58 protein-coding genes (1 of these 58 only partly in view) are annotated in these 54,222 nt (G+C 69.4%); 32 read left to right on the forward strand and 26 right to left on the reverse strand.

Annotated features, from left to right (window positions below; genetic code table 11):
- Positions 1 to 599: 599 nt before the first annotated feature.
- Genes HLB44_RS24565 through HLB44_RS24575 form a run of 3 tightly spaced genes read right to left on the reverse strand, consistent with a single transcriptional unit; the run spans position 600 to position 4,166 of the window.
- Complete coding sequence (locus HLB44_RS24565; protein WP_173128686.1) at positions 600 to 2,741, reverse strand: molybdopterin cofactor-binding domain-containing protein; 2,142 nt, start codon at positions 2,739 to 2,741, stop codon at positions 600 to 602.
- Positions 2,738 to 3,214: a (2Fe-2S)-binding protein gene (locus HLB44_RS24570; protein ID WP_173128689.1), complete on the reverse strand. Its 477-nt coding sequence runs from the start codon at positions 3,212 to 3,214 to the stop codon at positions 2,738 to 2,740. The genes HLB44_RS24565 and HLB44_RS24570 overlap by 4 nt, the downstream gene beginning before the upstream one ends.
- Before the next feature lie 13 nt (positions 3,215 to 3,227).
- A complete protein-coding gene (locus HLB44_RS24575; protein WP_173128692.1) occupies positions 3,228 to 4,166 on the reverse strand; it encodes a DUF6544 family protein in 939 nt (312 codons plus the stop codon).
- A gap of 113 nt (positions 4,167 to 4,279) precedes the next feature.
- On the opposite strand from HLB44_RS24575, the gene HLB44_RS24580 reads away from it, so the two are divergent.
- Entirely contained in the window at positions 4,280 to 4,927 is a 648-nt protein-coding gene (locus HLB44_RS24580; RefSeq protein ID WP_173128695.1) for a TetR/AcrR family transcriptional regulator, read from the forward strand.
- A 94-nt stretch (positions 4,928 to 5,021) separates the two neighbouring features.
- On the forward strand, positions 5,022 to 5,435 hold the full coding sequence (locus tag HLB44_RS24585; RefSeq protein WP_173128698.1) for a hypothetical protein: 414 nt from the start codon (positions 5,022 to 5,024) through the stop codon (positions 5,433 to 5,435).
- On the opposite strand, the gene HLB44_RS24590 is transcribed toward HLB44_RS24585, so the two are convergent.
- On the reverse strand, positions 5,430 to 5,741 hold the full coding sequence (locus HLB44_RS24590; RefSeq protein WP_173128701.1) for a hypothetical protein: 312 nt from the start codon (positions 5,739 to 5,741) through the stop codon (positions 5,430 to 5,432). The genes HLB44_RS24585 and HLB44_RS24590 overlap by 6 nt on opposite strands.
- A 110-nt stretch (positions 5,742 to 5,851) precedes the next feature.
- Here HLB44_RS24590 and HLB44_RS24595 point away from each other — a divergent pair, with 110 nt between their 5' ends.
- The 4 genes from HLB44_RS24595 (at position 5,852) to ydiK (ending at position 8,337) form a co-directional block, all read left to right on the forward strand.
- On the forward strand, positions 5,852 to 6,571 hold the full coding sequence (locus HLB44_RS24595) for a Crp/Fnr family transcriptional regulator (protein WP_173128704.1): 720 nt from the start codon (positions 5,852 to 5,854) through the stop codon (positions 6,569 to 6,571).
- A 163-nt stretch (positions 6,572 to 6,734) separates the two neighbouring features.
- On the forward strand, positions 6,735 to 7,085 hold the full coding sequence (locus tag HLB44_RS24600) for a hypothetical protein (protein ID WP_173128707.1): 351 nt from the start codon (positions 6,735 to 6,737) through the stop codon (positions 7,083 to 7,085).
- A gap of 46 nt (positions 7,086 to 7,131) precedes the next feature.
- Positions 7,132 to 7,263 (forward strand): hypothetical protein, encoded by a 132-nt coding sequence (locus tag HLB44_RS37970; RefSeq protein WP_281375227.1) that lies wholly within the window; start codon positions 7,132 to 7,134, stop codon positions 7,261 to 7,263.
- Between the two features lie 36 nt (positions 7,264 to 7,299).
- Positions 7,300 to 8,337 (forward strand): AI-2E family transporter YdiK, encoded by a 1,038-nt coding sequence (ydiK, locus tag HLB44_RS24605; protein ID WP_217283803.1) that lies wholly within the window; start codon positions 7,300 to 7,302, stop codon positions 8,335 to 8,337.
- On the opposite strand, the gene HLB44_RS24610 is transcribed toward ydiK, so the two are convergent.
- The 6 genes from HLB44_RS24610 to HLB44_RS24635 all read right to left on the reverse strand — a co-directional run bounded on the left by HLB44_RS24610 (position 8,300) and on the right by HLB44_RS24635 (position 14,358).
- Positions 8,300 to 9,934, reverse strand: a complete 1,635-nt coding sequence (locus tag HLB44_RS24610) for a diguanylate cyclase domain-containing protein (RefSeq protein WP_173128727.1) — start codon at positions 9,932 to 9,934, stop codon at positions 8,300 to 8,302. The two genes, ydiK and HLB44_RS24610, sit on opposite strands and share 38 nt — an antisense overlap.
- Positions 9,935 to 9,943: 9 nt before the next feature.
- Positions 9,944 to 11,434: an ATPase domain-containing protein gene (locus HLB44_RS24615; RefSeq protein WP_173128730.1), complete on the reverse strand. Its 1,491-nt coding sequence runs from the start codon at positions 11,432 to 11,434 to the stop codon at positions 9,944 to 9,946.
- Positions 11,431 to 11,784 carry a hypothetical protein gene (locus HLB44_RS24620; protein ID WP_217283804.1) on the reverse strand — a complete coding sequence of 118 codons (354 nt, stop codon included), beginning with the start codon at positions 11,782 to 11,784 and terminating at the stop codon, positions 11,431 to 11,433. The genes HLB44_RS24615 and HLB44_RS24620 overlap by 4 nt, the downstream gene beginning before the upstream one ends.
- A gap of 180 nt (positions 11,785 to 11,964) precedes the next feature.
- Positions 11,965 to 12,180: a hypothetical protein gene (locus HLB44_RS24625; protein ID WP_173128733.1), complete on the reverse strand. Its 216-nt coding sequence runs from the start codon at positions 12,178 to 12,180 to the stop codon at positions 11,965 to 11,967.
- Positions 12,181 to 12,269: 89 nt separating this feature from the next.
- A complete protein-coding gene (locus HLB44_RS24630) occupies positions 12,270 to 13,664 on the reverse strand; it encodes a phospholipase D-like domain-containing protein (RefSeq protein WP_173128736.1) in 1,395 nt (464 codons plus the stop codon).
- 1 nt (position 13,665) lies between these two features.
- Positions 13,666 to 14,358 carry a Crp/Fnr family transcriptional regulator gene (locus HLB44_RS24635; protein WP_173128739.1) on the reverse strand — a complete coding sequence of 231 codons (693 nt, stop codon included), beginning with the start codon at positions 14,356 to 14,358 and terminating at the stop codon, positions 13,666 to 13,668.
- Positions 14,359 to 14,494: 136 nt separating this feature from the next.
- On the opposite strand from HLB44_RS24635, the gene HLB44_RS24640 reads away from it, so the two are divergent.
- Positions 14,495 to 14,923: a hypothetical protein gene (locus HLB44_RS24640; RefSeq protein WP_173128742.1), complete on the forward strand. Its 429-nt coding sequence runs from the start codon at positions 14,495 to 14,497 to the stop codon at positions 14,921 to 14,923.
- A 17-nt stretch (positions 14,924 to 14,940) separates the two neighbouring features.
- On the opposite strand, the gene HLB44_RS24645 is transcribed toward HLB44_RS24640, so the two are convergent.
- The 3 genes from HLB44_RS24645 to fliF form a co-directional block, all read right to left on the reverse strand.
- Positions 14,941 to 15,690 (reverse strand): FliH/SctL family protein, encoded by a 750-nt coding sequence (locus tag HLB44_RS24645; RefSeq protein ID WP_173128745.1) that lies wholly within the window; start codon positions 15,688 to 15,690, stop codon positions 14,941 to 14,943.
- Complete coding sequence (gene fliG, locus HLB44_RS24650) at positions 15,677 to 16,672, reverse strand: flagellar motor switch protein FliG (protein ID WP_173128748.1); 996 nt, start codon at positions 16,670 to 16,672, stop codon at positions 15,677 to 15,679. The genes HLB44_RS24645 and fliG overlap by 14 nt, the downstream gene beginning before the upstream one ends.
- A 120-nt stretch (positions 16,673 to 16,792) precedes the next feature.
- A complete protein-coding gene (fliF, locus tag HLB44_RS24655) occupies positions 16,793 to 18,466 on the reverse strand; it encodes a flagellar basal-body MS-ring/collar protein FliF (protein WP_173128751.1) in 1,674 nt (557 codons plus the stop codon).
- Between the two features lie 151 nt (positions 18,467 to 18,617).
- On the opposite strand from fliF, the gene fliE reads away from it, so the two are divergent.
- Positions 18,618 to 18,980 carry a flagellar hook-basal body complex protein FliE gene (fliE, locus tag HLB44_RS24660; RefSeq protein WP_173128754.1) on the forward strand — a complete coding sequence of 121 codons (363 nt, stop codon included), beginning with the start codon at positions 18,618 to 18,620 and terminating at the stop codon, positions 18,978 to 18,980.
- Between the two features lie 368 nt (positions 18,981 to 19,348).
- Here the strand turns inward: fliE and HLB44_RS24665 are convergent, their stop codons facing one another.
- The 9 genes from HLB44_RS24665 to HLB44_RS24705 form a co-directional block, all read right to left on the reverse strand.
- A complete protein-coding gene (locus tag HLB44_RS24665) occupies positions 19,349 to 19,762 on the reverse strand; it encodes an eCIS core domain-containing protein (RefSeq protein ID WP_173128757.1) in 414 nt (137 codons plus the stop codon).
- A gap of 12 nt (positions 19,763 to 19,774) precedes the next feature.
- Positions 19,775 to 20,284, reverse strand: a complete 510-nt coding sequence (locus HLB44_RS24670) for a GspH/FimT family pseudopilin (RefSeq protein ID WP_173129928.1) — start codon at positions 20,282 to 20,284, stop codon at positions 19,775 to 19,777.
- Positions 20,281 to 20,697, reverse strand: a complete 417-nt coding sequence (locus HLB44_RS24675; RefSeq protein WP_173129931.1) for a type IV pilin protein — start codon at positions 20,695 to 20,697, stop codon at positions 20,281 to 20,283. Before HLB44_RS24675 ends, HLB44_RS24670 begins: the two co-directional genes overlap by 4 nt.
- Before the next feature lie 11 nt (positions 20,698 to 20,708).
- Positions 20,709 to 21,473: a flagellar brake protein gene (locus tag HLB44_RS24680; RefSeq protein WP_173128760.1), complete on the reverse strand. Its 765-nt coding sequence runs from the start codon at positions 21,471 to 21,473 to the stop codon at positions 20,709 to 20,711.
- 23 nt (positions 21,474 to 21,496) lie between these two features.
- Positions 21,497 to 21,796, reverse strand: a complete 300-nt coding sequence (locus tag HLB44_RS24685) for a flagellar protein FliT (RefSeq protein WP_173128763.1) — start codon at positions 21,794 to 21,796, stop codon at positions 21,497 to 21,499.
- Positions 21,797 to 21,821: 25 nt separating this feature from the next.
- Positions 21,822 to 22,259, reverse strand: a complete 438-nt coding sequence (gene fliS, locus HLB44_RS24690; RefSeq protein WP_173128766.1) for a flagellar export chaperone FliS — start codon at positions 22,257 to 22,259, stop codon at positions 21,822 to 21,824.
- 224 nt (positions 22,260 to 22,483) lie between these two features.
- A complete protein-coding gene (fliD, locus tag HLB44_RS24695; RefSeq protein ID WP_173128769.1) occupies positions 22,484 to 23,944 on the reverse strand; it encodes a flagellar filament capping protein FliD in 1,461 nt (486 codons plus the stop codon).
- Positions 23,945 to 24,063: 119 nt separating this feature from the next.
- Positions 24,064 to 24,930: a flagellin N-terminal helical domain-containing protein gene (locus tag HLB44_RS24700; RefSeq protein WP_173128773.1), complete on the reverse strand. Its 867-nt coding sequence runs from the start codon at positions 24,928 to 24,930 to the stop codon at positions 24,064 to 24,066.
- Between the two features lie 276 nt (positions 24,931 to 25,206).
- The gene (locus HLB44_RS24705) at positions 25,207 to 26,070 is read right to left on the reverse strand and encodes a flagellin N-terminal helical domain-containing protein (RefSeq protein ID WP_173128775.1); all 864 of its coding nucleotides are present in this window, start codon (positions 26,068 to 26,070) and stop codon (positions 25,207 to 25,209) included.
- Positions 26,071 to 26,650: 580 nt separating this feature from the next.
- Here HLB44_RS24705 and flhD point away from each other — a divergent pair.
- The 9 genes from flhD (at position 26,651) to HLB44_RS24750 (ending at position 33,437) form a co-directional block, all read left to right on the forward strand.
- A complete protein-coding gene (gene flhD, locus HLB44_RS24710; RefSeq protein WP_173128777.1) occupies positions 26,651 to 26,974 on the forward strand; it encodes a flagellar transcriptional regulator FlhD in 324 nt (107 codons plus the stop codon).
- A gap of 61 nt (positions 26,975 to 27,035) precedes the next feature.
- Positions 27,036 to 27,602, forward strand: a complete 567-nt coding sequence (gene flhC / locus HLB44_RS24715) for a flagellar transcriptional regulator FlhC (RefSeq protein ID WP_173128780.1) — start codon at positions 27,036 to 27,038, stop codon at positions 27,600 to 27,602.
- A 246-nt stretch (positions 27,603 to 27,848) separates the two neighbouring features.
- Positions 27,849 to 29,060, forward strand: a complete 1,212-nt coding sequence (locus tag HLB44_RS24720; protein WP_173128783.1) for an HD-GYP domain-containing protein — start codon at positions 27,849 to 27,851, stop codon at positions 29,058 to 29,060.
- Positions 29,061 to 29,146: 86 nt separating this feature from the next.
- A complete protein-coding gene (locus HLB44_RS24725) occupies positions 29,147 to 30,025 on the forward strand; it encodes a class I SAM-dependent methyltransferase (protein ID WP_246312462.1) in 879 nt (292 codons plus the stop codon).
- A 10-nt stretch (positions 30,026 to 30,035) separates the two neighbouring features.
- Positions 30,036 to 30,896, forward strand: coding sequence for a flagellar motor stator protein MotA (motA, locus tag HLB44_RS24730; protein WP_173128786.1), 861 nt, complete (start codon positions 30,036 to 30,038; stop codon positions 30,894 to 30,896).
- A gap of 17 nt (positions 30,897 to 30,913) precedes the next feature.
- A complete protein-coding gene (motB, locus tag HLB44_RS24735; RefSeq protein WP_173128789.1) occupies positions 30,914 to 31,882 on the forward strand; it encodes a flagellar motor protein MotB in 969 nt (322 codons plus the stop codon).
- Positions 31,883 to 31,939: 57 nt separating this feature from the next.
- Positions 31,940 to 32,338, forward strand: coding sequence for a chemotaxis response regulator CheY (cheY, locus tag HLB44_RS24740; protein ID WP_173128792.1), 399 nt, complete (start codon positions 31,940 to 31,942; stop codon positions 32,336 to 32,338).
- Positions 32,339 to 32,355: 17 nt separating this feature from the next.
- A complete protein-coding gene (locus HLB44_RS24745) occupies positions 32,356 to 32,988 on the forward strand; it encodes a protein phosphatase CheZ (RefSeq protein WP_173128795.1) in 633 nt (210 codons plus the stop codon).
- A 134-nt stretch (positions 32,989 to 33,122) separates the two neighbouring features.
- On the forward strand, positions 33,123 to 33,437 hold the full coding sequence (locus tag HLB44_RS24750; RefSeq protein WP_246312463.1) for a type II toxin-antitoxin system Phd/YefM family antitoxin: 315 nt from the start codon (positions 33,123 to 33,125) through the stop codon (positions 33,435 to 33,437).
- Positions 33,438 to 33,464: 27 nt separating this feature from the next.
- On the opposite strand, the gene HLB44_RS24755 is transcribed toward HLB44_RS24750, so the two are convergent.
- A complete protein-coding gene (locus HLB44_RS24755; protein WP_173128801.1) occupies positions 33,465 to 35,192 on the reverse strand; it encodes a hypothetical protein in 1,728 nt (575 codons plus the stop codon).
- 143 nt (positions 35,193 to 35,335) lie between these two features.
- A complete protein-coding gene (locus tag HLB44_RS24760) occupies positions 35,336 to 36,172 on the reverse strand; it encodes a helix-turn-helix domain-containing protein (protein WP_173128804.1) in 837 nt (278 codons plus the stop codon).
- A 78-nt stretch (positions 36,173 to 36,250) separates the two neighbouring features.
- Here HLB44_RS24760 and HLB44_RS24765 point away from each other — a divergent pair, with 78 nt between their 5' ends.
- The 11 genes from HLB44_RS24765 to HLB44_RS24815 all read left to right on the forward strand — a co-directional run bounded on the left by HLB44_RS24765 (position 36,251) and on the right by HLB44_RS24815 (position 47,670).
- Complete coding sequence (locus HLB44_RS24765) at positions 36,251 to 36,673, forward strand: hypothetical protein (protein ID WP_173128807.1); 423 nt, start codon at positions 36,251 to 36,253, stop codon at positions 36,671 to 36,673.
- Entirely contained in the window at positions 36,670 to 38,037 is a 1,368-nt protein-coding gene (locus tag HLB44_RS24770; protein ID WP_246312464.1) for a cytochrome P450, read from the forward strand. Before HLB44_RS24765 ends, HLB44_RS24770 begins: the two co-directional genes overlap by 4 nt.
- 106 nt (positions 38,038 to 38,143) lie before the next feature.
- A complete protein-coding gene (locus HLB44_RS24775) occupies positions 38,144 to 39,937 on the forward strand; it encodes an O-linked N-acetylglucosamine transferase, SPINDLY family protein (protein WP_173128810.1) in 1,794 nt (597 codons plus the stop codon).
- Complete coding sequence (locus HLB44_RS24780) at positions 39,937 to 42,126, forward strand: type I secretion system permease/ATPase (RefSeq protein WP_173128813.1); 2,190 nt, start codon at positions 39,937 to 39,939, stop codon at positions 42,124 to 42,126. Before HLB44_RS24775 ends, HLB44_RS24780 begins: the two co-directional genes overlap by 1 nt.
- Positions 42,126 to 43,364: an HlyD family type I secretion periplasmic adaptor subunit gene (locus tag HLB44_RS24785; protein ID WP_173128816.1), complete on the forward strand. Its 1,239-nt coding sequence runs from the start codon at positions 42,126 to 42,128 to the stop codon at positions 43,362 to 43,364. Before HLB44_RS24780 ends, HLB44_RS24785 begins: the two co-directional genes overlap by 1 nt.
- Before the next feature lie 62 nt (positions 43,365 to 43,426).
- Positions 43,427 to 44,206, forward strand: a complete 780-nt coding sequence (locus tag HLB44_RS24790) for an alpha/beta hydrolase family protein (protein ID WP_173128819.1) — start codon at positions 43,427 to 43,429, stop codon at positions 44,204 to 44,206.
- Between the two features lie 14 nt (positions 44,207 to 44,220).
- Entirely contained in the window at positions 44,221 to 44,649 is a 429-nt protein-coding gene (locus HLB44_RS24795; RefSeq protein ID WP_173128822.1) for a low affinity iron permease family protein, read from the forward strand.
- Positions 44,650 to 44,710: 61 nt separating this feature from the next.
- Positions 44,711 to 45,304 (forward strand): sigma-70 family RNA polymerase sigma factor, encoded by a 594-nt coding sequence (locus tag HLB44_RS24800; RefSeq protein WP_173128825.1) that lies wholly within the window; start codon positions 44,711 to 44,713, stop codon positions 45,302 to 45,304.
- 24 nt (positions 45,305 to 45,328) lie between these two features.
- A complete protein-coding gene (locus HLB44_RS24805) occupies positions 45,329 to 46,078 on the forward strand; it encodes an anti-sigma factor (protein WP_173128828.1) in 750 nt (249 codons plus the stop codon).
- A 106-nt stretch (positions 46,079 to 46,184) separates the two neighbouring features.
- On the forward strand, positions 46,185 to 46,670 hold the full coding sequence (locus tag HLB44_RS24810; protein WP_173128831.1) for a tetratricopeptide repeat protein: 486 nt from the start codon (positions 46,185 to 46,187) through the stop codon (positions 46,668 to 46,670).
- Between the two features lie 82 nt (positions 46,671 to 46,752).
- Positions 46,753 to 47,670: an amino acid ABC transporter substrate-binding protein gene (locus tag HLB44_RS24815; protein WP_425500860.1), complete on the forward strand. Its 918-nt coding sequence runs from the start codon at positions 46,753 to 46,755 to the stop codon at positions 47,668 to 47,670.
- Positions 47,671 to 47,754: 84 nt separating this feature from the next.
- Here HLB44_RS24815 and HLB44_RS24820 read toward each other — a convergent pair whose 3' ends face one another.
- Positions 47,755 to 48,741, reverse strand: coding sequence for a hypothetical protein (locus HLB44_RS24820; RefSeq protein ID WP_173128837.1), 987 nt, complete (start codon positions 48,739 to 48,741; stop codon positions 47,755 to 47,757).
- Positions 48,742 to 48,764: 23 nt separating this feature from the next.
- The gene (locus HLB44_RS24825) at positions 48,765 to 49,889 is read right to left on the reverse strand and encodes a LysM peptidoglycan-binding domain-containing protein (protein WP_173128840.1); all 1,125 of its coding nucleotides are present in this window, start codon (positions 49,887 to 49,889) and stop codon (positions 48,765 to 48,767) included.
- A gap of 450 nt (positions 49,890 to 50,339) precedes the next feature.
- On the opposite strand from HLB44_RS24825, the gene HLB44_RS24830 reads away from it, so the two are divergent.
- The 4 genes in view from HLB44_RS24830 to HLB44_RS24845 are tightly spaced (at most 29 nt apart) and all read left to right on the forward strand, a layout consistent with a single transcriptional unit that may run on beyond the window.
- Positions 50,340 to 51,647 (forward strand): ABC transporter substrate-binding protein, encoded by a 1,308-nt coding sequence (locus HLB44_RS24830; RefSeq protein ID WP_173128844.1) that lies wholly within the window; start codon positions 50,340 to 50,342, stop codon positions 51,645 to 51,647.
- A 21-nt stretch (positions 51,648 to 51,668) separates the two neighbouring features.
- Positions 51,669 to 52,547 carry a carbohydrate ABC transporter permease gene (locus HLB44_RS24835; protein ID WP_173128847.1) on the forward strand — a complete coding sequence of 293 codons (879 nt, stop codon included), beginning with the start codon at positions 51,669 to 51,671 and terminating at the stop codon, positions 52,545 to 52,547.
- A 29-nt stretch (positions 52,548 to 52,576) separates the two neighbouring features.
- Entirely contained in the window at positions 52,577 to 53,428 is an 852-nt protein-coding gene (locus tag HLB44_RS24840; protein ID WP_173128850.1) for a carbohydrate ABC transporter permease, read from the forward strand.
- Between the two features lie 22 nt (positions 53,429 to 53,450).
- A protein-coding gene (locus HLB44_RS24845; RefSeq protein ID WP_173128853.1) for an ABC transporter ATP-binding protein crosses the window boundary here: on the forward strand, positions 53,451 to 54,222 show its 5' portion. Its footprint extends 263 nt past the window's final position; 772 of the gene's 1,035 nt are visible here — the first part of the coding sequence; it begins with the start codon at positions 53,451 to 53,453; the stop codon falls past the right edge of the window.

Here is a 54,222-nt window from a genome sequence, read left to right on the forward strand (position 1 = left end):
CGCGCCGTCCATTTAGCTTCGTTCGCTGCGCTCACTGCGCACAGCGCCGGCGAGTCAGTCTACGAAGCTCGCTGCGCTCGCCGCCCCCGGGCTTCCGGTCCTCACCGCCTCCCACGGCCCGCCGTGCCCGCACCCCGAGCCGCTCTCCTGCAATTGCGGTGGCGTGCGGTCCTTCGAATTCCTAGACGCTTTCCGCGGCCCACCGTGCCTGCACTCCGACTTGCCCATCAGCGGTGGCGTGCGTCCTTCTGAAGTCCTCGGTGACTCGCAAAGGCGCGGGCGGGCAGGCCGCAGCGCGCGTGGGAGGCGCCGGGCTTGAGCGGTTCGGGGGCGGCGAGCGAAGCGAGCTTCGTAGACTGACTCGCCGGCGCTGTGCGAAGCGAGCGCAGCGAGCGAAGCTAAATGGACGGCGCGCCCCCGAACCGCTCAAGCCCGGGAAGTCGGCCCCCCAGGGGCCGACCGCCGGATTCGCGCGCTGCGGCCTGCCCGCCCGTGCCTTTGTCGCTCCATACGCCGCAAGCCAACGACGAACGCGCGCACCGAACGACCGCAACGGGCCGTGAAACGACATTCGGGTCTGTTTCATTGAAGAGATGGACTCACCCGCGCAGCAGCGGCAGCGCGCGCAGCCGCCGCCCCGTCAGCCGCGCCCAGGCGTTGGCCACCGCTGGGGCGACCAGCGGCAGCGCGATCTCGCCGACGCCGCGCGGCTCGCCTTGGGTCGCGTCGATGAAGCGGCAGTCGATGTGCGGCGGCAGCTCGGGTAGCCGCGTGATGGTGTAGTCGGCCAGCGCGCGCTGCACGGCGCGGCCGTCGACGAAGTCCAGCGCCTCCTGGCGGGCGATCGACCAGCCCATCAGTGCCGCGCCCTCGATCTGCGTGCGCGCCAGCTCGGGATTGACGATCAGCCCGGCGTCGACGACGAACTGCAGCCGTTCGATCCGTGGGTGGCCGGCCGCATCGCGCGTGACCAGCGCGCGCAGCGCGATGTGCGAGCTGCGCAGACCCATGTACGCATGGCCGGCGGCCGTTCCGGGCGCCGGCGTGTGATCGCCGAGCGCCTCGATCACCCGCCGCGCGCGCGGCTCGCGCAACATCGCCAGCCGGTAGGCCAGCGGATCGCGGCCGGCCAGCGCGGCCGCTTCGTCGACCAGCGTCTCGATGCCGAAGACATTGAAGCCGGCGCCGACGCCGCGCAGGAAGCCGCAGGCCACCGGCAGCGGGCGGTGGATCGACTCGATGCGCTGCTGCGGGATGTCGTAGGCGTGCTCGGAGCCGTCGACGAGGGTCTGGTCGAAGCCTTCCTTCTGAAAGCGCTCGGGGAACATGCGGGCGGTGGTGGCGCTGCCGACGGTGCGGTGCAGCCAGCGCGTGATGCGGCCCTGGTCGTCGAGATCGGCCTCCAGCTGCTGTGCGGCGATCGTGCGCACCTGGCCGTGGGCCACGTCGTCGCCGACGAACTGCAGCACCTGCACGGGGGCCTTCAGCTGCAGCGCGAGCCAGGCGGCCGCGCCGGCGGCGTCGTTGTCGACACGCCGGCCGAAGGCGCCGCCGACCAGCGTCGACTGCACCGCGAAGACCGGCGGCGGGCGCTTCGCGGTCTGCGCCGCACGGCGCATGTCGAGACTCGGCGCCTGGGTCGACGCGACGATGTCCGCGCCCTGGTTCAACCAGGCCGGCGTCGCCTGGGCGTTGATCGGCTCCAGCGCCGCGTGCGTGACATGGCGGCTCAGGATCAGCGACTGCAGGCGCCGCGCGGGGGCCGGCGGCGCGTGCCCGGCCGCGCCGGTCTGGCGCACGACGTGCGCGTCCGGCGCGCCCTGGCGGGCGATGTCGGCGAAGCGCTGCAGCGCCCGTTCGCTGTCGTAGAGCTCGGCCGGCGGGCTCCAGCGGGCTTGCAGCGCCGCGCGCCCCTGCAGTGCCGACCAGGTGTCGCGGGCAACCACCGCGATCGGTGCCGATTCACCCGGCAGCGGCAGCACGTTGACGACGCCGGGCAGCGCGCGGGCCGCGGCGTCACCGGGCTCGAGCAGCTTCGCGCCGAGCCGCTCGGGCGGCAGCAGCACGGCGACCAGCGCGCCCTCGCTGCGCGCATCGACGCCATAGACCGCGCGGCCGGCGAGCTTGTCGACGAGGTCGATCCGCGGCAGCGCCTGGCCCACCAGGCGTGAGGGCGCCGGCGCCGGCTTCGGCAGGTTGGCCAGCAGCCCCGGCAGCTCGGCTTGTGGGGCGAGGTCGGCATAGGCGATGCGGCGGCCGTCGCGGTGCAGCAGCTGGCCGGCCTCGGTGTGCACGGCGTCGGCGGCGCATTGCCAGCGTTGCATCGCATTCCAGATCAGCACCGCGCGCGCCTGCGCGCCGGCTTCGCGCAGCACGGGCCAGAAGGCGCGCGTCGACGCGCTGTCGGCGGTGACCAGGCGCATGCCGAAGTGCGGGCTGCCGTAGTCGTCGCCATACGGCGCCGGCTCGACGCGGATGCGGCGCCAGTCGGCATCCAGCGCATCGGCCAGCACCTGCGCCAGCGCGGTCGAGCTGCCCTGGCCCATCTCGATCGCCGGGTTGACCAGCGTGATGGCGCCGTCGGCCTCGAAGCGCACGAGGGCATTGATGCGGCGCGGCGGCGCGCCCGCCGCGCCGGCGCCGCCGAGCCCGCCGAGGCCGAACAGCACCGCGGCGCTGCCGGCGGCGCCGCTGACCAGCAGCGCGCGGCGGCTGAGCTTGATCGCCTCGTGCGAGGTCATGCAGCACTCCCGCGCGGCGCGGCGAGCGCCGACTGCACCGCCTTCACCACCCGCGGCCCGGTGCCGCAGCGGCACAGGTGACCGGCCAGCGCCGCTTCGATCGCCTCGGCCGACGGCGCTGCCGGCGCGCTCAGCAGCGCCGCGCAGGTCATCGCCTGGCCGGGTTGGCAATAGCCGCATTGCAGCGCCTGGTGCTTTGTCCAGCCGGCTTCGAGGCGCGCGCGCAGGGGTTCCGCCAGGCCTTCGATCGTGATCACCGCGCGGCCGGCGACTGCCGCCAGCGGCAGCTGGCAGGCGCGGGCTGGCGCGCCGTCCAGGTGCACGGTGCAGGCGCCGCAGACCCCCTGCAGGCAGCCGGGCTTGGTGCCCTTCAACTGCAGCCGATCGCGCAGCGCCCACAGCAGCGGCATCTGCGGGTCGGCCTGCAGCTGCACCGGGCGACGGTTGAGCTCGAAGCGGATCTCGGTGGTCATCGCCGCGCTCCGTTCACTTCGCCGCCAGCGCGGGTGCCGTGGCGGGGTAACGCTCGGCGACATCGAAATCCACCGCCAGCGTCTTCGCCCGCACCTGCTCGAAGTCACCCTCGGGCAGCTGCCAGATCACGTTCATCGTCGTCGGCACGCGCAAGGGGCCGAAGGCCTGGTAGTCGCCGCGGTTCATCACCCAGCGCGCGCCGACCCAGCGCTCGGGCACCTCGCCGGCGAAGCGCAGCTTGCGGTGATCGCTCTCGCAGCGGGTCAGCGCACCGTCGGCGGCGAAGCTGCAGACCATGCTGGCGGCCAGCGCGCCGTCCTTCACGTGGGCGCGGGCGCGCTGCTCGTCGACCGCTTCCCAGCGCAGGTGGCGCCCGGGCAGCAGCATCGTCGGCGACTGCGTGGCTTCGGCGAAGAAGCGGATCATGTAGGTGCGGTTGATGTCGTCGTGGCGCTCGTCGACCATCACGCGGCCGTCGTTGCGCACCGCCCAGATGTGCGTGTCGCCGCGGGCGTAGAGGTCGCGCACGTCGATCGAGATGTCCGGGCCCTGCTGCCACACGCTGTCCCACACGTAGCCCAGGCCCTCGGCCGACAGCGCCATGTACTGCTCGCCGCGCGTCGTCATCCACGGCGTGGCCCGGGTGACGCCCTTCGCGCTGCCCAGCAGCGGCAGCCGCACCTCGCCTTCGAAGCGAAAGCGCGCGAAGCGGGCGGCCGGGGCACGGTCGGCGCCGGTGTAGGCGAGGTAGCGCCGCACCGGCGCCGGCAGGTCCTGCAACGCACGCGTGTCCACCGCCGGGGCGGCGCGCGCGACCTGGACCAGGTCGTCGATCTCGCGGTCGATGCGCTCGCGCATCGCCGGCTGGCCGGCACCGGCCAGCGCCGCGGCGGCGGCTGTCGACGTCAACATCAGGCAGAAGGTGGAGCGCAGGGCAGGGTGCAGCGTCATGAGGGGTCTCGCGGTGGGTGAAGGGCATTCAGTACCGATCGGTACTTGGGGAATGAGTCTAGTACCATGCGGTACTGGCGCAGCGTGTCGCTGCGTCTCGTTTTGTTTCGCTGATGCCCCTCAAGACCCAAGCCGCGCCGCCCGACGCGGGGCCGACCGCCGACGACGCCACGTCAGCGCGGCGCGATCAAATCCTCGACGCCGCGCTGGCGCTGATGGAGGAGCACGGCTACCGCGACACGACCATGCTGCAGATCGCGACACGCGCGCGGGCGTCGAAGAACACGCTCTACCAGCACTTCCCGACCAAGCAGGCGCTGTTCGCTGCGCTGGTGGCGCGCGCGGCGGCGGCGATGAATGCCGACATCGTCGCGGCGCTCGATGGCAACGCGCCGCTGGAGCCCACGCTGTGCCGCTTCGGCACGCACCTGCTGACGCTGCTGACCGGCGCGCAGTCGCTGGCGATCAACCGCGCGGCGATCGCCGAAGCGCGTTTCGCGCCCGAGTTGGCCCAAGCGCTGGCGGCCAACGGCCGCGAGAACACGGCGCCGCTGGTGCAGCGCTACTTCGCCCGGCAGATCGCCGCGGGCCGGATGCGCGCGGTCGATGGCGCCGACGCGATCGAGAGCTTCATCGGCCTGCTGATCGGCGACCTGCAGGTGCGGCTGCTCTGGGGCATCGCGCAGCCGCCCGATCAAGCGGCCATCCGCCGCCGCGCGCAGCGGGCGGCGGAACGCTTCGTCGTGTTGTTTGGCGCCTAGGGCCACCCCGACCGCAGCCACGCCCGAGCGTGGCCTTGCGCACAGACGGGGGCGGCCAGCGGGTGCAGATTGTTCGGACAACCAGGAGGTCGCCATGACCAGGAAGCACCGCACCACGCCCAGCGAGCGCTCGTACGCCGCCGCCGAGGACAGGTTCACTTCCCTGGGTGGCCGCCCTTCGTCCGCGCGGCCCGAGCTCGCGATGGCGGAGTTCGGCATCGGCTACGACGGCCTGCAGTACGAGTACCACGGCTACCGCTACGACCGGCTCGAGGAGGCCGTCGCCTACGCCGGCCTGGTCCGGTCGCGGCCGACCCAGCTCGATGCCGGCGGCCCGTTCCGCCAGATCAGGACCCTGGCCGTGCCGACCGACGCCCAACGCGCGCTGATGGCAACGCTGGGCATCGAATTCGCCGACGGCGCATTCCGGTTCGCGGGCTTTCGCTATGAAAGCCTGGCCGATGCCGTGAACTACGCGAAATTGACGCGCTCCTTTCAGACGCTATGACGATGGCTGCCGCCATCCCGCCTGCGTGTCGACGAACGCGGGCGGCGCACCGGCGGCCGCGTCGGCATGGCGCCTGCGTCCCGCGGCGCGCGCGTCACGCAGCGGACGCCAGAAGAAGTCGTAGACCGCCAGGCCAAGGCCCAGCGCGGCGGGCACGGCCATGCCCGCCACCAGCGGATCGGCGGCGTCCAGGCTGTACAGCAGCGCGGTGAGGCCGGCCCCGGCCAGCGTCCAGGCCGCCGGACCGGGGCCCGGTGGGTCGTCGCCGCTGCTCGCGCGGGTGACGTCGAGGTCTGGCATGTGCATGGCTCGAGGGTGCTGCGCCCGCGGGTCGGCGTCTGTGCGCTTGCGCACAAGCAGGGTGCTGCGTGCGCTGCCGCACCAAAGGCGCGATGCCGCTGCCTATACTGGCCACCATGGACTCCGGCCCCGATCCGCGCGGAAACCAGCTGCTCGCCGCGCTGCCGGCGGCCGAGTGGGGCCGCTGGCTGCCGTCGCTGGAAGCGGTCGACATGCCGCTGGGCAAGGTGCTGTACGAATCCGGCATGGCGATGACCCACGTGTACTTCCCGACCACGTCCATCGTGTCGCTGCTGTACGTGATGGAGGATGGCGCGTCGGCCGAGATCGCCGTGGTCGGCAACGAGGGCCTCGTCGGCATCGCGTTGTTCATGGGCGGCGAAACCACGCCCAGCCGCTCGGTCGTGCAAAGTGCGGGCAAGGGCTTTCGCATGCCCGGCCACCTGCTCAAGGCGGAATTCAACCGCTCCGGTCCGGTGCTGCACCTGCTGCTGCGCTACACGCAGGCGCTGATCACGCAGATGGCGCAGACGGCGGTGTGCAACCGGCACCACTCGCTGGACCAGCAGCTGTGCCGCTGGCTGCTGCTGAGCCTGGATCGCCTGGACGCCACCGAGCTGGTGATGACGCAGGAGCTGATCGCCAACATGCTCGGCGTGCGCCGCGAAGGCGTGACCGAGGCCGCCTCGAACCTGCAGCGCGCCGGGCTGATCCACTACCGGCGCGGCCACATCACGGTGCTGGATCGGCCGGGCCTCGAGCAGCGCACCTGCGAGTGCTATGCGGTGGTCAAGAAGGAATACGACCGCCTGCTGCCGTTGCAGCCGGCCGCCTAGCGGTCAGCGGCGCCGCGAATGCCGTCGACCTATGTGCACCAGCGGACAGACGGCGCGCGCTCCCGCCCCTACCGTGCTGCACCGGAACCCGCCAGGGGTGCACTGTCTGCACGCCTGCACGGTCCGCAGTGAGCGCACTCTCGCGCTCCGTGAAAGGTTGGACATGAACATTCCCATCGAAACCAAGCCCGCCCTGTGGGGCGTGGTGGGTGGAGCGGTCGCACTGGCGATCATCGGATTCAGCTGGGGCGGCTGGACCACCGGCGGCAAGGCCGAGGCGGCGGCGCAGATGCGCGCCAACGATGCGGTCGTCGGCGCGCTCGCGCCGCTGTGCGTCGACAAGTTCCAGCGCGCGAATGACGCGTCGGCGAATCTCGCCACGCTGAAGAAGACCGACAGCTGGTCGCAGGGCGAATTCGTCGAGAAGGGCGGCTGGGCGGCGATGCCGGGCACCGGCACGCCCGAGCGCGTGACGGCCGTGGCCAAGGCCTGCGCCGTGCTGCTCGCCGGCTAACTTATGATCTGAGCGTCCAACCAACATTCCCGTCAAGGAGGGTGTCATGTCCAAGGGTCAACGAGGCAACAAGGAAGCGAAAAAACCGAAGAAGGCGCCGGTCGACAAGCCGCTGGCGCCTCCGGGCGAAATGGCACCGCTGGCGGTGGCGCCGCGGCCCCGGTTCCTGAAGAAGTAGCGCCGCGCCACGCTCGTGGTGTCGCCTGATCGCGAGTTGACGCGCCCGCTGCTGGGCGTGCTCTTTCTCGGGGCGCTGATCGTCGCCTCGTTCTGGATCCTGCGGCCGTTCCTGGCCCCCGCGATCTGGGCGGCGATGATCGTCGTCGCGACCTGGCCGGCGATGCTCTGGCTGCAGGCCAGTCTGTGGCGCCGCCGCAGCCTGGCGGTCGCGGCAATGACGGTGATCCTGATGCTGGTGTTCGTCGTGCCGCTGGTGCTGGCCGTCGGCACGATCGTGTCGAACGCCGACGAGATCGGGGAGCGGCTGAAGTCGTTTTCCGCCTTTCGCATGCCGCCGGCGCCCGAGTGGCTGGCCGACCTGCCGTTCATCGGCCCGATGCTCGTGCAGGCCTGGCAGCAGGCTGCCGCCGCCGGCGTCGAAGGCCTGGCGGCGAGGCTGCTGCCCTACGCCGGCAGCCTGACGAAGTGGTTCGTCGCCGAGGCCGGCCAGTTCGGCTTCCTGTTCGTGCAGTTCCTGCTCACGCTGATCCTCTCGGCGCTGATGTACGCGCGCGGCGAAGTGGCGGCGTCGGCGGTGCAGCGCTTCGCCCTGCGCCTGGCCGGCGAGCGCGGCGAGCATGCGGTGCAGCTGGCCGGCCAGGCGATTCGCAGCGTGGCGCTCGGCGTGGTGCTGACGGCGGTGGTGCAGTCCACCCTGGGTGCGATCGGGCTGGCCATCACCGGCGTGCCCTTCGCCGCCCTGCTGGCCGCGGTGATGCTGCTGCTGTGCATCGCGCAGATCGGGCCCTCGCCGGTGCTGGTGCCGGCGGTGATCTGGCTCTACTGGAGCGGCGAGACGGCCTGGGGCACGCTGCTGCTGGTGATATCGGTCGTAGTGGTGACGATGGACAACGTGCTGCGCCCGATCCTGATCCGGCGCGGCGCCGACCTGCCGCTGCTGCTGATCTTCGCCGGCGTGATCGGCGGGCTGCTCGGCTTCGGCCTGGTCGGCATCTTCGTCGGGCCGGTCGTGCTGGCCATCGCCTACACGCTGCTCAAGGCGTGGATCGAGGAGCGGGCACCGGAAGCGTGACGACGAAGCGGCTGCCGAAGCCGCTGCCGGCGCTGCTGGCGATGACGCCGCCGCCGTGCGCCTCGACCAGCTCGCGCACCACCGTGAGCCCGATGCCGAGCCCGGCGCCATTGAAGCCGACGGCGTGCCGGTCCTGCACGAAGGGCTCGAAGATCCGGGGCAGCGCCTCGGCGCTGATGCCGATGCCGTTGTCCGACACCGTGATGGCGATTTCTTCCAGCGCCGCCTGCACCGACAGGCCGATCTCGCCACCGACCGGCGTGTACTTCGACGCGTTGTCGAGCAGGTTGCACAGCACCTGCGTCAGGCGCACCGGGTCGCCATCGACCCGCAGCGCGCCGGCGGGCACGAAAACGTCGAAGTGCTGCAGCCGCGCATCCATCGCCGGCCGGCAGGCCTGCACGGCCGCGTCGATCAGCACGGCCAGGTCGACCGCCTGGCGCTCGAGGCGCAACTTGCCGGTGTGCGAGCGCGACACGTCCAGCAGATCGGCCACCAGCCGCGTCATGTGGACCACCTGCCGTTCGATGACACCCTGCACGAAGTGCAGCAGCGGCTCGTCGGCACGGCCCCGCCCCAGCAGCGCCGCCGCGGTGAGGATCGGCGCCAGCGGCGTGCGCAGCTCGTGCGCCACCACCGCCAGGATTTCCGCCTGCCGCGCGTGCGCCTGCTCGGCTGCGGCCTGCAGCTGCTGCGCGCTAAGCGCCGCCAGCACCAGGTTCTGATTGGCCTCCTGCAGCTGAACGCGCTGCTGCGCATGCTCGGCACGGGCCTGCTGATACGGCGCCAGCGGCTGGTGCAGCGAGCGCAGCGCCGCCGGCGCGAGGTCCGGCGCGCCGGCCACGTCCTCGTGCCCGAAGACGAAGCTGCGCAGCCCGAGCCGCTTGGCGCGGTACATCGCCGCGTCGGCCCGCTCGATCAGCGTGTCGGCATCATCGCCGTCGTCCGGGTAGAGGCTGATGCCGATGCTGGCGGTCAGCCGGATCACCTGGTCGCCGACGCGGCTCGGTGCGCCGAGCGCCGCGCACAGCTTGTCGGCGGTGGCGATCGCATCACAGGCCTGGGTCACTTCGGCAAGCAGGATCACGAACTCGTCGCCGCCGTGGCGACTGACGGTATCGACGGCGCGCACCGTCGATGCCAGGCGCGTGGCGGCCAGCCGCAGCACCTGATCGCCCACTGCATGGCCGAGCGTGTCGTTGATCTGCTTGAAGTTGTTCAGGTCCAGGAACAGCAGCGCCGACTGCGTGCCGCGCCGCTTCGCGCCGGCGATGGCCTGCGCCAGCCGATCGAGCAGCAGCAGGCGATTCGGCAGCCCCGTCAGCGCATCGAGCTCCGACGATCGCGAGGCCTCCTTCAAGGCCAGCGCGGCCGCCTCGGCGGCGGTGTCGGCATCCGTCTGCACGCGCAGCGCCGACACCACCAGCCGCTCGTTGGCCTCCAGCAGCTGGGCCGCGGCGCGGCTGCCGAGCAGGCTTTCCGCCGCGACCACGTCGGCCCGCAAGCGCGCCAGCTCGGCGTGCGCCTCTCCGATTGCCCGGCGCAGCTCGGCCAGCTCGCGCGTGGCGCTGTCGCCGGGATCGAAGGACGCATTCACGGCATCGCCTCAGCCGTCGTCGGCGCCGCCGGGCGTGCGCAGCGGCGCGCCGGCCGGCTTGCGGGTCGGCCGCCCGCCGAGCAGGCCCTCCTGGTCGGTCAGCCGCTCGCCGATCCGAATGCCGTCGGCGTCGATGCTGAACAGGCGCAGCTCGTCCGAATGCGCGCTGGCGCGCACCTTGACGACGGCCATCACGCGCAGCAGCCGGCTGTCGACCTCGATGTAGCGCTGCACGATGATCGCGTCGGTCAGGAAGGCCGTGCCGTAGGGGCTGAAGCGCAGGTCGGTGTAGCGGTCTTCCAGCTCGGAGGTCATCAGCACCGTGACGCCGGCGGCGGCCAGCGCGGTGACCAGGCGCGACAGCGATTCGCGGAAGTCCTCGCGAAACGTCGGCGCCAGCGCCAGCTCGAAGCCCGACAGCGAATCGATGACCACGCGGCTGGCCTGCAGGCGCCGGATCTCGGTGAGCAGCAGCTGCACGATCTCGTCGATCGACAGATCGGGCGCGCGGCTGTCGACCAGCCCGACGCGTCCGCTGTCGATCAGCTCGGCCAGGATCCTGTTGCGCGATCGGCGCGGGTGCGGCTCGAAGACGGCGACCACGCCGGTCTCGCCGCAACGCGCGCCCTCGGCGAGGAAGGACGCGGCCAGGATGCTCTTGCCCGACCCCGACGGTCCGGCCACCAGCACCGAATAACCTTGCGGCACGCCCCCGCCGAGCATCTGATCGAGCGGCGCCACGCCGGTCAGCAGCCGGGCATCGGCGGGTGCGGCAGCGACCGCGGCGACGTCGGCCTCCTGGCCGGCGGGCGCGAACACCTCGACCCCGGCGCTGCCGATGCGAAACGTGTGCAGCCCCGGCAGCGTCGGCTGGCCGCGCATCTTCATGATCTCCATCTTGCGGACCATCGAGTTGCGCTGCACGCTCTGGCGCAGCCAGATCAGGCCGTCGGCCACCGTGAACACCGGGTTGGCGTCGCTGTCGGTGAAGTACTCGCCGATCAGGAAGGTGGTGGCCTGCCAGCTGGTCATCAGCATGCCCAGCTGCTGCACGAACTGCTGCAGGTCGTTGTGCGGGTTGCCGCCAGCCGTGCTGGCGAGCACCACGGAGCGGAAGGAGTCGACGAAGACCAGGCCGGGCCCGTGCGCCTCGACCTCGGTGACGATGCGGCTCAACACCTTGTCGAGATCACCCTCCTGGGTCTCGTCGGCCAGGTTGATGAAGCGCACCGAGCGGTTGATGGCCTCGCTGTCGAAGAAGTGAAACTGCTGCTGGTAGCGCAGCATCTTCAGCGGCGGTTCGCCGAGCACGGTGAAGTACAGCGCCGGCCGCTCCGGCGTCGCCAGCGCAAACATCATCTGGTGGGCCAGCGTGGTCTTGCCGCTGCCCGGCGTTCCGGCGATCAGGTTGAACGAGAACTCGGGCAGACCGCCGCCCAGCACCGCGTCCAGTCCCGGCACGCCGGTGGCGAGGCGGTTGATGGTTACTTTGGATGTCATCGGATGCTGTCCTGTGCGGGCGGGCCGCTCGAAGAGTCTGCCCACAGCGGGCGCAGCAGGCGCTCGGTGAGCGACAGCCCGATCAGGCTGCCGAGCAACTTGTGAAACGTCAGCAACAAGGTGTTGCCGCCTTGCACGGCCTCGTCGCCGCTCTGCTGCGAGACGACCGACCGCAGCGCGATGAGATCGATCGCGGCCGTACTGCCCTCGTGCATGCCGGCCAGCCACGGGTGGGCGGGCGCGCTGAGGTACAGGCTGCGCTTGTAGAGCGCAGCGACGCCGCGGCCGCCGATGATGGGCGTCAGGGCCGCGTCGATCTGCTGCCATGTCGCCACCAGCGCGTCGGCCACCTGCGCAGCAGTCGCACCGCTGCCCACCCTGCCGGCCAGGGGCGCTGCGGTGTCACTGATCTGGGGGCGTTCCATGCGGAGGGGCCTCGCGTTGCGCGTTCGCTGGGGCCGCCCGATCGTACGCTTGCGTACGCACCGCGCGGGGTGCCGGATCGACGGAGGTGAAGGGATGGAAGTGCGTCAGCGCACCGGCAACACGAAGGGCGCCGACAGCTCCGTCCCGACGACTGCCTGGGCCATGACGTAGTTGGTGCGGCAGCGATCGGTGAGCTCGTCGATGTCGACGTGCCCTAGAGCGTCGCATGGAAAGGCGTATCCGCGTCCGCGGTCGAACAGGCCGGTGAAGCGCAACTCGTAGCGGGCTGCGTTGGCGGCGAGTGCCGGGGATTCGGTCATGGTCTGATGTCCAGTGGCTGCAGTATGCGGCCAGGCGGCGGGCACGTCTGTTCGGTGTCGAACCGAGGGTGGCGGCGCTGGCTGCGCGCTCACAGCCAGTGCTCCCACAGCCGCGCAAACAACTCCTTCACGCGCCATTCGAGCGGGCGGCGCTCCCACTGCGCCAGCGTGACGGCATCGGACGCAGCCAGGTCGCGCTCGAACATCGCCTGCAACTGGCTGCCGAATCCGGTGCCCACGACCACCGCGTCCAGCTCGTGGTTGTGAAGGAAGCTGCGCCAGTCGAGGTTGGTCGATCCGACCGTGGCCCATACGCCGTCGACCAGCGCGGTCTTGGAGTGCAGGATCACGCCGCGCCGCTCGTGGATCTTCACGCCCGCGCGCAGCAGGCGGGCGTAGTAGCCGCGCCCGGCATGGAAGACGAGCCAGGAGTCGGTCTGGCCGGGCAGGATCAGCACCACCTGGACGCCGCGCGCAGCGGCCGCCTCGAGCGCGGTGAGCAGCTGCGGGTCGGGCACGAAGTACGCGTTGGTCAGGTGCACGCTGGTCTGCGCGCTGCCGATGGCCGACAGCAGCGTGACGTAGATCAGGCTGTAGGCGTCGTCGGGCGAGCTGCCGATGGCGCGTACCACCTCGGTGCCGGTGGACTGCACGGGCGGAAAGTGGTTGGCCCCGGTCAGCGGCGCGTCGCTCTGCGAGGCCCAGGTCGCGAGGAACAGCTTCTGCAGCTCGGCCACCACCGGGCCGCGCAGCCGCAGGTCGGTGTCGCGCCACGCCAGGCGGGCGTCGGGCGCGGTGCGCGCGCTCGGGCGCCGCGAGCCGCCGGAATGCACGCTGCTGATGTTGATGCCGCCCAGGAAAGCAGTGTGGCCGTCGACGATCAGCAGCTTGCGGTGATCGCGCTGGTTCAGCTCCCAGGCGTTGTCCGTGGCCAACGGGTTGATCGGGTTGAACTCGAGCATGCGGATGCCGGCCGCCGCCATCTGCTCGAAGAAGGCCGTCGGCGTGCCGATCGTGCCGACGCTGTCGCGGATGATGCGGACCTGCACGCCCTGGCGCTGCTTGTCGGTCAGCACCTGCGCAAAGCGCTGGCCCACCTCGTCGTCGTCGAAGATGTAGGTCTCCATGTGGATGTGATCGCGGGCGGCTGCGATGGACGCGTACATTGCAAGGTATGTACTCGGCCCGTCCTGCAGCAGCAGCACCTGGTTGCCGGTGGTCAGCGGGCTGCCGACGATGGCCTGCTCGAGCGCCAGGTGGTGCTCGAAGATGCCGGTCGGCTGACCGTGGCTGCCCAGGCGCGCGAGCACCGCCTTGCTCTGGCTCGCCGACAGCGGACCGTGCGCTGCTGCGAGCTGCACCGGTGGGCCCGCGCGGCGGGCCAGGTCGGGCACGAAGGTCGGCAGGCTGCCGCAGCTGGCCAGCCAGAGCAGGGCGCCGGCCAGCAGGAGGCCGACCTTGCGCGACCGCGCACCAGCGGACATCTCAGCCCACCGTCGCGTCGTAGGTCCGGCGATCGGTGGCGTAGCAGCTGCAGGCCGCCGCTTCCAGGCCGACGCGATCGAGCACCGTGATGTTGCCGCGGTGGTAATGGATCAGGCCGTTGCGCTGCAGTGTGCCGGCGGCGCCGGTGATGCCGACGCGGCGCACGCCCAGCATGTGGGCCAGGAACTCGTGCGTCAGGTGAAAGCTGTCGGAGTGCGCTCGATCCTGCGTCATCAGCAGCCAGCGGGCGAGCCGCGGCTCGACCTGGTGAAAACGCGTGCAGGCGGCCGACGTCGCCAGCTGGCTCATCAGCACGTAGACGTAGCGCGTCAACACCTGCTGCATCGCCGGGCTCGCGGCCAGCGCGCTGCAGAACGGCGTGGCCGCGATGCGCAGCGCGCTGCCCGCGCCCTGCACCAGCGCATGCAGCGGCACCGCGCTGACCCCGAGCGTGAGCTGCGTGCCGAGCATGCCTTCGCGGCCGACCATGCCGACCTCGATGCTCGGCTCACCGGCACCGCCGGTCACCAGCGAGATGAAGCAGTCATCGGGAAAGTAGACATGGGTCGTCGTGTCGCCCGGCTCGCCCAGCACGGTCCCGAGCGCCAGCTGCACCGACTCGCCGGCGGCCATCAGGGCCTGGCGGTCCCGCGGGTGCAACTGGGCAATGAGGGCGTTCTTGGCAGCGGCCATGCCGGCGAGTGTGGGTGCGGCCTGTCCGCCCGACCGTCTGCCACCGCACAGAGTCGACGGTGGCACCACCGTGGGCCTGCGTACAGACGCGGCGGGCCTGCCGGTCCACGGTGCAGGCACATCCCGAGGAGCCACGATGACCCCATTGCCCCGCTCGACGACCGAAGCGCGTCAGGACGCCGCTGCCGAAGATGCGTTCACCTCCGAAGGCGGCAGCCCGCCGCCGGAGGAGCTGGAACGCGAGCGCCAGATGGCCGAGTTCCGCATCGACCACGACGGCATTCGCTACCGCTACCACGGCTACCAGTACGACCGGTTCGCCGACGCCGTCGCGTATGCGCGCCTGATGCGATCGCGGCCCGCGCAGCTCGACGGGGGCGGTCCGCACCTGACGGCGCGGACCTTCCTGCCGCCGACCGACGCGCAGCGATCGTTGCTGGCAGCGCTGGACATTCGCTACGACGCCGGCACCTACCGGTTCGAGGAATTCCGCTACGACCGGATGGCCGATGCCGTGAGTTATGCGAAGCTGGCGCCGCGACGCCAAGGCGGCGAGGGCAGCTGAGCGCCGCCGCGGCTCGGTCAGTCGTCGCCCGGCGTCCAGTCCACCTGCGTGCCCAGCGCCTGCACGGCCTGGTTCCAACGCGCACTGATGCGCGCGTCGACGGTGCCGGCGTCGCTTTCGATCAGCACGCCGCCGCGGTCGATGTTGGGCTGGCTGACGAGCCGCGCGCCGCGCGCGGCGAGCACCTCGCCGGCGCCGCCGGCGATCATCGCCTGGTCTTCCGGATGCACGTAGACGGTGATCTGGCGCGCGCTCATCAGCACCGCGTTGACCGCGTCGATCGCCACCTGCACGACGAGCTCGGGCCGCGCGGTCAGCTCGCTGCGCACGACCTGGCGCGCCAGCTGCGTCGCGATGCGCGAGACGCTGGTGGCGATGTGCTGCTCGAGCGCACCGAGCTCATGGTCGAAGTTCGTCAGCACCAGCCCGAACTGGCCGGCCAGCTGCTGCGCGAAGCTCTGCTTGAAGCTCTCCAGCGCGACCAGGCCGTCGCGGTAACCGTCGCGGTAGCCGTCCTGGCGTGCGGCGTGCATCTGCGCCTGGATGATCGCGGCGGCGCTTTCGGTGCTCACCGGCTCGGGCTCGGGCACCGCGGCGCGCACCGAGGACTGCGCCGTCGGGTTGTCGCCGAAGGTATTGGGCATCCAGCTCGCGAAGCCCTGCAGCTCCTCGCGCGGGATGAAGCGGGTGTAGGCGTTGTTGCCGGCGCGCGAGTTCGGCGGCGGCGGCACCTGGCGCGGGCCGTTGTTCGATTTAGAGGAACTCATCTGCGCCTCCGCTGGCGAGCACGATCTGACCTTCGTCGACCAGGCGGCGGACGGTCTTGAGCATTTCCTTCTGCTCCGCCTCGACTTCGCTGACCCGCACCGGGCCGCGCGATTCGAGGTCCTCGCGCAGCGTCTCGGCGGCGCGCGTGGACATGTTGCGGAACACCTTCTCGCGCATCTCCGGCGTCGCGCCCTTGAGCGCAATGACCAGCGATTCGCTCTGCACTTCCTTCAGCAGCGCCTGCACGCCCTTGTCGTCGAGCTTGCCCAGGTCGTCGAAGGTGAACATGTTGTCCATGATCCGCTGCGCCAGGTCGTTGTCGGCTTCGCGGATGAAATCGAGCACCGTGGTCTCGATCGAGGTGCCGAGCAGGTTGATGATCTCGGCCGCCGTCTTGACGCCGCCGAGCGAGGCCTTCTTCAGCTTCTCGCCGCCGGCCAGCACCTTGCTCATCACCTCGTTCAGGTCCTTCAGCGCCGAGGGCTGGATGCCGTCGAGCGTGGCGATGCGCACCAGCACCTCGTTGCGCTGGCGCTCGCCGAAGGCCTTGATCACCGACGAGCTCTGGTCGAAGTCCAGGTGCACCAGGATCGCGGCGACGATCTGCGGATGTTCGTTGCGCAGCAGCTCGGCCACCGAGCCGGCGTCCATCCACTTCAGGCTCTCGATGCCGGTGACGTCGCTGCCTTGCAGGATGCGGTCGATCAGCAGGTTGGCCTTGTCGTCGCCGAGCGCCTTCTTCAGTACCGCCTTGACGTACTCGTCGGTGTCGGCGACCAGCGTGTGCTGCTCGGCGGCGACGATGTTGAACTTGTCGAGCACGCCTTCGAGCCGGTCGCGCGGCACGATCTTCAGCTTGGCGATGGTCTCCCCCAGGCGCTGCACTTCCTTGGGTGCCAGGTGCTTGAAGACCTCGGCAGCTTCTTCCTCGCCGAGTGACATCAGCAGGATTGCCGCGCTTTCGAGTCCCTTGTCGTCCATCACGTCTGCCCCTCGTCCGCGGGGTACCGCGGCCGATCCCCCGAGGGGATGCGGGCCGGCTTGGGAGCGGCCCGGCGCTCGGCCCGCCCCTTCGATGTCGGTACCTGGCAGATCATCTAGTTAGCTCACTTCGCCGCTGACCCAGCCGCGCACGATGTTGGCGACGGCGGCCGGGTTCTCGCGTGCAAGGTTACGCGCGCTGGCGAGTTGCAGGGTGGCTTTCGCCGGCTCGAGCGAGACGACTTCTTCCGGCGCCGGCAGCTTGTGGGTGTCGTCGACCACGGCGTCCAGCACCTTCGGCGCCGGCGGCGGCTCGATCTGGCGCATCGCCGGGCGCACGACGCCGAACACCAGCAGCAGCGCGACCGCGGCCAGCCCCGCCGGCACCGCGCCGGCGCGCACCAGGTCGAGCAGCCAGGGCTGTTGCCACAGCGGCACGTCGTCGGCCTTCGGCACCGCGGGCGCGCGGAACGGGATGTTGACCACCTTGACCGAATCGCCGCGCTGCTTGTTGAAGCCGACGCTTTCCTGCACCAGCGCGGTCAGCTTCTCGAGCTCCTCCGGCGTCAGCGCGGTCGTCGTGGTCTTGCCCTTGGCATCGGTCGCCGAGCGGTGGTTGACCAGCACCGCGGCATTGATGCGCTTGATCGTGCCGACCGCCTTGCGCTGCATGCTGACGGTCTTGTCGACCTCGTAATTGGTGGTCGCTTCGCGGCGGCCGTTGGCGCCGGTGGAGCCCGTCTGCGCGGCCTGCAGCGGCGCAGCGGCGCCGACCACCGGCGCGGCGGCCGGCTGCGGCGGCTGGTTGCTCGCGGCACCGGGCACGCCCGAGGGCGTCGCTTGGGCCGCGCTGTTGGCTTCGTTGGTGCGCTGGCTGCGGATCGTCGCTTCGCCGGCCTGGTTCGGCTTGAACTCTTCGGAGGTCGATTCGACCTGGTTGAAGTCCAGCTCGGCGGTGACGGTGGCGCGCAGGTTGTCGCGGCCGAGCGCCGGCTCGAGGATCTCGATCACGCGCTTCAGGTACGTGGCCTCGACCTGCTGCAGGTACTGCAGCTGCTGCGTATCGAGGCCTTGCTGCGCGCTGGCGTCGGGCGGCGCCGACAGCAGCGAGGAATTCTGGTCGACGATCGAGACCGACTTGGGCGACAGCTCGGGCACCGACGAGGACACCAGGTGCACGATGCCGGCGACCTGCGAGCGGTCGAGCGCGCGGCCCGGGTGCAGCGTCAGCAGCACCGAGGCGCTGGGCTTTTGCTGCTCGCGAAAGAAGCCGTTCTGCGACGGCAGCGCCAGGTGCACGCGCGCCGACTGCACCGCGGTGATCGAGCTGATCGAGCGCGTCAGTTCACCTTCGAGCGCACGCTGCAGGTTCGTGCGCTCCTGCAGCTGCGACTGGCCGAAGCGGGCGTTGTCCATCAGCTCGAAGCCGGTCGTCGTGCCCTTGGGCAGGCCGGCTTGCGCCAGCTTCAGGCGCAGCTCGGGCACCATGTCGGCGGGCACCAGCAGCGTCGTGCCGTCGCCGGCGGCGCGGTAGGGCACCTTCAGCGCGGCCAGCTGGGTCATCACCGCGCCGGCGTCCTTGTCGGACAGGCTCGGGTACAGCGGCGCCAGGTTGCCCGAGTCCTTCCACATCAGCAGCGACACCAGCACCGCGATCACGCCGGCCAGGCCGAGGCCGAGCAGCATCTTGGCGCGTGCCGGCATCCGGTTGAAGCGGGCGAGGGCGCCGGTCGACTCCTCGGCGGCGACGGCGGCGGCGTTCTGCGGGGTGATCGGGGTGACGGTGGCGTCCATGGGGGGCGGTCTGCTTCGAGTTGACGGATTGTTCGACAGCCCGCCCGAAGACCAAGGGGCAAACAACCCGCATTTCGGGCTTCAGTTCCCGCCATCGTTGCCGAGGCCGTGTCCCTACAGTTCAGCTCGTGGAGAACCCACGAGGTGACCTATGGACCTGAAGCTCAAACCTTTCGATTTCGCCCAAGCCGTTGCACGCGCCGGCCTGCGCCCGGACGGCACGCCCCTCGCGGGTGGCGCGGGTGGCGTCGGCGGTTCAGCCGCGGCCCAGAAGGCGCAGGCGGCGAGCGGCGTCAGCTTCCAGAACGCGATGAGCCAGGCGCTCAAGCAGGTCAGCGAAGCGCAGAACGACGCCAGCACGTTGCAGAAGGAATTCCAGCTCGGCAACTCGTCGGTCAGCCTGGAAGAAACGATGGTCGCTGCCGAGAAGGCGCGCCTGGGGTTCACGGCTGCGGTGTCGGTGCGCAACCGGCTGGTGCAGGCTTATTCCGAGATCATGAACATGCAGGTTTGACCCTGCGCGGTAGGAGCGATAGCCGTCGGCTTGCGGCCCATTGCTGCCATTGCGATTGAAGACTCAGCGAGATCAGGCCGCCAGGGCGCCCTGTTGCGCTCGTGTCCCCCGGTCGCTCCGCTCCCTCCTCCTCTTACCTCGCTCCACAGGGCACCCTGCCGTCCTGATCCGGCACGGCCCTGGAATTGATTCTTCGCACGCCACCGCAGTGCCGTTGCCAAGGACATGGGGTGCCCGCTGCAGCGAGGTAAGAGGAGGAGGGAGCGGAGCGACCGGGGGACACGAGCGGCAGCGGGTACCCCGTGGCCTTGGCCCGCTCCGTCTGTGCATGCGGCGCCGAACGACCGCAACGGGGCCGCGAGCAGCACTCAGCGCCGGCGCGAGTCGTCGCTGCTGCGGCGCCGCGCATCCACCTCGAACCAGTTGTCCCAGTACGCCCGCCGGCCGCGCAGCCACTGCCACAGGCTCGACGCGGCATAGGCCGGGAAGAAGAACACGCCCCAGCGTTCGACCTGCCGCACGTGCACCAGCTCGTGAGCCAGTGATCGCTGCAGATCGCCGCGCGTCACGGCGACGATGACATGCCCCAGCGTGATCGCGCGGTACGGCAGGCGCCGCGCCAGCGCGCCGCACGCCGCTTCGTCGTCTCGCCAGGTCGCTTGCAATGTGCCGTCGGCGATGCGTGCGCGGGCCCGCAGGGGCAGCAGCAGCGCGACGACCAGCAGCCCGACCAGCGAACAGGGTGAGGCCCAGAGGACCTTTGCAACAGCGCCCGAATGCATCGGGCGGGGAGCTTAGCAGTGCGCGACGCCCTTGATCAGGCCGTCGGGCGAGCAGACGCTGGCGCGGCCGAGGCGGCCCATGCGCACCTGCAGCACATCGCCGCGAGACGACGTGAGCTGCACGCTCGCCGGCGCCTGCAGCGCGGCGCCGCTGCGGCCGTCGAGCTCGAAGGTCTCGGCCAGCGTGATGATCACGCCGGGGTGGTCCTTGGTGCTGACGCGCTTGAGCACCGCCGGGTGACCGGCGTTGTCGCAGCGGGCGGCGGAGTCGACGGTGATCGCATAGCACCACGCGCTGCCCTGGGTGAAGTTCACGCGCAGCACCTGGCCGCGGCGCGCCGCTTCGTGGCGCGCTTCGGCGACGTCGGCCACCAGGTGCGCGGCGGCGGCCTGCACGCGCTGGCGAGCGGCCCACGCGGCCATCGGCGCAGCCGCCAGTGTGCCGAGCACGGCCAGGATCGCGATCGCGATCATCAGCTCGATCAAGGTGAGACCACGGGTGTGGCCGATACGGTGTTTCATGAATGCCAGCAGCCCGGCTGCGGTCCTTGGAAGCTCATCGCCCACTCGACGCGCAGCGTCACGGTGGTGCACTCGGTGTCGGCGGCCTGCGCGCCCTGGGCCAGCGCGGTCGCGGTGTAGGCCAGGCCGTCGGGGCTGCCCTGCAGCTGGATGCGGTAGTGGCCGTGGCGGCTCTGGCCGGCGCTCCAGCCGGGCAGCTGGTCGAGGCGCTCGGCGTAGCCGCCGTGGCGCTCGCGGTGGGCGTCCTGGGCCTGTTGCAGCTGCTGCAGCGAGTAGGTCGCATCGGCGCGGTGGCTGCGCAGCTGCGCGCTGCGGTAGCTGGGCACGGCGATCGTGGCCAGCACGCCGGTGATCGCCACGGCGGCCATCGTCTCGATCAGCGTCAGGCCGCGCGTGCGGCGCGTCGTGCGCATGGCGGCTGCCTTCAACCGACCGTCAGCAGCCGGCGCCGCTTCTGGGTCTGGTCGATGTAGCGCTGCAGCGAACGCTCGGCGTTGCCGTCGAGCTTGACCAGCTCGCAGCCCAGGCGCGCGCCGCGCGCATTGGGCTGGATCGAGCTGATGTGGTGCACGTGCAGCGTCGCGTTGAAACGGGTGTCGGGGTCGAGCTCGAAGCGCACGTTGTGCAGCGTCAGGCCGGCCGCCAGCGGCGGCATGTCCTCGGGCAGCCACAGCGCACAGCCGCCGATGCTGACGTCGAGCACGCGCAGCGACAGCTGGATGTCGGGCAGCGCCGGATGGCGCAGCAGCGCGACCGGCGAGCTGCGCTCGAGGGTGCGCACGCGGTAGGACTGGCGGCGCTGGAAGCGGTACAGCCGGCGCGGCATCTGCGCCTGCAGCGCGCAGCTCTTGGCGCCGCGCACCAGCATCAAGTGATTCAGGTCGAACTGCAGCTTCACCGCGTCGAGGTAGCTGACGGCGGTGACCTCGTCGCTCTCGACCAGCGCCTGCAGGTGCGGGTTGGTCAGCTCGGCCTGGAAGGCCAGGCGCTGGCTGGCCGAATCGACGGTCCAGATCGCCGTGGCGAAGCTGACGCCGCCGGGCGCGTTCATGTGGATCGGCGTCGCCGTTTCCATCAGCTGGCGCATCAGCGCCAGCACTTCGCGTGGCGATTCGATGCGGAATGCGGCATACGGATCGATGCCCTCGAGCGCATCCATCGGTGCCGGTTGGGTGTCCATGAAGGCCATCGCCGCTCCTTGGCGCTTGAGGATCAGTGCAGCGTCTTGGGCTTGCCGGCCATCATGTGGTCAAGGTCCTCGAGCCACGGTTCGGCGAGGTGGCGGATCTCGGCGTCGTTGACCAGGATGCGCTTCATGATGCGGGACTTGAGCTGGCTTTCTTCGCTGCTCAGGTTGTTGCCCCGCGCGGCGTTCTTCAGCTGGCTGATCAACAGCACACAAGCTCCTTCGAGCTTGATGACGTGATCCCAGTTGCCGGCCCGGGCGGCGTCGAGCATGTCGGCGCTGGCCTTTTCGATGGCTTCGTAGTAGCTCAGGAGGCTGCTGTTCATGGTGAGTGGACGTAAGGGCCGTTGATCAGTTGCGGGCGCGGGCATCGGCCGATTCGCCGATCGCGTTCCAGGCGTCGCGCAGCGGGCTCATCAGGCCCAGGCACTCTTCGAGCGCCTTCTCGTCATTGCGCAGATTGGCCTGCGTCAGGCGCAGGCAGACATAGGCATACAGGTCCGACAGGTCGGCGGCGAGCTTGCCGCCGGATTCCAGGTTCAGGCTGGCCTTGAGGCCTTCGTCGACGATGCGCACCGCCTGCATCAGGGCTGAGCCCTTGACCTGCGGGTCGCCCGCGCGCATCGCGCCGCGGGCGCGGTTCACGGCGGCGAAGAAGCCGTCGAAGAGCAGGGTGACCAAGCCGTGCGGCGAGGCTTCGTTGACCATCGTCTGCACGCCCACCTGCTGGTAGGCGCCGGCGAACTGTCGGGCACGGTTCGAAGGGGGGGCGATCGTGGCGCTGAACATGGCGTGGGTCTTTTCGTCAGTGCGATTGCGTTGTCCTGACAGGGTTATCGGTGCCGGGGGCGGGTCACTTGAGCGGGGGAAAACGGGCGTTTCCCGCGGTTGCAGGAGGGATCAAGAAGACCCCTCAGCGCGCCGTCCAGAAGTGCGCGCGCCGCCCGAAGGCGGCGCGACGACTGGCCCTGAGCAAGCAGCCTTCAGGCTTGTTGTCTCGATAGACGCAGGCGTTACGCCTGCGTGTTGATACTGAGCGCCTTCAACTGCTGGCCGAGGTAGCTCGACAGCCCGTTGAGCTGGGCCATCGTCGCGTCCAGCGCGGTGTACTGCTTGCGCAGCCGTGCCTCGGTCTGCGACAGGCGCACTTCGTAGGCGTCCTGGTTCTTGCCATTGCGGCTGAGCATGTCCTTCAGGCTCGAATTGCGCGTCTCGAAGGTGCCCTCGGCGCCGAGCGCCGAATCGGCCAGTTCCTTGAAGCGCCGCATGAAGCCGGTGCTTTCGCTGTCGACACCGTCGAAGGCCAGCAGCTTCTTCAGCTCCGGCAGGTTCGCCAGGCCGTTGCCGAGCTTGGTCGAATCGATCGCCAGCGTGCCGTCGGTCTTCATCGAGATGCCGACCTCCGACAGCCGCGACCAGGTGCCCGACGCGGTGCTGCCGAGGTTGATGACGCCGCGCAGCTGGTTCAGCAGCGACACGGCGGCCCGGTCGCCCTGCAGCGCGCCGCCGGTCTTGCTGTCCGGGTTGTAGGCCATCTGCGTGCGCATGAAGTTGGCCAGGTCGTTGAAGGCGGTGACGAACTCGGTGACCTTGGTCTTCACCGTCTCGCTGTCGACGGCGACCGAAACGTCGACCGGCGCGGCCGTCGTCTTCAGCAGGTTCAGCGTCAGGCCGTCGACCACGTCGACCAGCGAATTGCTGGCCGATTCGATGGCGATGCCGTTGACGGTGAGCGTCGCGTTGGACCCCATCTGGGCGGCGGTCATCTGCGTCAGGCCGCCGGCCGGGTCGAAGTCGAGCGCCGACAGGCCGGCGGTGGCGTCGGCATCGCCGACCGTCTCGACGGTGGTGATGCGAAAGCCGTTCTCGAGACCGGTGTCCTTCGAGCGGATCGACAGCCGTGCGCCGTTGGCGTCGTTGACGATGCTGGCGATCACGCCGGCACCGGCGCCGTTGATCTTGTCGCGCACCGCCTCGATGCTGGTCTCGCCGGCGGCGATGTCGATCGTCACGGGCACCGAGCTGGCCTTGGCCGTGAAGGTGTCGATCGGCGCGCCGGTCCAGGCGCCGAGTTCGATCGTGATGCTGCCTTCGTTGAAGGTGCTCGAGGCCGCGGCCGAGGCGGTCAGCGTCTGGCTCTTGGCGAGCGTCGACACCTGCACCTGGTAGCTGCCGGCGGCGGTTCCAGCCCCGGAGAGCACCTTCAGCGCAGTCGGATCGGCCGAGGTCGCCGTCGTGCCGTTCCACAGGCTGGAGGAGGTCAGCGCGTTGCTCTTGTCCCTGAGCGCGGAGAAATGACTCTGCAGCTTGCCGAAGGTCGACAGCTGGCTGTCCAGGCCCTTGGCCTGGTCCTTCAGGATGTCCAGCGGCCGCGCCTCGATCGCCATCAACGAGGCGACGATCGAATTGACGTCCAGCCCGCTGCCCAACCCTGCCGAGCTGATGCTGCCGACGCCGCTGATGTTTGTGGCCATGAAAGAAGGCTCCTTCGCCTACGGGTTATCGGTCGCGGTTGCGGGCACTTGAGCGCTTCACGAAGAAAAAAGGCCAGCCCCGCGGGGCCGGCCTTGCACGTCCCGCTCGCGCGGACCCATCACCCTTGAAGCAACTTCAACACCTGCTGCGGCAGCTGGTTGGCCTGCGCGATCATCGCGTTGCCGGCCTGCTGCAGGATCTGCGCGCGCGACAGCGCGGCCGTCTCGGCAGCGAAGTCGGCGTCCATGATGCGGGCGCGCGCAGCGGACTGGTTCTCGACCGAGATCTGCAGGTTCGAGATCACCGCGTCGAAGCGCGATTGCGTGGCGCCGAAGATCGCGCGCTGGCTGTTGATCGTGTCGAGCGCGGTGTCGATGTTGTCGATCACCGTGTTGATCGCGGCGGCGTTGGCCGTGTTGTCGATCACCGCGCGGCCGGTGCCGGCGTTGTCGGTGCCGGCCACGGCGGTGATCGTGCCGTCGATCGTCATGTCGACGGTGGTCACGGTGATCGAGTCGTTGGTCGTCGTGTTGGCGCCGATCTGGAAGGCCTGCGCGCCGGCGTCGGCGGCGAGGATGTTCTTGCTGTTGAACGTGGTGCCGTTCAGCACGCGCTGCACTTCCTGCGCCAGCTGGCCGAATTCCTGGTCCAGCGAATCCTTGTCGTCGTTGCTGTTGGTGGCGTTGGACGCCTGCACCGCCAGCTCACGCATGCGCTGCAGCGCGTCGGCGGTCTTGCCCAGCGCGCCTTCGGCGGTCTGCGCCAGCGAAATGCCGTCGTTGGCATTGCGGATCGCGACGTTCATGCCGCGCACTTGCGCGTTCATGCGTTCGGCGATCGCCAGGCCGGCGGCGTCGTCCTTGGCGCTGTTGACGCGCAGGCCGGAGGACAGGCGCTGCATCGCATTGGCCAGCGACGACTGCGAGGCGTTCATGTTGCGCTGCGCGTTCAGCGAAGCGATGTTCGTATTGATGGTCTGGGGCATGGTAAGCACTCCTGAAGAATCAAAGACTCCCGGCGTACGTGCCGTGCCCAGGGTGAGGCAGGTGGCAGTGCTTCCGGACTACTCATCAGCCGCATCGAACTCGATCGGCCTGTAGGGAATGCTAAAGAGCCCGACCGTGAAGCAATCGGCCGAAATGCGGCCTGCAAACCGTCCAGTTCGCTTCAGAAAAGCACAACGCGCCGCTCCTTTGCAGGAAGCGGCGCGTTGCGGCGCTGCCAAGCCGCGGCGGTGAAGCCACGGCGCGAGGCGAGGGGATCAGCGCAGCAGGCTCAGCACGCCCTGGGGCAGCTGGTTGGCCTGCGCGATCATCGCGTTGCCGGCCTGCTGCAGGATCTGCGCGCGGCTCAGGTTGGCGGTTTCCGCGGCGAAGTCGGCGTCCATGATGCGGGCGCGGGCGGCCGACTGGTTCTCGACCGAGACCTGCAGGTTCGAGATCACCGCGTCGAAGCGCGATTGCGTCGCGCCGAAGGTGGCCCGCTCGCTGTTGACCGTGTCCAGCGCGGTGTCGATGTTGTCGATCACCGTGTTGATCGCGGCGGCGTTGGCGGTGTTGTCGATCACCGCGCGGCCGGCGCCGGTGTTGTCGGTGCCGGCGACGACGGTCAGCGTGGCGTCGGTCGTCATGTTCGTCGTCGTCACGGTGATCGCGTCGTTCGTCGTCGTGTTGGCGCCGATCTTGAACTCCTGCGCACCGGCGTCGGCACCCAGGATGGCCTTGCCGTTGAACGTGGTACCGCCGAGCACGCGCTGGATTTCCTGCGCCAGCTGGCCGAATTCCTGGTCCAGCGAGTCCTTGTCGTCGTTGCTGTTCGAGGCGTTCGAGGCCTGCACCGCCAGCTCACGCATGCGCTGCAGCGAGTCGGCCACCTTGCCGAGCGCGCCTTCAGAGGTCTGCGCCAGCGAGATGCCGTCGTTGGCGTTGCGGATCGCGACGTTCATGCCGCGGACTTGAGCGCCCATCCGTTCGGCGATCGCCATGCCGGCGGCGTCGTCCTTGGCGCTGTTGACACGCAGGCCCGAAGACAGGCGCTGCATGGAGGTCGACAGCGAAGCCTGAGACGCGGTCAGGTTGCGCTGCGCATTCATGGACTGAATGTTGGTGTTGATGGTCAAAGGCATGATGAACTCCTTAGGTTGCCAATATCCCGGCGGAAGCGCCGACGTTTACTCAGGTACTGCACCGGTACAGCTCGAGGTGCACTACCGTTGCCGACCGGATCGGGCTCAAGAGCCTCTTCCGGTACGCCCGCGCTAGTCGCCTTGGGACATCCTTTCGTCCCTCAGCCGGCTAACCGGACCGCGGGGCCCTTTCGAGCTCCCGTTGGGTTGGGTATCGGCCTGCCGTTCAAGCAACTTGAGGGTGTTCCACCTGCCTTTTTGCAGCGGTGTCAATGCGAGACAGGATTCATTTCGTGATGCAGCGCACGCTTTGAGCGTTCAACTTCGGGCCTGTGGTGCCGCCCGCGGGCCGTGGCGCCAGCACTCCCCACAGTCGCGCGATCGTGAGCCCCCACCGAAGCCGATCACGGCCTCCCCACGCGCCGCAGCCGGTGCAGCGGCCTTGTAGGAATTTGCCTTACACGCCGCACGGAAGAACCGGGACTCCAGATGACGAATTGGCCTGATGTTCCGGCCCAGTTCCGAGTCCTACAGTTCGTTTCACCCCAGACGCACTCGTAACCCCAGGAGCAGACAACACATGAACGCCGACCAGATCCTCGCCGAAATCCGTGAAGCCAACCTGTCGTACCTGATGCTGGCGCAAAGCCTGATCCGCACCGACCGCGAACAAGCCCTGTTCCGCCTTGGCGTCAGCGAAGACACGGCGGCGATGCTGGCCACGCTGACTCCGGCGCAGATGATGAAGATCGCTTCCAGCAACACGCTGCTGTGCCGCATGCGCTGCGAAGACGACCTGGTCTGGAGCCTGCTGACCAGCCACGGCAAGTCGGCCGCCAACGACGGTGTCTCCCGCCTGCACGCTTCGATCCTGATGGCTGGCCGCCATCAAGAAGCGGCCTGACCTCCGGTCGGCCGCCAAGAGAACAAGCTTCCAGCACTAAACAGATATCAGGAGAGAGACCATGGGCGCCAAGAGCATCCTCACCGAAGCCAAGCAGATCGAGACTGCCGTCGAGCTGATCCGCCTGGGCGCCCGTCTCCAGGTGCTGGAGAGCGAAACCGACCTGAGCTACGAGCGCCTGCTGCGCCTGTACAAGGAAGTCGCGGGGAAAAGCCCCAGCAAGGGCCAGCTGCCGTTCTCGACCGACTGGTTCATGACCTGGCAGCCCAACATCCACGCCAGCCTGTTCCTGAACATCCACGAGTACCTGAACAAGGTCGCCGAGCTCGACGAGATCGACACAGTGATCAAGGCCTACAAGCTGTACCTCGAGCAGGTGAACGCGCAGGAAATCGAGCCGCAGCTGTCGGTCACCCGCGCCTGGCGCCTGGTCAAGTTCATCGACAACGGCATGCTGTCGATGACCAAGTGCAGCAAGTGCGGCGGCCACTTCGTGACCCATCCGCACGAGATCGCCCGCCACTACGTCTGCGGCCTGTGCAACCCGCCGGCGCGTGCCGGCAAGGGCCGCGCGGCCGGTGGCCTGCGCCTGGCCGGCAACGAAGACGTCGCTGCGCACGCGCACTGAAGCAATGCCCGACGTATTGCGTCGAATCCTTCACGCCTGGCCACCCGAATCCGACTGAAGTCCTTCAGGTCCCGCCCGAATGCGCCGATAGGGACTTCAGTTTCCGAGTTTGATTTGCTGTCTCCTCCTAGCACCCCGTGTGCTTTGCGGGCGGGTTCCCCAGTGGAATCCGCCCTTTTCTTTTGGTGCTTCGCGGTGAAGCTCAATAAAGCTCAAGGCACACCGCCGCAGGTCGATAAAAACGTCGTGAACCTCGTCCCGTTCTCCAAGCAGTACCTGCGCCTGAACGAAGCGCTGCCCTTCGGCCTGCGCGACGCCGGCGGCCGCTTGCTGCTGGCCGCGGGTTCGCGCGTCGACAACGCCGAACGCCTGGATGAGCTGCGCAATGCCGAGCTGTACGCGGAAGAGGGCGAGTCCAGCGACTGGCGCCGCCGCCTCGGCGGCGCGATGGACGCGATGCTGCTGCGCAATGCGCCGCTCGGCCGGATTGCCGAGGCTCGGCCGGACCCGAACCGCGAGGAAGCGGCCGGCGTGCGCGGCTTCACGCTGCGCTTCGGCGAGCAGTGGGATGAGCTCTCGCTGGCCCTCGATGCGCTGCTGCGCGAACCGACCGCCGAGCGCGGCTGGTTGCCCCGACTGCTGGCGCTGGGCGAGCGCGTGCGCACGCTGGGCGCACGGCGCTTCGATGACTCGCTCTACCACCTGATCTACACCGCCGGCCACAGCACCGAGTCGTACAGCAGCCACCACGCGCTGCTGTGCATGCTGGTGGCGCACGAGGCGGCGCGCATGCTGCGCTGGGAGCCGGCGCTGATCGCCAGCCTGGAGCATGCGGCGCTGACGATGAACATCTCGGTGCGCCGGCTGCAGGACATGCTCGCAGCGCACGCGCCGACGATCACGCCGGCGATGCGCGCCGAGCTCGACGCGCATCCGCAGAAGTCGGCCGAGATGCTCGGCGCTGCCGGCGTCACCGACCTGGCGTGGCTCGAGATCGTGCAGCAGCACCATGACGACAGCCAGGGCCACGTGCCGCTGGAGCTGCTGACGCCGGCGCAACAGGCCGCGCGCCTGCTGCGCCGCGTCGATATCTTCACGGCAAAGTTGAGCCGGCGAGCGACGCGTGTGCCGTCGACGCCGGTGCAAGCCGCCCGCGAGGCCTGCCTCGGCACCGGTGGCGTGCCCGACGAGATCGGCGGCGCGCTGCTCAAGTCGGTCGGTCTGTACCCGCCGGGCAGCTTCGTCGAACTCGCCAGCGGCGAAACCGGCATCGTGATCGGCCGCGGCCGGCGCGCCAACCTGCCGCTGGTGGCGACGTTGGTGGCACCGTCCGGCGCCCCGATGGGCACGCCCGCGCTGCGCGACACGCTGGACCGGCGCTACGCCGTCAAGCGCGCGATCAGCGTCGATGCGGTGAAAGTCATTCCCCCCCACGACCGCCTGATGATGATGCGCTGAGGTCGGGAACTCCCGACCCCGGCCGTCCTGAAAGCCACCGCTTTTCCGCCGATCGTGCCGAGCCCCTGGCCTCGACACTGGTCCGCATGAAGGCCTTGCCCTTGTCGCGTCCGTTCGCCGTGCGTCTGCCGTGGCCGCTGCCGGCGCTGCTGGCGTGGCTGGCCGCGGGCAGTGCCTGGCGGCTGCTCGACGGGGGTGTCTTCGCGCTGGCCATCGGCATCGTGATCAGCGGCGCCGCCGCGCTGGCCTGGCCGGGCATCGGCCGCTGGCGGCGCTTGCTGATCGGCGCCGGATTCCCGCTTGCCGTACTGCTGCACGCCTTGGCGACCGGCGCCTTGCCGGCCTGGGCCTGGCTGCTGCCGTGCGCGCTGCTGCTGCTCGCCTATCCGCTGCGCGCCTGGCGCGACGCGCCGCTCTTTCCGACGCCGCCCGATGCCTTGACCGGCCTGCAGGCGCTGGTCGCGCTGCCCGCCGGTGCACGCGTGCTCGACGCCGGCTGCGGCCTCGGCCACGGCCTGCAGGCGCTGCACGATGCCTTGCCGGCGGCGCAGATCGAAGGCATCGAATTCAGCCGCCCGCTGGCGCTCGTCGCGCGCCGGCGCTGCGGCTTCGCGCGCATCACGCGAGGCGACATGTGGCGCCAGGACTGGTCCGGCTTCGACCTGGTCTACCTGTTCCAGCGCCCCGAGAGCATGGCCCGCGCCGCCGAGAAGGCCGGCCGCGAGCTGCGCCCCGATGCCTGGCTCGCGAGCCTCGAATTCGAAGTTCCCGGCGTCCAGCCCAGCGCCGTGCTGCGCAGCGTGGCGGGCAAGCCGGTCTGGCTGTATCGCGCCCGGCTGAGTCAACGAAGGGCCGTTCCCGAGTTGACTCAACCCCCTCGGGGGGCGGCGGCGGGCTTTTGCCGCCGCCTGGGGGTCCTGTTCGGGCTTTCCGATCGCTCAACCGCCGCACAACGCGGCCGATAACCGTCGCACTATGTTCGTTCTCATCGGTTGGCTCGTGGCCATCGGCTGCATCTTCGGGGTGTTCATCGCCCACGGGGGCAACATCGGCGTCGTGCTGAAGGCACTGCCGTTCGAGATGTTGACGATCATGGGCGGCGCGCTCGGCGCCTTCGTCGCCAACAACCAGCCCAAGGTGCTGAAGGCGACGATGAAGGGCGTGGGCGCCTGCTTCAAGAGCTCGAAATACAGCAAGGCGCGCGCGATGGAGTTGCTGGCGCTGCTGTTCGACATCCTGCAGAAGGCGCGCAAGGAAGGCCTGATGTCGATCGAGAAGGACGTCGAGGACCCGCACAACTCGCCGCTGTTCCAGAAATACGCCACCGTCGGCTCGGACCACCACGTGGCCGAGTTCATCACCGACTACCTGCGCATGATGGTCTCGGGCAACCTGAACGCGCACGAGATCGAGTCGCTGATGGACAGCGAGATCGACACCCACCACCACGAGGCGCATGCCGCCGCGGCCGCGATCCAGCGCCTGGCCGGCGCGCTGCCGGCCTTCGGCATCGTCGCGGCGGTGCTCGGTGTCGTCAACACCATGGGCTCGGTCGGCCAGCCGCCGGCGGTGCTCGGCGCAATGATCGGCTCGGCGCTGGTCGGCACCTTCCTCGGCATCCTGCTGGCCTACGGCTTTGCCGAGCCGCTGGCCGGCCTGCTCGAGCAGAAGATCGACGAGGACGGCAAGGAGCTGCAGTGCATCAAGACCACGCTGCTGGCGTCGATGCAGGGCTACGCGCCGCAGGTGGCGATCGAGTTCGGCCGCAAGGTGCTGTACTCGACCGAGCGCCCGACCTTCATCGAGCTCGAGTCGCACGTCAAGGGCAAGAAGTAGCCTGACAGGCAAAAGACATGGCCGGCGACGCGAAGAAGCTTCAACCGATCATCATCAAGAAGGTGAAGAAGGGTGGCCATGGCCACCACGGCGGCGCATGGAAGATCGCCTACGCCGACTTCGTCACCGCGATGATGGCGTTCTTCCTGCTGATGTGGCTGCTCGGCTCGACCACCGAGGGCGACAAGCGCGGCATCGCCGACTACTTCTCGTCGCCGCTGAAGGTCGCGCTGCTCGGCGGCGGCTCCGGCTCCGGCGACTCGTCGCACGTCGTCAAGGGCGGCGGCCAGGACCTGTCGCGCTCGAACGGCCAGGTGCGCCGCGGCGACGTCGAGGCGCAGCGCAGCACGATCAACCTGCACGTGCTCAAGGAGCAGCAGCGCAAGGCCGAGGTCTCGCGGCTGGAGCAGCTCAAGGAGCAGATCGAGAACGACCTGCGCAACAACGCGAAGCTGGCGCAGTTCTCCTCGCACATCAAGCTCGACATGACCAAGGACGGCCTGCGCATCCAGATCGTCGACGAGCAGCAGCGGCCGATGTTCGACGTCGGCAGCGCGAGCGTGAAACCGTACATGCGTGAGCTCCTGCGCGCGATCGGCGGCATCCTCGTCGAGGTGCCGAACCGGCTGACGCTCGAAGGCCACACCGATGCCACGCCGTTCGGCAGCAACGACCGCGGCTACAGCAACTGGGAGCTCTCGTCCGACCGCGCCAACGCCTCGCGCCGCGAGCTGATGGCCGGCGGCCTGGCCGAGGACCGCGTGCTGCGCGTGCAGGGCCTCGCCTCGAGCTCCCCCTTCATCGCCGACGACCCGCTCGACCCGCAGAACCGCCGCATCAGCATCATCGTGATGAACCGCGATGCCGAGGACCGCTTCTTCCGCCCCAAGCTCGAGGCCGACGTGGCAGCGCCTGCAGAGGTCCCGCCGTCGATCCGCCCCGAACGCCCGATGTTGGTGTCAAGTCAGCCGATGGTCGGCCGATAAGTTCCCCAGCACCCCTTCCAACGCCGCTCTCCACAAGCACCATCCCCGAGGACAGTCATGAGCAACCCCTCCGATCTGAAGTTCCTGATCGTCGACGATTTCTCCACCATGCGCCGCATCGTGCGCGGCCTGCTCAAGGAGATGGGCTGCAACAACGCCGAAGAGGCCGAAGACGGCGCTGTCGCGCTGGGCATGCTGAAGACCTCGCGCTACGACTTCGTCGTCAGCGACATCAACATGCCGAACATGAACGGCTTCGACCTGCTCAAGGCCATCAAGGCCGACGAGACGCTCAAGCACCTGCCGGTGCTGATGGTCACCGCCGAAGCCCGCAAGGAAGACATCGTGCTCGCCGCGCAGAGCGGTGCGGCCGGCTACATCGTCAAGCCCTTCACCAAGGCCACCTTGGAAGAGAAGGTCGCCAAGATCATGCAGAAACTGGCCGCGACGGCCTGAACCCGGGAGCACAGAACATGAAAATGGAAGACTTGACCTCCCTGGTCCCGACACAGCCGATCGTCGCCTCGCCCGAGGTGTTCCAGCAGATCGGCACCATCACCCGCCTGCTGCACGACACGATGCAGCAGCTCGGCGTGATGCCCAAGCTGCAAGTCGCCGCCGACGGCCTGCCCGATGCGCGCAGCCGCCTGAGCTACATCGCGACGAAGACCGCCGCCGCTGCCGAGAAGGTGCTGAACACGGTCGACCAGGCCAAGAGCGAGCACGCGCACATCGCCCGCGAGACGCGCAAGCTGGCCGAGGCGCTGGTGGCCGATCCGGTCAAGGCGGTGGCCTCCGGCGCGGTGCTGAACTTCGTCAGCGACGTCGAGGCGCGCACGCAGAAGATCGATGCGCACCTGACCGACATCATGATGGCGCAGGACTTCCACGACCTGACCGGCCAGGTGGTCGCCAAGGTCGTCAACCTGGCCAACGAGCTCGAGGACAGCCTCGTCAAGCTGCTGGTGCAGGTGGTGCCGCCGGAGCAGCGCGAGAAGGTCGACCCGAACATCCTGCAGGGCCCGGTCGTCAACCCGGAAGGCCGCACCGACGTGGTGACCGACCAGGGCGAGGTCGACGACCTGCTGGCGAGCCTCGGGTTCTGAGGCCACAGCGTCCCCGAACGAACGGCGGTCTGCGGGCCGCCGTTCTGCTTTTCGGCGCTTGCGCGGTTGCCATGCCCTAGCATGGCTAACGCTGACCCTGACCAAGCGAGGCCGCCATGCCGCCCCTGATCAACATGCTCGACGCCAAGACGTCGCTGTCGAAGCTGGTGCACGAGCTCGAGACCGGCGAGGCGACGGAGTTCATCATCACCCGCAACGGCCGCCCTGCGGCTCGGCTCGTGCCGCTGGCGCCGCCAGTGCGGGACCGCAGCCGCCGCATCGGCGTGGCGCGCGGGCGCTTCAAGGTGCCGCAGTCGATCGACGCCGGCAACGACGAAGTCCAGCAGTTGTTCGTTCGCGGGCTCTGCGCAAGCGCCGCGCTCGCGCCGAACATCAGCGCGAGGGCCGCGAGGAGGTGGCGCAGGGGCGGCATGGGCGCCCGATGCTAGCCATGCCGGCGGCCGCTGGCGAGCACGCTACTGGAACGACACGATGCTGATGATGTTGTTGTCGCCGCGGTCGGAGTAGAGGATCGAGAACTCGCCGTAGGTTTTGCTGGCCTGGTCGGCCGGCTTGGCCGTCACGCTCCATGCGGCATTGCTGGTCGCCATCGAGCCGGGGAAGTTGTAGAAGATGTTGCGGTAGGCCGGGTTCGTCGCGCCCGCCGCATTGCCGACCTTCGGCCCCTGGTGGAACTCCCAGCCCTGGAAGACACCGGAAGCGCGACCGCTCGACACCGCGGACGCCGCGTTCCAGCTCACGCTCATCGGCACCGGCGTCGCGCTGATCACATTGCTCGCCACCTGCGCCGTCGACAATGCGCCGAAGTTCAGCCGCGGGAACTTGTCTGCGCCCGTGCCGCTGCCGGCCATCTCGACGAAGCTGTAGGGCAGCGTGGTCAAGGTGTCGTAGTAGCTGGCGATCGGCGCGCGGCCGGCGTGGCCGTTGACGGTCTTCCAGCCGTCGTCGTTGTAGACATCGAAGCGGAACACGCTGCCCGTCGACCAGCCTTGGCCGTCGAAGGTGGCGTCGTTGGCCGCATTGGGCACGCTGGTGGTATGGCCGTAGTCGAACGCGGTCGCGCCCATGCCCGTGCAGTCGGCGATCGCCGCAACGGCCGGGTTCGTCGCGGCGCGGCAGTAGCGGAAGCCGTCCTCGTCGAGCCAGTTGACGAAGTTGCCGGGCTTGCCCAGCAGCTCCGGCGCACTGCGCAACACGCGCGGCGACAGGAACTTCAGCGAGAACTGCGTCGCCACGCCGTTCACGGTCGCCGCCGGCCCCGGGCCGGTGACGATCACGTAGGTCGCGTTGCCCATCGGATCCTCGATGCCCCATTGCACCGAGCGGCGGTAGTTCACCGCCGGCGACAGCGCCGCGCCGCTGGCGATCGCCTGGCGCTGCTCGCGCACGTTGCGCGAGCGCACCTCGGCGCGCAGCACCTGCTGGTTGCCGAAGCCGCGCAGCGTGGCAGACGACTGCGGCGTCGTGCAGCCCGGCGTACCGGCCGAGCTGCCGCTGATCAGCGTCGTCACGAGGCCGACCGCGCGCGTGCCGTCGGTGTAGCCGAGGTCGTACTGCACGTCGATTTCCTGGCGCTGGCTGCCGTCACTGTTGCTGCGGTTGCGCAGCGCCAGCACCTGCACGTTGCTGCGCGTGCGGCCGATGTGGTACGCGTCGCGTTGCGCGTACTTCGCGGCGTTGGCGTCCCAGTCGGCGATGAAGTTGGCCTTGGTGCGGCCGTCGTCGCGCCAGCAGCCGTCGTTCAGCGACATGCGCAGCGCGCCGGTGCCGGGCACCGCCGTGGCAAACATCGCATCGCTGGCGGCGAACAGGGCGTTCACCGCATCGAGCGTCGCCGCCGGCAGCGGTGTCGCCGCCTGCAGCGTGAACGTCAGGTTGCCGGCATCGAGCAGCGTGACGTCGAGGTAGGTCTGGCTGCCGACCTGCACCGCCGGCAGCGTCAGCAAGCCGCCCGCGTAGCTGGCAACGCCGGGCGTCGCCGGCACTTGCAGCGTTGCGCCGGTCACCGAGAAGACGAAGTTGGCATCGGCCTTCAGCGTGACGTTGCGGTAGGTGCTCGCGCCGACGCTGACGGAGGGGATCGTCACCACTCCCGTGGCGGCGTCGAAGCTGATCACCTGTGCCGAGCCAGCAGCGGACGCCAGCGCGAACAGTGCCGCGACGCAGATGTGATGACGGGTCATGGTTTTCCTCACGAGGACGGCACCGGGCCGTTGCGGCCGGACTGCTTGTACCCCGCATCGAGCAGCGGGTGTGAAGCATTCTGGCGAGCGGGCCTTTGGCTGTAATCGTCAGAACCGATGAGGCCGGCGCGAGCCCCGGCGCGTCACGACCAGAGCCGGTAGACCCAGAAGCTCTCGTCATCGCGCGCGCGGCGCGCCAGCTCGGTCGGGCTCAGGCCGGTGATGCTGCGCACTTCGCGGCACAGGTGGGCCTGGTCGGCATAGCCCCGCTGTGCGGCCAGGTCGGCCCACGACAGGCTGCCGTCGACCAGCCGGTTTCGGGCGTCGAGGAACGACTGCTCGGCACGCATCAGGCGGCGCAGCGTGCGCATCGGCTGGCCGGCCGCGGCCTTGATGCGGCGTTCGCGGCCACGTGCACTGCCGGCGGCAGCGGCCGCGCGGACGCCGAGCGCATGCACCCAGTCGGCGAGCAGGCCACCGGGCGCATCGCCGCGTTCGCGCGCGGCCTGCCATTGCGGCTGGAGAAAGTGCTCGATCAGATCGACGCGCGCCGCATCCTCGGGCGCGGCGAGCACCTGCTGCGACAGCGCGACCCAGCGTGCATCGAACACCGTGTCGACAGCGCTGAAGCGATCGACGTGCTGCGCGAGCTCGAGCCCGGTCAGCGCATGCAGCGCCTGCGGGAACAGCATCACCATGAAGGCCCGCACGGGTCCCGGGTTGACGCTGACGAAAGGGCGGCTGCGCGGCCCGCCGAAGGCGATCTGCGGCAAGGCTTCGCCATCGGGAAGCAGCGTGGCCCCGTCGATGAACCAGGTGATGCTGCACAGCGGGCTGGCCGGAAAACGGTTCAGGCGCTGTGCGGGCGGCAGCAGCGGCCGGCCCAGCGTGCTGCGCGTGACGAAAGCGCGCACGCAGGAAGCCAAGGACAGGCGCGGCGCGATCAGCTGCGCGGTGGCGGTGAAGGGGAGCTCGTTCATGCCGAGCGGGCATCGTAGCGGAGCGTCTGTCGCAATCGTTCAAGACCGCGGCGCGCGGGCGCGCCAAGATGCGCGGCGATGAAGACCTTGTTGATCCTGCATGTGACGGCCGCCGGGCTGTGGCTGGGCTGCGTATTGACCGAGGCCTTGTTCGAGCGCGCGCTGCTCGGCCAGGGCGAAGACGCCGAGCGGCTGTTGGCGCGGCTGCACGGGCGCGTCGACCTCGCGGTGGAGATCCCGGCGCTGTCGCTGGTGGCGATCAGCGGTGGCCTGCTGTTGCGCGACGTGCCGATGTCGCCGCTGCTGCTGGCGAAGATCGGCTTCGGCCTGCTCGCGCTGCTGGCCAACGCGGGGTGCATCGCGCTGGTGCGCAAGCGCCGCAGCGCCGCCGAGGCCGCCGACTGGACGGCCTTTCGCCGCCTCGACCAGCTGCAGCACCGGCTCGGCGCGCTGGTGCTGACCGGGCTGCTGGGCGCGCTCGGCCTGGGGCTGGGGCGATGAAGGCCGAACGTCCCCCGGCCGCCGCCTCCGGCATCGTCGAGCGTTGGCGGCTGCTGCGCGGGCTGAAGGCCGACTACACCGGCACGATGCAGCAACTGCATGCGCGGCATGGTGATGCCGTCTATATGCGCCTGGGGCCGGTGCGCAGCTACTGCTTCGCGCATCCGGAGCTGGTGCGCGAGGTGCTGGTCGAGAAGGGGGCCTCCTTCATCCGCTGGCGCCGCGCGATGGAGGTCTTCTCGCGCGCCCACGGCCAGAGCGTGCTGATCACCGAAGGCACCCCCTGGCAGCGCCAGCGGCGCATGCTGCAGCCGGTGTTCGCGCCGAAGCGTTTCGAAGCTTACGCGCAGCAGATGGCGGCCACCGGTGCGGCCGGGCTCGATGCGCTGGTGATCGCGCCCGACGGGCGGCTCGATTTCGAGCAGGCGATGACGCGGCTGACGATGGACGTCATCCTGCGCACGATGTTCGGCAGCCACGCGCCGGCCGACGCCGCGGCGGTCGGTGACGCGGTGCGCGTGCTCGGCCATGCGGCGATGCGCGAGATGTTCCTGCCGTTCGCGGTGCCGCAGTGGGTGCCCTTGCCGTGGCGCCGGGCCTCGCGCCGCGCGCTGGCACGGCTGGACGCGCTGATCGGCGGCGTGATCGCGCAGCGCCGCGCGCGGCCGCATGAGCCCGCCGGGCCGGACGATCTGCTCGCGATGCTGATGGCCGCCACTGACGAGGAGGGGGACGGCGCCGGGCTGGCCGACCACGAAGTGCGCGACCAGTGCATGACCATGTTCCTTGCCGGCCACGAGACCACCGCCAGCGCGCTGACCTGGTGGGGCTGGGCGATGGCCGCGCATCCGGACGTGGCGGCCCGCGCGGCGGCCGAGGTCGACGCGGTGCTCGCCGGCCGGCCACCGGGCCACGCCGACCTCGCCCGGCTGCCCTGGCTCGGCCAGACCCTCAAGGAAACGCTGCGCCTGTGGCCACCGGCGGCCGGCCTCTTCACCCGCGAGGCGATCGAGGACGTGCGCATCGGCGACTGGTTGCTGCCGGCCGGCGCGCTGGCCGTCACGACGCCCTACGTGATGCACCGAGATCCGCGCTGGTTCCCGGAGCCGGAGCGCTTCGACCCGGAGCGCTTCGCGCCGGAACGCGCCGCACAGCTGCCGCGCGGCGCCTACCTGCCGTTCGGCGTCGGTCCGCGGGTGTGCATCGGCAACAACTTCGCGCTGATGGAGATGGTGCTGCTGGCGGCACTGATGCTGCAGCGTTTCCAGTTCGCGCTGCCGGCCGGGGCGCCGCCGCCGCGACCGAGCCTGAACGTGAGCCTGCGGCCGGCGCAGCGCCTGGAGCTGGTGCTGCGCCGGCGATAACGGTGGCGGAAAGGCGCGGGATTCCCGCGCTTTTGGGCGCATCGGCCTGGGCAGGGGGCTCCTACGATCGCTGCAACCCCCCGTCCGCTTTGCGACAGCCCCTGCCATGCCCACGTCGACCGTCGACCATCCTCCTGCCGAACCCCTGGCCGGCCTCGGCGTGACCGCGCTGCTGGACCAGGCGTCTGCACTGCAGCACAGCGGCCAGAACGGCGCCGCCGCCGCGCTGTACCAGCGTTGGCTTGCCGCCAACGACGGCCCGCTGCGCCATGTCGTGCTGTTCAACCTCGGCACGCTGCTGTCGACCTTGCAGCGTGATGCCGAGGCCGAAACCACCTACCGCGAGGCGCTGCAGCTGCAGCCCGATTTCGCGCACGCGCTGCTGAACCTCGGCCATGTGCTGGAGCGCCGCGGCGCGCATGACGAAGCGCTGGCCACCTGGCAGCGCGTGATCGACACGCAGGCCACGCCCGAGCTGCGCATGCATGCGCACAACAACCGCGGCCGTCTGTTCGAGCTGCTGCGCCGCTTCCCCGAGGCCGAGGCCGATCTGGTCGCCAGCCTGACGCTGGAGCCGCGCCAGTTCGACGCCATCCAGCACTACGTGCACCTGCGCCAGAAGCAGTGCAAGTGGCCGGCCGCCTTGCCCTTCGGCGACGTGACGCCGCACATGCTGATGATCGGCACCTCGCTGCTGGCGATGATGAGCGAGAGCGACGACCCGGCGCTGCAGCTGCTGACCGCGCAGCGCTTCGTGCACGAGCGCTGCCCGAAGCCGCCGGCATTGCCGCTGCACAAGGCCGCGCCGAAGCGCAGCGGGCGCATCAGGATCGGCTACCTGTCCGGCGACCTGCACATGCATGCCGTGGGCCTCCTGATGCCCGAGCTGCTCGAATTGCACGACCGCTCGAAGTTCGAAGTCTGGGGCTTCTGCTGGACACCCGAATCGCAGCTGCCGCAGCGCCAGCGCCTGCTCGCCGCGCTCGACCAGCACGTGCGACTGGCTGGTGTCGACGACGCCACCGCCGCGAAGCTGATCGCCGAAGCCGGCATCGACGTGCTGGTCGACCTGCAGGGCCTGACCAGCGGCGCGCGGCCCGGCATCCTCGGCCACCGCGCGGCGCCGGTGCAGGTGAGTTATCTCGGCCTGCCCGGCACCTCGGCGCTGCCGGGTGTCGACTGGATCCTGGCCGACCGCTTCGTGATCCCCGAGCACGAGCAACGTTTCTACAGCGAGCGGCCGATCTACCTGCCGCACTGCTACCAGGTCAGCGACCGCCGCCGCGACGTGGCGCCCACGCCGGAGCGCGCGACCTATGGCCTGCCCGACGACGCCTTCGTCTTCTGCTCGTTCAACAACAACTTCAAGTTCACGCTGGACGTGTTCCAGGCCTGGATGCGCATCCTTCGGCAGGTGCCGGACAGCGTGCTGTGGCTGCTGGCCGACAATGACACCGCGCGCGCCAACATGCTGCGCGAGGCCGATGCCCACGGCATCGCGCGTGAGCGGCTGATCTTCGCGCCGCGCGTCGCGCCGCCCGAATACCTGGCGCGCTTCCAGCTGGCCGACCTGGTGCTCGACACCTTCCCGTACAACGCCGGCACCACCGCCAGCGACGCGCTGTGGATGGGCACGCCGATCCTCACGCTCGCCGGCCGCAGCTACATCTCGCGCATGGCCGGCAGCCTGCTGACGGCCGTCGGCCTGCCGGACCTGATCACCGAGACGCTCACCGACTACGAGCGCCTGGCGGTGGCGATCGGCCGCACGCCGGCGCGGGCCGCGTCGTACAAGCGTTATCTGGCCGAGCACGGCCGCCAGTCGCCACTGTTCGACCTGCCGCGGCTGGTGCGCGACATCGAAACCGAATTCGAGCGCCTGGCGCTCGCCCAGCGCTGATGCAAGCCGTCGAGCTTCAACCGCAAGCCGCCGGCACCGAAGCGCCGGCATGGCGCTTCGAGACCGATCCGCTCGCGCAGGCCCTGGCCTGGCTGACCAAGCACCACGGCCGCGAGCGCTCGGTCGAATCGCTGCTGGCGAACCAGCCAGTGGCCGGTGCACTGGCGCCCGCGCTGGCGCTGCGCGTGCTCGACGATGCCGGCTACAACGCCGGCGTCATCGCGCGCCGGATCGACGAGCTGCATGCGCTGCTGCTGCCCGCGGTGCTGCTGTGCCGCGACGGCGCGGCGCTGATCCTGACGCGGCGCGATGCGGCGAGCGGCGAGTGCGAGATCGTCGTGCCCGGCAAGCCCTGGCTGCAGCGCACGCTCAACGACGCCGATCTGGCACGCGACTACCTCGGTCATGCGCTGGTCGCGACGCCCCGCACGCAGCCGCGCGCCGCCACCGGTGATGCCGCCGCGGTGATCGAGCCCGGCCGCCACTGGCTGTGGGGCACGCTGCGCCGCTTCCTGCCGTACTACCGCTCGGCCCTGCTCGCCGCGCTGCTCTCCAATGCGCTGATGCTGGTCACCGGCATCGTCACCTCGGTCGTCTACGACAAGGTGATTCCGAACAAGGCGCTGGTCACGCTGTGGGCGCTGGCCGCGGCGGGCGGCATCGCGCTGATCTTCGACCTGGCGGCACGACAACTGCGCGCCTACCTGATCGACCTCGCCGGCCGCAAGGCCGACCTGCTGGTGGGCGCCGCGCTGTTCCGCCAGAGCCTGGCTGTGCGCATGGAGCACCGCCCCGACTCGTCGGGCGCCTACGCCCACATCCTCGGCCAGATCGAGACGGTGCGCGAGTTCTTCTCGTCGGCCACGCTGTCGGCGATCTCGGACCTGCCGTTCATCATCATCTTCGTCGCGATGACCTTCCTGATCGGCGGCCCGCTCGGCTGGGTGCTGCTGATCACGATCCCGATCATCCTGGGCATCGCGCTGCTGATCCAGGGCCAGCTGCGGCGCGCGATGTCGGCCAACATGCAGCAGCTCGCCGACCTGCACGGCGTGCTGGTCGAAGCCGTCGACGGCATGGAAGACCTGAAGGCCGCCGGCGCGCAAGGCCGCTTCCTGCAGCGCTATGAAGCCTCGAACGCCGCCGCCGCCGAGACGATGCTGCGCTCGCGCCGCATCACCGCGTGGACGATGAACCTCACCAGCGTTGCGCAGCAGGCGGTGACGCTGGTGATGCTGGTGTGGGGCGTGCACCTGATCCAGGACAAGGTGATCACCGGCGGCGCGCTGATCGGCGCCGTGATGTTCGCGATGCGCGGCATTGCCCCCTTGACCAGCGTCGTGATGCTGGCCACGCGCTTCCAGGGCGCGATGGCCGCGATGCGCGCGCTGAACCGCGTGATGCAGCAGCCGACCGAACAGGAGCCCGGCAAGCAATACCTGCCGCCGCGCGCCTTCAGCGGCAGGCTCGGCCTGCACGATGCCAGCTTCGCCTACCCGCCGCCCGCCGACGATCCCGGTGCACCGGCGCCGCGCGTGCTGAAGAACGTCACGCTGCAGTTCGCGCCGGGTGAGCGCGTCGCCATCCTCGGCCGCATCGGCAGCGGCAAGTCGACGATCCTGCGCCTGCTCGCCGGGCTGTACCAGCCGGCCGATGGCCAGGTCGAAGTCGACGGCATCGACCTGCGCCAGATCGACCCGGCGGATTACCGCGCGCAGGTCGGTTTCGTCGGCCAGGACCCGCGCCTGTTCAACGGCACGCTGCGCGACAACGTGCTGCTCGACCGCCCGGCGGCCGACCCCGCACGGCTGGCCGAAGTGGCGCAGCTGACCGGGCTGGCGCGCCTCGTGGCCGCTCATCCTCAGGGTTGGGAACTGCCGGTCGGGCAGGCCGGCTCGCTGCTGTCGGGGGGCCAGCGCCAGCTCGTCGCGCTGGCGCGCTGCCTGATCACGCAGCCGAAGATGCTGTTGATGGACGAGCCGACGAGCTCGATGGATGCCCAGTCCGAAGCCGCCTTCCTGCGCCAGTTGCACGAGGCGGCCCCCGGCTGCACGCTGCTCGTCGTCACGCATCGCCCGGCGGTGCTGGAGCTCGTCAACCGGATCATCGTCGTCGACAACGGCCGCGTCGTGATGGACGGCCCGAAGACGCAAGTGCTGGCCGCGCTCGCCGGCAAGGGGAACGGCTGATGGGCTGGCTGAGCGCACGATCGTCGAACGGCGCCGCGGTGCTGCGCGCCGACGACCTGGCCTATGTGTCGATGCAGGACGCTGCGCAGATCGCCGAGCCGGCGCGCGCGGCGGCCTGGGCGCTGTGGCTGATGCTCGCCGTGCTGGCCGCGGCGGTCGGCTGGTCGGCGTTGGCGCGTGTCGACATGATCACGCGCGGTGATGCACGGGTCATTCCCGAAGGCCGCGAGCAGGTCATCGCCAGCCTCGAAGGCGGCATCCTGCGTGAGCTGCTGGTGCGCGAAGGTGACGCGGTGAAAGCCGGCCAGCCGCTCGCGCTGCTCGACCCGACACGCTTCGAATCGGTGCAAGCCGAAGGCCAGATCAAGCGCCTCGCGCTGCGCGCGGCGATCGCCCGCGCGCAGGCCGAGACCACCGGCCAGCCGCTGCGCTTCGGCCCCGAGCTGAAGGACGCCAAGGGGCCGGTGGCGGCAGAGACCACCTCGTACCAGGCGCGCGCTCGCGCGCTGCACGAAGCGGTGGCGATGAGCCAGCGCAACCTGGCGCTGCTGGAGAAGGAGCTGGGCGTCGCCGAATCGATGTCCGCGAAGGGCCTGATGAGCGAGGTCGAGGTGATGCGCGTGCGGCGCCAGGTCAACGACCTGAACCTGCAGGTGCAGGAGCGCATCAACCGCTTCCGCCAGGATGCCAGCGCGGAATTGACGCGGCTGCAGACCGAGCTGACGCAGCTGGAAGAGAACCTCGTCGTGCGCGACGACGCGGTCAAGCGCACGACGCTGACGTCGCCGGTCAACGGCCTCGTCAAGCAGATCCGCAACCACACCGTCGGCGGCATCGTCGGCCCGGGCGCGGCGCTGATGGAGATCGTTCCGGTGGGCGACAAGGTGCTGGTCGAGATGCGCGTGAAGCCCGGCGAGATCGGCTTCCTGCAGGTCGGCCAGACCGCCGAGATCAAACTGACGGCCTACGACTTCACCGTCTACGGCAGCCTGACCGGCAGCGTCAAGTCGATCAGCCCGGACGCGCTCGGCGATGCGGAGCGCGCCGGCGCGCCCGACGCCACCTGGTACCGCGCGCTGGTCGAGGCCGACCGCTCGACGCTGCAGGCCGGCGGCAAGCCGCTGGCGGCGATTCCCGGGATGACCGGCACGGCCGAGGTCAATGTCGGCGAGCGCACGGTCCTGAGCTACCTGATGCGGCCGATGATGAAGGCGCGCGAGGCGTTCCAGGAGCGCTGACGCACCCCGGGGAAGGCACGCCGGTTGCCCAAAGCGGGCAATCGCGACTTCGGGGTTCTCCCATGAATCAGAACAGCGCCGCCGGTTTCACTGCCGCGGCACCGCCTTCCATCGGCTTGTTCGGCATCGAGCCCTGGCGTGCCTTGTACGAGTACGTCGGCATGCGGCTGATGGACCAGGACAAGATGCCGCCCGGCGACGGTCATCCGGTCGTGATGTTTCCCGGGCTCGCGTCCGATCGCCATGCGCTGATGCCGCTGCGCAAGTGCTGCGAGTCGCTCGGCTACACGGTCTACGACTGGGAGCAGGGCTTCAACACCGGTCCGCCGGCGGCGATCGAACCCTGGCTCGGTGCGCTGGCCGATCATGTGCGATCGATCGCGCGCCGGCATGGCGGCCGCCGCGCCAGCCTGCTCGGCTGGAGCCTGGGCGGCGTCTATGCGCGCGAGGTCGCCAAGCTCGCGCCGCGCTGCACGCGCCATGTCATCACGCTGGGCACGCCCTTCGCGGGCACCGGGCGCGAGAACAACGTTGCCTGGATCTATCGCCTGCTCAACGGCGAGCGCCCGATGATCGACGAGGCGCTTGCCGCGCGGCTGCGCACCAATCCGCCGGTGCCGACGACATCGATCTACAGCCGCACCGATGGCATCGTCGCCTGGCAGGCCTGCCTGCTCGAGGAGGCGGACCAGGCGGAAAACGTCGAGGTCGACGGCAGCCACGTCGGGCTGGGCTGGAATGCCGCCGTGCTGCGCATCGTCGCCGACCGGCTGGCGCAGCGCGAAGGCGCGTGGCAGCGCTGGTCCGGCGCTGGCGCGGCGGGCCACGGGTGCCCGAGCTGAGCGGGAGGCCCCGCATGCCGCTGCAGGCCGCCTACTCGAGCTTCTCGCGTGCCGCCTCGCGCCTGTGCGGGCGGCCGGCCGCCTTCGTGCTGGCCTGCGGCGTGGTCGTCGCCTGGGCGCTCACCGGTCCGCTGTTCGGGTTCAGCGACACCTGGCAGCTGGTGATCAACACCGGAACCACCATCGTCACCTTCCTGATGGTGTTCCTGATCCAGAACGCGCAAAGCCGCGACACCGAGGCGATCCAGGTCAAGCTCGATGAGCTGATCCGCGCGACGCAGGGCGCGCACAACGTGCTGCTCGACGTCGAAGACCTCGGCGAGGAGGCGCTCGACAAGCTGCGCACGCAGTACGTCAACCTGGCGCAGTCGGCACGCGACGACGCGGCGCCAGCGACCGACGACGAGCGCGACGCTGCGTCCACGCGACAGCCGGCTTCGTAGGTAGGGACAGCCGCGGCGGAACCATTCGTTTCGCCGCCCTGATCCTGTAACCTGCCGGCCGATGAATGCTGTCGCTCCCGCCCGAACGAACGAAGAACTGGCTCGCCTGCTCGGCCGCGTCGCCCTGCAGGACCGCCGGGCCTTCGAACAGGTCTACCGGCTCACCTCCGCCCACCTGCTCGGCCTGGCCGAGGGCGTGCTCGGCCGCCGCGACCGGGCCGAGGACGTGCTGCAGGAGGCCTTCATGAACGTCTGGTACGGCGCGGCCGGTTTCAACCCGGCGATCGCGACGCCGATGACCTGGCTGATCAACATCGTGCGCAACAAGGCGATCGACAAGCTGCGCAGCGGCAAGGCCGAGCGCGCGGCGACGGTGGAGCTCGACGACGAAGCGATGGCGCTGCCGGCCGATGCCGCGCAGCAGCCGCAGGCCCTCTTCGACGACAGCATCAAGCGGCTGCGCATCGACGGCTGCATGGGCGAGCTGTCGGCGCAGCAGCGCCAGGCCATTGCGCTGGCGTATTACCGCGGCCTCGTGCACACCGAGATCGCCGAAAGCCTGAATGCACCCCTGGGCACCGTGAAGGCCTGGGTGCGGCGCGGCATCGACCGCCTGAAGAGCTGCCTCGAGGCAGCCGGCGTGCAAGCCGCCTGAATTCGAAGACGTTGGGAATCACTCATGAACTACCTGCAGCCGCAACGCCTGGACGCGCTGGCGCGCGACTACGCGCTCGGCACGATGACCGGCGGCGCGCGACGCCGCTTCGAGCGCCTGCTGCGCGACCACGCGCCGGTGCGCGGCGCGGTCGTCACCTGGTCGGGCCGCCTCGCGCACCTGGCCAATTCCATTCCGCCGAAGCCGCCGAGCGACGCGGTGTGGAACAGCCTGCAGCAGCGGCTCTTCCCGGGTGAAGCGTCGAAGGCCGAGCGACAGCCCTGGTGGCGCGCCTGGTTCGGCGCCAACACCTGGCGCGGCGCGGCCGGCGGCGTGCTGGCCGGGCTGGCGCTGGCTCTGGTCGTCGTGCGCCAGCAGCCCGAGTGGCTGGGCGTCGAGGCGCACCAGGAAGCGTTGCCGCAAAGTTACGTCGGGCTGCTGAGCAATGCCCAGGGCGTGCCGGCGGTGCTGGCCAGCTCGCGCCGCCAGGGCCGGCAGCTCAGCGTCAAGCTGCTGCAGCCGCTGGCGATCCCCGAAGGCCGCGTCGCGCAGCTGTGGGCGCTGCCGAAGGACGGCGCGCCGTTCCCGGTCGGCGTCGTGCCGGCGGGCGTTGCGCAGGGCAAGTCGGTGCTGCTGCCGCTGACGGACTCGTCGGAAAAGCTGTTCTTCACGGTGCCGCGGCTGGCGGTCAGCCTCGAACCGGCGCCGGCGAAGGCCGGCGACAAGCCGAGCGCGGAATTCCTGTTGTCGGGGCCTTGCGTAAAGCTTTGGTAGGTAGGAAATTCTTCACGCGGCGGACCGCGTCCGTCGCAGGACGTGATGTCGTAAGTGCGCCCAGGACGCCACCCCCGGCGGCCACGAACCGAAGAGGAAGCCACCCATGAAGACCATCGCTCTGCTGAACACCCTGTCCCGTTTTGCCGCCGTGGCCGCGCTGGCCGCCAGCTCCACCGCCTTCGCCGCCGACTCCACGCCGGCTCCGTCGCCGGCGGCCGACAAGCTCTCTGCCGCGCGCGCCGAGATCAAGGCCGAGCGCTGGAAGGCGGCGATCGAGGAGCTGGTGAAGGTCAACGACACCAGCAGCGCCGACTGGAACAACCTGATGGGCTACAGCATGCGCAAGGCCAAGTCGCCCGACTATCCGGCCGCCGAGCGCTACTACAACGAGGCGCTGCGCATCGATCCGAAGCACCGCGGCGCGCTCGAGTACTCGGGCGAGCTGTACCTGGTGCTCGGTGACTTGCCCAAGGCCGAGGAGCGGCTGTCGGCGCTCGACAAGGCCTGCTTCCTGCCGTGCGACGAGCACAAGGAGCTGAAGAAGGCGGTCGCCAAGTTCAAGGCCAACGGCAACAAGTACACGCCGTAAGCGCACTGGCCGGGTCGGGCAGGGCGTTCCCGCACAATGCGGCATGCCCGCCGCCGCCCCGTTTCGTGCGACTGCTGCCGCCCTGCGGCGGCGTGTGCTCGCGCTGACCGCAGTGGCCGGGTGCGCACTCTGGGCCGGCCCGTTGGCCGCTGCCGACGCCCCGGCCGATTCCTTCACGCTGCGCAAGATCCGCGAGGTCGGCGTGATCTCGATCGGCTACCGCGAAGCGTCGGTGCCGTTTTCGTACCTCGACGAGCAGCAACGCCCGGTCGGCTACTCGATGGCCATCTGCGATCACGTCGTGCAGGCCGTCAAGGCGCGGCTGGGGCTGCGCGAGCTCGAGAGCCGCTACGTGCCGGTCAGCTCGGCCACTCGCATCCCGCTGGTCTCCAACGGCAGCGTCGACCTCGAGTGCGGCGTGACGACCAACAACATCGAGCGCCAGCGCAAGGTGGCCTTCAGCGTCACGACCTTCGTCGCCGCGAGCAAGCTGCTGTCGAAGAAGACGCAGCCGGTGGCGCGCATCGACGACCTGCGCGGCAAGGCGGTCACGTCGACGGTCGGCACCACCAGCCTGCGCTACCTGCAGGAACTGGCCGACGAGCGCGGCATCGCCATGCGCATCATCGCTGCGAAGGACGATGCCGAGGCCTTCCGCCTCGTCGAGACCGGCCGCGCCGCCGCCTACGCGATGGACGACGTGCTGCTGCGCGGCACCATCGCCGCCGCGCGCAAGCCCGACGACTACATGGTTTCCGACGAGGCGCTGTCGGTCGAGCCCTACGGGATCATGCTGAACCGCGACGATCCCGAGTTCAAGCGCCTGGTCGACGACACCATCGTCGGCCTCTTCAAGAGCGGCGAGATCCACCGGCTGTACCGGCGCTGGTTCCAGTCGCAGATCCCCGGCGGCATCAACCTCGCGCTGCCGATGCATCCGGCGATGCGGCGGGTGGTCGACAAGCCGACCGATTCGGGCGATCCGGCGCACTACCGCTAGCCCTCCCGCAGCTTTTCGGCCCTGGCGCTGGACGAGATGGCCGCGGCGGCTGCCGCGCGACTTCAGTGCCTACGGCTGCGCGCCCTATCGCCCCTTCCCACCAGGCCACAAACGCTGGATCCAGCCCGATGCCCGCTGAAACGCACCGGACGCCCCTCGGCCCGGTGGTACGGCGGGTGCGGCCAGCGGGGGCGACGTCTCGGGGCCGGGCCGGCTGCCAGGTGGCAAGCACCGGACAGCTTCGGTCGTCCAGACAGAGGCAGACCAGAAATCCCTGACCACAGGGGCAGGTCCGGCGACATCGACATACCAGTGGTAGTAAACGTCACCCGCTCCGCCGCGTTGCCCGAGCAGGATGCAGCGACCTGCCAGGTCGACTTCCCTGCCCGCGCGCCCGAAGCACGGCGCGCTGCTGCGCTCGGGGCTGGGCAAGGCGATTCCGGTGCTGTGCCGCAATGCGTCGACAAACCGCATCGCCACCGCGGCCACCGCCTCGGACACCGCCCATCGGTAGTCGGATTCGTCGTCCTGCTCTGCCCATTCCAGATCGGACGACAGCGCGAGGCTCTCGCGCGCCACCAGCAGGCAGAGCGCATCGCCGGTGGTGGCGGCAACCGCCACCAGATCGCGATCGTCCTCCCGCACCAATGACCGGGCCTTCAGGACGAGCTCGTCAATTTCCCAGCGCAAGCTCATGCGAAGCGCCTCGCCAAGGGCGTGCGAGTTGCGCGCGAGAAGGTGGCCATCGTCCATCACGCGGCCCAGTGCAGGCGAGTTCAGCGTGGCGCTCAGCCGTTCCAACGCCTGCGCTGCGGCCGGCGTCAACGACACGTTCGCCTGAGTGTCCTGCAGCGCGCGCACGCGGCGAAAGAAGTCGCGCAACTCCGGCGTCTCGTCGTAATAGCCTTCGATGGGAGCGTTCGATGGGTCGATCGCCAGCTCGCGGCAGGCCGATATCGCCAGGGGCAGCAGCTTCTCTGTCTCGTGGTGCTTCATCTCACCGCGAAACAGCTCGGTCAGGCCGAGCGTGAACAAGCGATCGTCGACGGTGACGAGTTTCTGGCTTGGCATGATCCGCGAATCAGCCGCCGCTATCACTTGATGCCGGACACCGCGGGCAGCTTCGGAATCAGGAGGCGCTGGCTTGGCTTGATGAGATTCGGGTTGGATCCGATCACGTCCCGATTGGCCTCATAGATCACCGGCCACTTGTGGATGCTCTGATAGTAGCGCTGGGCGAGTTTTGACAGCCAGTCACCCGCCGCCACGACATGGTAGGTGCCGCCCTGTTCGACGGCTTTCTTGCCCTGGCGCTGGATGGTCTTCGACACCTCGAAGGCCTGGGCCACGGTTTCGCGCTCGATCTTGTTGACGCCCGCAAGCGCGTAGACATCGATCGCGAATACCGGCGCGCTGACGGCGCCGACGTACTTCGCGAAGAGGTTCTCCATGACGGCCGCCTCCTTCAGGGCCCATTCTCCCTGCAGCCCGTACTTGCGCGCCAGATCACCCAGGGATTCGAAGACCTCGCCGTGCTTGCCGGCGCGGCCGCCACGATCGAGGATGCGCAGCCGGCCGAGCCAGTCCCGGTAGGCATAGACGGCATGCCCAACACTCTCCAGCCCCTTCTTGCCCATTCGCTTGCCGAAGATGTTGAACATGGTGACCGCGCCGTCGTTCCTGGTCATCCCGGCGATGTCCTGCAGCGTCTTGACCGGACGCAACGCCGAGATGCGTGCCCCCAGACCCCGAAAGAGCGTCACGCGCTCGGCGAGATGCGACCCGCCAAGCTCGGAGATCGGCTTGCCCAGGGCCCGCGCCAGGTCCTCGACCGCCGCGAAGGCACGCGTACCGGTCTGTCGCAAGGCCTGGGTACCGGAGATCCAGCCGCAATTGCGGCCACCAATGTCGACAATCAGCCGAGCCAGGCCTGCATTGCCCGCCGTCTGCACCAGCTTCGCTCCCCTGCCCAGCGGACCGGCGAGTGCGATCAGGCGAAGCGCGTCCTTGCCAAACCCGGCAACGCCACCCTCGGCCGCGCCCTCGCCGAAGCGAAGCGCATCCACGGTGCCTGCGCCCAGGTCCATCGCGGTCGCCACCGTGGCGGCGACCATCACGCCGAACAGATTCGGGTTGTCGTCGACGAACCGTTCGAGCTCCTTCTTGGATTGCCGATGTTGTTCGTCCCACCAATCCGCAATTTCGCTGGCGGCAAGCATACGACCCCCTTTCACCGGCACGCAGCCAAGATGGATGGCTGCTTCAGCACGCGCATCTCAGCATCGGGTCCATTCGGTGCCTATCCCGCAGACGACTCTCCCGTCCACAACAGTGAGGACGATCGGGCAGGCAGCCGGATCCTCGGGGGATGTCGGGTCGTGGATCGGGCCGCTTACTTTAGGAGCTTCGCGGGCCATGGCGATGGCCAGCCGACCGACGATCGCCTTGACGGCGCTGACGTCGATGCATGGCTCAAGGCTGGCCGTCCGCATGCCTTCGACGCCGATACGCTCTCGCGCTACCCTGATGAAAACCCCGAGCCGGGGACGCAATTCGATACCGACCGACGGCGTTCCGGTATCGGAGCGCGCATCGCTGTCCCCCTAGAGTTCAGTCCATCGGTGCTCGCCGCGAGTGCCGCGGACGAGACCCCGACAAGGAGACAGACGATGAGACTGCCCACCGCAATCGCCCTGGCCTGCAGCCTGCTGTGTGCCACCGCCGCCCAGGCCGCCACCGAGCTGGTGGTGGCCACCGTGAACAACGGCCACATGATCGAGATGCAGAAGCTCTCGAAGCATTTCGAGGCCGCGAATCCGGACATCAAGCTGAAGTGGGTGACGCTGGAAGAAGGCGTGCTGCGCCAGCGCGTGACGACCGACATCGCCACCAAGGGTGGCCAGTTCGACGTGATGACGATCGGCATGTACGAGACGCCGATCTGGGGCAAGAAGGGTTGGCTCGCCGAGCTCAAGCCCGATGCCGCCTACGACATCGACGACCTGCTGCCGGCGATGCGCCAGGGCCTGTCGGCCAACGGCAAGCTCTACGCCGCGCCGTTCTATGGCGAGAGCTCGATGCTGATGTACCGCAAGGACCTGGCCGACAAGGCCGGCTTCACGATGCCCGAGCGCCCGACCTGGACGCAGGTGAAGGAACTGGCCGCGAAGATCCACAACCCGTCGGCCGGTCTCTACGGCATCTGCCTGCGCGGCAAGCCCGGCTGGGGCGACAACATGGCCTTCATCACGACGATGGTCAACAGCTTCGGCGGCCAGTGGTTCGACATGCAGTGGAAGCCGCAGCTCGAGACCAAGCCGTGGAAGGAAGCCGTCACCTTCTACGTCGACCTGCTGAAGAACTACGGCCCGCCGGGGTCGTCGTCGAACAGCTTCAACGAGATCCTCGCGCTGTACAACGAAGGCAAGTGCGGCATGTGGGTCGACGCGACGATCGCCGCGTCGTTCATCACCGATGCGAAGCAGTCGAAGGTGGCCGACAAGGTGGCCTTCGCGCAGGCGCCGACGATGGTCACGCCCAAGGGCGCGAACTGGCTCTGGGCCTGGGCGCTGGCGATTCCCGCGGGCTCGCAGAAGACCGACGCGGCGCAGAAGTTCATCAGCTGGGCGACCTCGAAGGACTATGTGCAGCTGGTGGCGAAGACCAACGGCTGGGCCGCGGTGCCGACCGGCACGCGCAAGACGACCTACCTCTCGCGTGAGTTCCGCCAGGCGGCCAAATTCGCCGAGGCCGAGCAGCGCGCGATCTTCTCGGCGAATCCCACCGATTCGACCTTGCCGAAGAGCCCGTACGTCGGCGTGCAGTTCGCGGCGATTCCGGAGTTCCAGGCCATCGGCATCGCGGTGGGCCAGCAGATGAGCGCGGCGCTGGCCGGCAAGGCGACGGTCGACGAGGCGCTGAAGGCCTCGCAGAGCGCGGCCGAGCGCGAGATGAAGAAGGCCGGCTACTTCAACTGATAGCCCGTCCGCTGCCGGTCCATGAAACGACTTCTTCAGACCACTCGATGGCTGCCGCGTGCGCTGATGGCGCCGGCCGTGCTGACGCTCTTCCTGTGGATGATCGTGCCGCTGGCGATGACGCTGTACTTCAGCGTCATCCGCTACAACCTGATGCAGCCGGAGCAGACCGGCTTCATCGGGCTGGCGAACTTCGAGTACTTCGTCACCGACCCGTCGTTCGGCGTCGCGGTGGTCAATACGCTGCTGCTGGTCGGCAGCGTGGTCGCGATCACCATCGTCTTCGGCACGGGAATAGCGCTGCTCGTCGATGCGCCGTTCCCCGGCCGCGGCATCGTGCGGCTGCTGCTGATCGCGCCCTTCTTCGTGATGCCCACGGTCAATGCGCTGCTGTGGAAGCACATGATGATGAACCCGATCTACGGCGTGCTGGCGCAGGTCTGGGGCTTCTTCGGCCTGCAGCCGGTCGACTGGCTGACCGACTACCCGCTGGCCTCGGTGATCGTGATGGTCGCCTGGCAGTGGCTGCCGTTCGCGACGCTCATCCTGATCACCGCGCTGCAGTCGATGAACCGCGAGCAGATCGAGGCCGCGCGCATGGATGGCGCGAACTTCGGCCAGCAACTGCGCTACCTGTACCTGCCGCACCTGGCGCGGCCGGTGGCGGTGGTCGTGATGATCGAGGTCATCTTCCTGCTCGGCGTGTTCGCCGAGATCTTCACCACCACCGGCGGCGGGCCGGGCGACGCGAGCACCAATGTCGCGTTCCTGATCTTCAAGCAGGCGCTGCTGAATTTCGACGCCGGCGTGGCGTCGGCCGGTGCGCTGTTCGCGGTGGTGCTGGCCAACATCGCGGCGATCTTCCTGATCCGCATCGTCGGAAAGAGCCTGGATTCATGAGACATCCCGCTGCTGTGGCCGTCGCGCCGATGGCCCGGACCGAAGCTGCAGCACGCCGCCGGCGCCGCTGGCCCTGGGGCCTGATCGTGCGCACGCTGGCTGCCTGGAGCGTCGCGCTGCTGCTGTTCTTCCCGCTCGGCTGGCTGCTGTTGACGGCTTTCAAGACCGAGCTGCAGGCGATCGCCGTGCCGCCGCTGGTGGTCTTCACGCCGACGCTGGAGAACTTCCACGAGGTGCAGGAGCGCAGCGACTACCTCTTGTATGCGGGCAACTCGCTGATCACCAGCCTCGGCTCGACGCTGCTCGGCTTGCTGATCGCCGTGCCGGCGGCCTATTCGATGGCCTTCTTCCGCAGCCGGCACACCAAGGACATCCTGATGTGGATGCTGTCGACCAAGATGATGCCGGCCGTCGGCGCGCTGGTGCCGATCTACGTGCTGGCGCAAAAGAGCGGGCTGCTCGATACCCGGCTGGCGCTGGTGATCGTCTTCACGCTGTCCAACCTGCCGATCATGGTCTGGATGCTGTATTCGAGCTTCAAGGACATCCCGCACGAGATCCTCGAAGCCGCGCGCATGGACGGCGCCACGCTGTGGCAGGAGTTCTCGCGCGTGCTGCTGCCGCTGTCGGTCGGCGCGCTGGCATCCACGGGTCTGCTGTGCCTGGTGCTGAGCTGGAACGAGGCCTTCTGGGCATTGAACCTGAGCTCGGCCAAGGCCGGCACGCTGGCCACGTTGATCGCGAGTTATTCGAGCCCCGAGGGTCTCTTCTGGGCCAAGCTGTCCGCGGCCTCGCTGCTGGCGATCGCGCCGATCGTTGTCTTCGGCTGGTTCAGCCAGAAGCAGTTGGTGCAGGGCCTGACCTTCGGCGCCGTCAAGTGAATTGCATCCGGAGCAAACAAGCATGGCATTCCTGCAACTCGACGACGTGGCCAAGGCCTTCGGCCCGGTGTCGGTCATCAAGGGCATTCACCTCGCGATCCAGAAAGGCGAGTTCGTCGTCTTCGTCGGCCCTTCGGGCTGCGGCAAGTCGACGCTGCTGCGGCTGATCGCCGGGCTGGAGATCATCAGCAGCGGCACGCTCAGGCTCGACGGCCGCGACATCACCGACCTGCCGTCGTCCAAACGCGACCTGGCAATGGTGTTCCAGAGTTACGCGCTATACCCTCACATGAGCGTGTACGAGAACATGAGCTTCGCGCTGAAGCTGGCCAAGGTGAACGAAGCCGAGATCAAGCGCAAGGTCGAGCGCGCCGCCGAGATCCTGAACCTCGGCGCCTATCTGCAGCGCACGCCGCGCGAGCTGTCCGGCGGCCAGCGCCAGCGCGTCGCGATCGGCCGCGCGATCGTGCGCCAGCCGAAGGTCTTCCTGTTCGACGAGCCGCTGTCGAACCTCGACGCCGCGCTGCGCGGGCAGACGCGGGTCGAGATCGCCAAGCTGCACCGCGACCTCGGCGCGACGACGATCTACGTGACGCACGACCAGGTCGAGGCGATGACCTTGGCCGACCGCGTCGTCGTGCTGCGCGACGGCCGCATCGAGCAGGTCGGCTCGCCGCTGGAGCTGTACGACCGGCCCGCGAACCGCTTCGTCGCGCAGTTCATCGGCACGCCGCAGATGAATGTCGTCGCCGCCGACCGGCTGCCCGGCCTGACCGGCGTGGGAGCGCCGCCCG

The organism is Pseudaquabacterium terrae (assembly GCF_013266755.1).
Classification (GTDB): domain Bacteria; phylum Pseudomonadota; class Gammaproteobacteria; order Burkholderiales; family Burkholderiaceae_C; genus Pseudaquabacterium; species Pseudaquabacterium terrae.

Excerpts from the sequence above, each read along its gene's own strand:
- HLB44_RS24565 (WP_173128686.1), bottom strand. The coding sequence starts at position 2,741 with ATGACCTCGCACGAGGCGATCAAGCTCAGCCGCCGCGCGCTGCTGGTC.
- HLB44_RS24570 (WP_173128689.1), bottom strand. The coding sequence starts at position 3,214 with ATGACCACCGAGATCCGCTTCGAGCTCAACCGTCGCCCGGTGCAGCTG.
- HLB44_RS24575 (WP_173128692.1), bottom strand. The coding sequence starts at position 4,166 with ATGACGCTGCACCCTGCCCTGCGCTCCACCTTCTGCCTGATGTTGACG.
- HLB44_RS24580 (WP_173128695.1), top strand. The coding sequence starts at position 4,280 with ATGCCCCTCAAGACCCAAGCCGCGCCGCCCGACGCGGGGCCGACCGCC.
- HLB44_RS24585 (WP_173128698.1), top strand. The coding sequence starts at position 5,022 with ATGACCAGGAAGCACCGCACCACGCCCAGCGAGCGCTCGTACGCCGCC.
- HLB44_RS24590 (WP_173128701.1), bottom strand. The coding sequence starts at position 5,741 with ATGCACATGCCAGACCTCGACGTCACCCGCGCGAGCAGCGGCGACGAC.
- HLB44_RS24595 (WP_173128704.1), top strand. The coding sequence starts at position 5,852 with ATGGACTCCGGCCCCGATCCGCGCGGAAACCAGCTGCTCGCCGCGCTG.
- HLB44_RS24600 (WP_173128707.1), top strand. The coding sequence starts at position 6,735 with ATGAACATTCCCATCGAAACCAAGCCCGCCCTGTGGGGCGTGGTGGGT.
- HLB44_RS37970 (WP_281375227.1), top strand. The coding sequence starts at position 7,132 with ATGTCCAAGGGTCAACGAGGCAACAAGGAAGCGAAAAAACCGAAGAAG.
- HLB44_RS24615 (WP_173128730.1), bottom strand. The coding sequence starts at position 11,434 with ATGACATCCAAAGTAACCATCAACCGCCTCGCCACCGGCGTGCCGGGA.
- HLB44_RS24625 (WP_173128733.1), bottom strand. The coding sequence starts at position 12,180 with ATGACCGAATCCCCGGCACTCGCCGCCAACGCAGCCCGCTACGAGTTG.
- HLB44_RS24630 (WP_173128736.1), bottom strand. The coding sequence starts at position 13,664 with ATGTCCGCTGGTGCGCGGTCGCGCAAGGTCGGCCTCCTGCTGGCCGGC.
- HLB44_RS24635 (WP_173128739.1), bottom strand. The coding sequence starts at position 14,358 with ATGGCCGCTGCCAAGAACGCCCTCATTGCCCAGTTGCACCCGCGGGAC.
- HLB44_RS24640 (WP_173128742.1), top strand. The coding sequence starts at position 14,495 with ATGACCCCATTGCCCCGCTCGACGACCGAAGCGCGTCAGGACGCCGCT.
- HLB44_RS24645 (WP_173128745.1), bottom strand. The coding sequence starts at position 15,690 with ATGAGTTCCTCTAAATCGAACAACGGCCCGCGCCAGGTGCCGCCGCCG.
- fliG (WP_173128748.1), bottom strand. The coding sequence starts at position 16,672 with ATGGACGACAAGGGACTCGAAAGCGCGGCAATCCTGCTGATGTCACTC.
- fliF (WP_173128751.1), bottom strand. The coding sequence starts at position 18,466 with ATGGACGCCACCGTCACCCCGATCACCCCGCAGAACGCCGCCGCCGTC.
- fliE (WP_173128754.1), top strand. The coding sequence starts at position 18,618 with ATGGACCTGAAGCTCAAACCTTTCGATTTCGCCCAAGCCGTTGCACGC.
- HLB44_RS24665 (WP_173128757.1), bottom strand. The coding sequence starts at position 19,762 with ATGCATTCGGGCGCTGTTGCAAAGGTCCTCTGGGCCTCACCCTGTTCG.
- HLB44_RS24670 (WP_173129928.1), bottom strand. The coding sequence starts at position 20,284 with ATGAAACACCGTATCGGCCACACCCGTGGTCTCACCTTGATCGAGCTG.
- HLB44_RS24675 (WP_173129931.1), bottom strand. The coding sequence starts at position 20,697 with ATGCGCACGACGCGCCGCACGCGCGGCCTGACGCTGATCGAGACGATG.
- HLB44_RS24680 (WP_173128760.1), bottom strand. The coding sequence starts at position 21,473 with ATGGCCTTCATGGACACCCAACCGGCACCGATGGATGCGCTCGAGGGC.
- HLB44_RS24685 (WP_173128763.1), bottom strand. The coding sequence starts at position 21,796 with ATGAACAGCAGCCTCCTGAGCTACTACGAAGCCATCGAAAAGGCCAGC.
- fliS (WP_173128766.1), bottom strand. The coding sequence starts at position 22,259 with ATGTTCAGCGCCACGATCGCCCCCCCTTCGAACCGTGCCCGACAGTTC.
- fliD (WP_173128769.1), bottom strand. The coding sequence starts at position 23,944 with ATGGCCACAAACATCAGCGGCGTCGGCAGCATCAGCTCGGCAGGGTTG.
- HLB44_RS24700 (WP_173128773.1), bottom strand. The coding sequence starts at position 24,930 with ATGCCCCAGACCATCAATACGAACATCGCTTCGCTGAACGCGCAGCGC.
- HLB44_RS24705 (WP_173128775.1), bottom strand. The coding sequence starts at position 26,070 with ATGCCTTTGACCATCAACACCAACATTCAGTCCATGAATGCGCAGCGC.
- flhD (WP_173128777.1), top strand. The coding sequence starts at position 26,651 with ATGAACGCCGACCAGATCCTCGCCGAAATCCGTGAAGCCAACCTGTCG.
- flhC (WP_173128780.1), top strand. The coding sequence starts at position 27,036 with ATGGGCGCCAAGAGCATCCTCACCGAAGCCAAGCAGATCGAGACTGCC.
- HLB44_RS24725 (WP_246312462.1), top strand. The coding sequence starts at position 29,147 with ATGAAGGCCTTGCCCTTGTCGCGTCCGTTCGCCGTGCGTCTGCCGTGG.
- motA (WP_173128786.1), top strand. The coding sequence starts at position 30,036 with ATGTTCGTTCTCATCGGTTGGCTCGTGGCCATCGGCTGCATCTTCGGG.
- motB (WP_173128789.1), top strand. The coding sequence starts at position 30,914 with ATGGCCGGCGACGCGAAGAAGCTTCAACCGATCATCATCAAGAAGGTG.
- cheY (WP_173128792.1), top strand. The coding sequence starts at position 31,940 with ATGAGCAACCCCTCCGATCTGAAGTTCCTGATCGTCGACGATTTCTCC.
- HLB44_RS24745 (WP_173128795.1), top strand. The coding sequence starts at position 32,356 with ATGAAAATGGAAGACTTGACCTCCCTGGTCCCGACACAGCCGATCGTC.
- HLB44_RS24750 (WP_246312463.1), top strand. The coding sequence starts at position 33,123 with ATGCTCGACGCCAAGACGTCGCTGTCGAAGCTGGTGCACGAGCTCGAG.
- HLB44_RS24755 (WP_173128801.1), bottom strand. The coding sequence starts at position 35,192 with ATGACCCGTCATCACATCTGCGTCGCGGCACTGTTCGCGCTGGCGTCC.
- HLB44_RS24760 (WP_173128804.1), bottom strand. The coding sequence starts at position 36,172 with ATGAACGAGCTCCCCTTCACCGCCACCGCGCAGCTGATCGCGCCGCGC.
- HLB44_RS24765 (WP_173128807.1), top strand. The coding sequence starts at position 36,251 with ATGAAGACCTTGTTGATCCTGCATGTGACGGCCGCCGGGCTGTGGCTG.
- HLB44_RS24770 (WP_246312464.1), top strand. The coding sequence starts at position 36,670 with ATGAAGGCCGAACGTCCCCCGGCCGCCGCCTCCGGCATCGTCGAGCGT.
- HLB44_RS24775 (WP_173128810.1), top strand. The coding sequence starts at position 38,144 with ATGCCCACGTCGACCGTCGACCATCCTCCTGCCGAACCCCTGGCCGGC.
- HLB44_RS24780 (WP_173128813.1), top strand. The coding sequence starts at position 39,937 with ATGCAAGCCGTCGAGCTTCAACCGCAAGCCGCCGGCACCGAAGCGCCG.
- HLB44_RS24785 (WP_173128816.1), top strand. The coding sequence starts at position 42,126 with ATGGGCTGGCTGAGCGCACGATCGTCGAACGGCGCCGCGGTGCTGCGC.
- HLB44_RS24790 (WP_173128819.1), top strand. The coding sequence starts at position 43,427 with ATGAATCAGAACAGCGCCGCCGGTTTCACTGCCGCGGCACCGCCTTCC.
- HLB44_RS24795 (WP_173128822.1), top strand. The coding sequence starts at position 44,221 with ATGCCGCTGCAGGCCGCCTACTCGAGCTTCTCGCGTGCCGCCTCGCGC.
- HLB44_RS24800 (WP_173128825.1), top strand. The coding sequence starts at position 44,711 with ATGAATGCTGTCGCTCCCGCCCGAACGAACGAAGAACTGGCTCGCCTG.
- HLB44_RS24805 (WP_173128828.1), top strand. The coding sequence starts at position 45,329 with ATGAACTACCTGCAGCCGCAACGCCTGGACGCGCTGGCGCGCGACTAC.
- HLB44_RS24810 (WP_173128831.1), top strand. The coding sequence starts at position 46,185 with ATGAAGACCATCGCTCTGCTGAACACCCTGTCCCGTTTTGCCGCCGTG.
- HLB44_RS24820 (WP_173128837.1), bottom strand. The coding sequence starts at position 48,741 with ATGCCAAGCCAGAAACTCGTCACCGTCGACGATCGCTTGTTCACGCTC.
- HLB44_RS24825 (WP_173128840.1), bottom strand. The coding sequence starts at position 49,889 with ATGCTTGCCGCCAGCGAAATTGCGGATTGGTGGGACGAACAACATCGG.
- HLB44_RS24830 (WP_173128844.1), top strand. The coding sequence starts at position 50,340 with ATGAGACTGCCCACCGCAATCGCCCTGGCCTGCAGCCTGCTGTGTGCC.
- HLB44_RS24835 (WP_173128847.1), top strand. The coding sequence starts at position 51,669 with ATGAAACGACTTCTTCAGACCACTCGATGGCTGCCGCGTGCGCTGATG.
- HLB44_RS24840 (WP_173128850.1), top strand. The coding sequence starts at position 52,577 with ATGGCCCGGACCGAAGCTGCAGCACGCCGCCGGCGCCGCTGGCCCTGG.